The organism is Salinicola halophyticus, from assembly GCF_003206695.1.
Taxonomy (GTDB): domain Bacteria; phylum Pseudomonadota; class Gammaproteobacteria; order Pseudomonadales; family Halomonadaceae; genus Salinicola; species Salinicola halophyticus.
In genome coordinates, this window is record NZ_PZJN01000009.1 from 343,761 (window position 1) to 399,771 (window position 56,011).

53 protein-coding genes, 1 tRNA gene and 1 other RNA gene (1 of these 55 running past the window's edge) are annotated in these 56,011 nt (G+C 61.4%); 34 read left to right on the top strand and 21 right to left on the bottom strand.

Annotation, left to right across the window (positions count from 1 at the left end):
* Together DOM58_RS15490 and DOM58_RS15495 are read left to right on the top strand one after the other, a co-directional pair.
* A protein-coding gene (locus tag DOM58_RS15490) for a glycosyltransferase (RefSeq protein WP_188113825.1) crosses the window boundary here: on the top strand, positions 1-807 show its 3' portion. The gene continues 372 nt to the left of window position 1, outside the view; the window shows 807 of its 1,179 coding nt (coding positions 373-1,179); its start codon lies off the left edge, out of view; it ends in the stop codon at positions 805-807.
* Between the two features lie 224 nt (positions 808-1,031).
* The gene (locus tag DOM58_RS15495) at positions 1,032-1,856 is read left to right on the top strand and encodes a hypothetical protein (RefSeq protein ID WP_110693592.1); all 825 of its coding nucleotides are present in this window, start codon (positions 1,032-1,034) and stop codon (positions 1,854-1,856) included.
* A 67-nt stretch (positions 1,857-1,923) separates the two neighbouring features.
* Here DOM58_RS15495 and DOM58_RS15500 read toward each other — a convergent pair whose 3' ends face one another.
* From DOM58_RS15500 to DOM58_RS15525, 6 genes are all read right to left on the bottom strand, one after another.
* Positions 1,924-3,486, bottom strand: coding sequence for a sulfatase-like hydrolase/transferase (locus tag DOM58_RS15500; protein ID WP_110693593.1), 1,563 nt, complete (start codon positions 3,484-3,486; stop codon positions 1,924-1,926).
* Positions 3,487-3,692: 206 nt separating this feature from the next.
* On the bottom strand, positions 3,693-4,790 hold the full coding sequence (ddlA, locus tag DOM58_RS15505) for a D-alanine--D-alanine ligase (protein ID WP_110693594.1): 1,098 nt from the start codon (positions 4,788-4,790) through the stop codon (positions 3,693-3,695).
* A 129-nt stretch (positions 4,791-4,919) separates the two neighbouring features.
* Positions 4,920-5,996, bottom strand: coding sequence for a glycosyltransferase (locus DOM58_RS15510; RefSeq protein WP_110693595.1), 1,077 nt, complete (start codon positions 5,994-5,996; stop codon positions 4,920-4,922).
* A gap of 4 nt (positions 5,997-6,000) precedes the next feature.
* Positions 6,001-6,804, bottom strand: a complete 804-nt coding sequence (locus DOM58_RS15515) for a glycosyltransferase family 2 protein (protein ID WP_110693596.1) — start codon at positions 6,802-6,804, stop codon at positions 6,001-6,003.
* A 153-nt stretch (positions 6,805-6,957) separates the two neighbouring features.
* A complete protein-coding gene (locus tag DOM58_RS15520; protein WP_110693597.1) occupies positions 6,958-8,799 on the bottom strand; it encodes a DUF3413 domain-containing protein in 1,842 nt (613 codons plus the stop codon).
* A gap of 14 nt (positions 8,800-8,813) precedes the next feature.
* Positions 8,814-9,548 (bottom strand): 3-deoxy-D-manno-octulosonic acid kinase, encoded by a 735-nt coding sequence (locus DOM58_RS15525; RefSeq protein ID WP_110693598.1) that lies wholly within the window; start codon positions 9,546-9,548, stop codon positions 8,814-8,816.
* A gap of 183 nt (positions 9,549-9,731) precedes the next feature.
* Here DOM58_RS15525 and DOM58_RS15530 point away from each other — a divergent pair, with 183 nt between their 5' ends.
* Complete coding sequence (locus DOM58_RS15530; protein WP_110693599.1) at positions 9,732-10,871, top strand: glycosyltransferase family 4 protein; 1,140 nt, start codon at positions 9,732-9,734, stop codon at positions 10,869-10,871.
* Between the two features lie 6 nt (positions 10,872-10,877).
* Here DOM58_RS15530 and DOM58_RS15535 read toward each other — a convergent pair whose 3' ends face one another.
* Positions 10,878-12,200 (bottom strand): glycosyltransferase family 4 protein, encoded by a 1,323-nt coding sequence (locus DOM58_RS15535; RefSeq protein ID WP_110693600.1) that lies wholly within the window; start codon positions 12,198-12,200, stop codon positions 10,878-10,880.
* 57 nt (positions 12,201-12,257) lie between these two features.
* Here DOM58_RS15535 and DOM58_RS15540 point away from each other — a divergent pair, with 57 nt between their 5' ends.
* Genes DOM58_RS15540 through waaA form a run of 3 tightly spaced genes read left to right on the top strand, consistent with a single transcriptional unit; the run spans position 12,258 to position 16,087 of the window.
* Positions 12,258-13,358: a glycosyltransferase family 9 protein gene (locus DOM58_RS15540; RefSeq protein ID WP_110693601.1), complete on the top strand. Its 1,101-nt coding sequence runs from the start codon at positions 12,258-12,260 to the stop codon at positions 13,356-13,358.
* The gene (gene hldE, locus DOM58_RS15545) at positions 13,355-14,785 is read left to right on the top strand and encodes a bifunctional D-glycero-beta-D-manno-heptose-7-phosphate kinase/D-glycero-beta-D-manno-heptose 1-phosphate adenylyltransferase HldE (RefSeq protein ID WP_110693602.1); all 1,431 of its coding nucleotides are present in this window, start codon (positions 13,355-13,357) and stop codon (positions 14,783-14,785) included. Before DOM58_RS15540 ends, hldE begins: the two co-directional genes overlap by 4 nt.
* 6 nt (positions 14,786-14,791) lie before the next feature.
* Positions 14,792-16,087: a lipid IV(A) 3-deoxy-D-manno-octulosonic acid transferase gene (waaA, locus tag DOM58_RS15550; RefSeq protein ID WP_110693603.1), complete on the top strand. Its 1,296-nt coding sequence runs from the start codon at positions 14,792-14,794 to the stop codon at positions 16,085-16,087.
* Positions 16,088-16,091: 4 nt separating this feature from the next.
* Here waaA and DOM58_RS15555 read toward each other — a convergent pair whose 3' ends face one another.
* Positions 16,092-17,105 carry a zinc-binding alcohol dehydrogenase family protein gene (locus DOM58_RS15555; protein WP_110693604.1) on the bottom strand — a complete coding sequence of 338 codons (1,014 nt, stop codon included), beginning with the start codon at positions 17,103-17,105 and terminating at the stop codon, positions 16,092-16,094.
* 112 nt (positions 17,106-17,217) lie between these two features.
* On the opposite strand from DOM58_RS15555, the gene DOM58_RS15560 reads away from it, so the two are divergent.
* Positions 17,218-17,613, top strand: coding sequence for a winged helix-turn-helix transcriptional regulator (locus DOM58_RS15560; RefSeq protein ID WP_110693605.1), 396 nt, complete (start codon positions 17,218-17,220; stop codon positions 17,611-17,613).
* A gap of 190 nt (positions 17,614-17,803) precedes the next feature.
* A complete protein-coding gene (locus tag DOM58_RS15565; RefSeq protein ID WP_110693606.1) occupies positions 17,804-18,862 on the top strand; it encodes a glycosyl transferase family 90 in 1,059 nt (352 codons plus the stop codon).
* Here DOM58_RS15565 and DOM58_RS15570 read toward each other — a convergent pair.
* Positions 18,796-19,755: a histone deacetylase family protein gene (locus DOM58_RS15570; protein WP_110693607.1), complete on the bottom strand. Its 960-nt coding sequence runs from the start codon at positions 19,753-19,755 to the stop codon at positions 18,796-18,798. The two genes, DOM58_RS15565 and DOM58_RS15570, sit on opposite strands and share 67 nt — an antisense overlap.
* Before the next feature lie 31 nt (positions 19,756-19,786).
* A complete protein-coding gene (gene rpiA / locus DOM58_RS15575) occupies positions 19,787-20,458 on the bottom strand; it encodes a ribose-5-phosphate isomerase RpiA (RefSeq protein ID WP_110693608.1) in 672 nt (223 codons plus the stop codon).
* Positions 20,459-20,699: 241 nt separating this feature from the next.
* On the opposite strand from rpiA, the gene ilvA reads away from it, so the two are divergent.
* Positions 20,700-22,217 (top strand): threonine ammonia-lyase, biosynthetic, encoded by a 1,518-nt coding sequence (ilvA, locus tag DOM58_RS15580; protein WP_110693609.1) that lies wholly within the window; start codon positions 20,700-20,702, stop codon positions 22,215-22,217.
* 486 nt (positions 22,218-22,703) lie between these two features.
* Here ilvA and DOM58_RS15585 read toward each other — a convergent pair whose 3' ends face one another.
* The 3 genes from DOM58_RS15585 to DOM58_RS15595 form a co-directional block, all read right to left on the bottom strand.
* Positions 22,704-23,408 (bottom strand): 5-formyltetrahydrofolate cyclo-ligase, encoded by a 705-nt coding sequence (locus DOM58_RS15585; RefSeq protein WP_245392295.1) that lies wholly within the window; start codon positions 23,406-23,408, stop codon positions 22,704-22,706.
* A 2-nt stretch (positions 23,409-23,410) separates the two neighbouring features.
* Positions 23,411-23,594: non-coding RNA, 6S RNA (ssrS, locus tag DOM58_RS15590), on the bottom strand.
* A gap of 63 nt (positions 23,595-23,657) precedes the next feature.
* Entirely contained in the window at positions 23,658-23,978 is a 321-nt protein-coding gene (locus DOM58_RS15595; protein ID WP_110654243.1) for a cell division protein ZapA, read from the bottom strand.
* 157 nt (positions 23,979-24,135) lie between these two features.
* Here DOM58_RS15595 and DOM58_RS15600 point away from each other — a divergent pair, with 157 nt between their 5' ends.
* The 4 genes from DOM58_RS15600 (at position 24,136) to DOM58_RS15615 (ending at position 29,000) form a co-directional block, all read left to right on the top strand.
* Positions 24,136-24,753, top strand: a complete 618-nt coding sequence (locus tag DOM58_RS15600; RefSeq protein ID WP_110693611.1) for a UPF0149 family protein — start codon at positions 24,136-24,138, stop codon at positions 24,751-24,753.
* A gap of 168 nt (positions 24,754-24,921) precedes the next feature.
* Entirely contained in the window at positions 24,922-26,259 is a 1,338-nt protein-coding gene (gene pepP, locus DOM58_RS15605; protein ID WP_110693612.1) for a Xaa-Pro aminopeptidase, read from the top strand.
* Positions 26,260-26,376: 117 nt separating this feature from the next.
* On the top strand, positions 26,377-27,675 hold the full coding sequence (ubiH, locus tag DOM58_RS15610) for a 2-octaprenyl-6-methoxyphenyl hydroxylase (RefSeq protein WP_110693613.1): 1,299 nt from the start codon (positions 26,377-26,379) through the stop codon (positions 27,673-27,675).
* A 26-nt stretch (positions 27,676-27,701) separates the two neighbouring features.
* Positions 27,702-29,000, top strand: a complete 1,299-nt coding sequence (locus tag DOM58_RS15615) for an FAD-dependent monooxygenase (RefSeq protein WP_110693614.1) — start codon at positions 27,702-27,704, stop codon at positions 28,998-29,000.
* Between the two features lie 91 nt (positions 29,001-29,091).
* Here the strand turns inward: DOM58_RS15615 and DOM58_RS15620 are convergent, their stop codons facing one another.
* The 3 genes from DOM58_RS15620 to gpmI all read right to left on the bottom strand — a co-directional run bounded on the left by DOM58_RS15620 (position 29,092) and on the right by gpmI (position 33,447).
* Positions 29,092-30,408: a S41 family peptidase gene (locus DOM58_RS15620; RefSeq protein ID WP_110693712.1), complete on the bottom strand. Its 1,317-nt coding sequence runs from the start codon at positions 30,406-30,408 to the stop codon at positions 29,092-29,094.
* A gap of 240 nt (positions 30,409-30,648) precedes the next feature.
* Positions 30,649-31,827, bottom strand: a complete 1,179-nt coding sequence (locus tag DOM58_RS15625; protein ID WP_245392297.1) for a murein hydrolase activator EnvC family protein — start codon at positions 31,825-31,827, stop codon at positions 30,649-30,651.
* A 45-nt stretch (positions 31,828-31,872) separates the two neighbouring features.
* Positions 31,873-33,447, bottom strand: coding sequence for a 2,3-bisphosphoglycerate-independent phosphoglycerate mutase (gene gpmI / locus DOM58_RS15630; RefSeq protein ID WP_110693616.1), 1,575 nt, complete (start codon positions 33,445-33,447; stop codon positions 31,873-31,875).
* Positions 33,448-33,845: 398 nt separating this feature from the next.
* Between gpmI and DOM58_RS15635 the strand changes: the two genes are divergently transcribed.
* The 3 genes from DOM58_RS15635 (at position 33,846) to DOM58_RS15645 (ending at position 35,575) form a co-directional block, all read left to right on the top strand.
* Positions 33,846-34,268, top strand: a complete 423-nt coding sequence (locus tag DOM58_RS15635) for a rhodanese-like domain-containing protein (protein ID WP_110693617.1) — start codon at positions 33,846-33,848, stop codon at positions 34,266-34,268.
* Between the two features lie 75 nt (positions 34,269-34,343).
* Positions 34,344-34,841 (top strand): protein-export chaperone SecB, encoded by a 498-nt coding sequence (secB, locus tag DOM58_RS15640; RefSeq protein WP_110693618.1) that lies wholly within the window; start codon positions 34,344-34,346, stop codon positions 34,839-34,841.
* Positions 34,842-34,849: 8 nt separating this feature from the next.
* On the top strand, positions 34,850-35,575 hold the full coding sequence (locus DOM58_RS15645) for a 16S rRNA (uracil(1498)-N(3))-methyltransferase (protein ID WP_110693619.1): 726 nt from the start codon (positions 34,850-34,852) through the stop codon (positions 35,573-35,575).
* Between the two features lie 127 nt (positions 35,576-35,702).
* On the opposite strand, the gene DOM58_RS15650 is transcribed toward DOM58_RS15645, so the two are convergent.
* Positions 35,703-36,470, bottom strand: a complete 768-nt coding sequence (locus tag DOM58_RS15650; RefSeq protein WP_110693620.1) for an exodeoxyribonuclease III — start codon at positions 36,468-36,470, stop codon at positions 35,703-35,705.
* Positions 36,471-36,594: 124 nt separating this feature from the next.
* Between DOM58_RS15650 and pyrE the strand changes: the two genes are divergently transcribed.
* From pyrE to trmL, 3 genes are all read left to right on the top strand, one after another.
* Positions 36,595-37,299, top strand: a complete 705-nt coding sequence (gene pyrE, locus DOM58_RS15655) for an orotate phosphoribosyltransferase (RefSeq protein ID WP_110693621.1) — start codon at positions 36,595-36,597, stop codon at positions 37,297-37,299.
* Positions 37,300-37,494: 195 nt separating this feature from the next.
* Positions 37,495-38,064: a YfaZ family outer membrane protein gene (locus DOM58_RS15660; protein ID WP_245392298.1), complete on the top strand. Its 570-nt coding sequence runs from the start codon at positions 37,495-37,497 to the stop codon at positions 38,062-38,064.
* Positions 38,065-38,220: 156 nt separating this feature from the next.
* Positions 38,221-38,691 (top strand): tRNA (uridine(34)/cytosine(34)/5-carboxymethylaminomethyluridine(34)-2'-O)-methyltransferase TrmL, encoded by a 471-nt coding sequence (trmL, locus tag DOM58_RS15665; RefSeq protein WP_075561608.1) that lies wholly within the window; start codon positions 38,221-38,223, stop codon positions 38,689-38,691.
* Positions 38,692-38,702: 11 nt separating this feature from the next.
* Here the strand turns inward: trmL and DOM58_RS15670 are convergent, their stop codons facing one another.
* Positions 38,703-39,164: a GNAT family N-acetyltransferase gene (locus DOM58_RS15670; RefSeq protein WP_110693622.1), complete on the bottom strand. Its 462-nt coding sequence runs from the start codon at positions 39,162-39,164 to the stop codon at positions 38,703-38,705.
* A gap of 64 nt (positions 39,165-39,228) precedes the next feature.
* Between DOM58_RS15670 and rep the strand changes: the two genes are divergently transcribed.
* The 3 genes from rep to DOM58_RS15685 all read left to right on the top strand — a co-directional run bounded on the left by rep (position 39,229) and on the right by DOM58_RS15685 (position 42,923).
* Positions 39,229-41,277, top strand: coding sequence for a DNA helicase Rep (gene rep, locus DOM58_RS15675; RefSeq protein ID WP_110693623.1), 2,049 nt, complete (start codon positions 39,229-39,231; stop codon positions 41,275-41,277).
* Positions 41,278-41,489: 212 nt separating this feature from the next.
* Positions 41,490-41,566, top strand: a tRNA-Arg gene (locus DOM58_RS15680).
* A gap of 166 nt (positions 41,567-41,732) precedes the next feature.
* A complete protein-coding gene (locus tag DOM58_RS15685) occupies positions 41,733-42,923 on the top strand; it encodes a tyrosine-type recombinase/integrase (RefSeq protein ID WP_110693624.1) in 1,191 nt (396 codons plus the stop codon).
* Here the strand turns inward: DOM58_RS15685 and fos are convergent.
* Positions 42,920-43,330: a fosfomycin resistance glutathione transferase gene (gene fos / locus DOM58_RS15690; protein WP_110693625.1), complete on the bottom strand. Its 411-nt coding sequence runs from the start codon at positions 43,328-43,330 to the stop codon at positions 42,920-42,922. The two genes, DOM58_RS15685 and fos, sit on opposite strands and share 4 nt — an antisense overlap.
* An 83-nt stretch (positions 43,331-43,413) precedes the next feature.
* Between fos and DOM58_RS17885 the strand changes: the two genes are divergently transcribed.
* From DOM58_RS17885 to DOM58_RS15750, 12 genes are all read left to right on the top strand, one after another.
* Positions 43,414-43,644, top strand: coding sequence for an Ogr/Delta-like zinc finger protein (locus DOM58_RS17885; protein ID WP_425353401.1), 231 nt, complete (start codon positions 43,414-43,416; stop codon positions 43,642-43,644).
* Between the two features lie 279 nt (positions 43,645-43,923).
* The gene (locus tag DOM58_RS15700; protein ID WP_110693627.1) at positions 43,924-44,202 is read left to right on the top strand and encodes a helix-turn-helix transcriptional regulator; all 279 of its coding nucleotides are present in this window, start codon (positions 43,924-43,926) and stop codon (positions 44,200-44,202) included.
* Positions 44,199-44,459, top strand: a complete 261-nt coding sequence (locus DOM58_RS15705; protein WP_110693628.1) for a hypothetical protein — start codon at positions 44,199-44,201, stop codon at positions 44,457-44,459. Before DOM58_RS15700 ends, DOM58_RS15705 begins: the two co-directional genes overlap by 4 nt.
* Positions 44,460-44,980: 521 nt before the next feature.
* Entirely contained in the window at positions 44,981-45,220 is a 240-nt protein-coding gene (locus tag DOM58_RS15710) for a hypothetical protein (protein WP_110693629.1), read from the top strand.
* Entirely contained in the window at positions 45,213-45,524 is a 312-nt protein-coding gene (locus DOM58_RS15715; RefSeq protein ID WP_110693630.1) for a hypothetical protein, read from the top strand. Before DOM58_RS15710 ends, DOM58_RS15715 begins: the two co-directional genes overlap by 8 nt.
* A complete protein-coding gene (locus tag DOM58_RS15720) occupies positions 45,517-46,548 on the top strand; it encodes a toprim domain-containing protein (protein WP_110693631.1) in 1,032 nt (343 codons plus the stop codon). Before DOM58_RS15715 ends, DOM58_RS15720 begins: the two co-directional genes overlap by 8 nt.
* Positions 46,541-48,316, top strand: a complete 1,776-nt coding sequence (locus tag DOM58_RS15725) for a DUF927 domain-containing protein (protein WP_110693632.1) — start codon at positions 46,541-46,543, stop codon at positions 48,314-48,316. Before DOM58_RS15720 ends, DOM58_RS15725 begins: the two co-directional genes overlap by 8 nt.
* 125 nt (positions 48,317-48,441) lie before the next feature.
* A complete protein-coding gene (locus DOM58_RS15730) occupies positions 48,442-49,287 on the top strand; it encodes a hypothetical protein (protein WP_157957566.1) in 846 nt (281 codons plus the stop codon).
* 737 nt (positions 49,288-50,024) lie between these two features.
* A complete protein-coding gene (locus tag DOM58_RS15735; RefSeq protein WP_110693634.1) occupies positions 50,025-50,456 on the top strand; it encodes a YybH family protein in 432 nt (143 codons plus the stop codon).
* 572 nt (positions 50,457-51,028) lie between these two features.
* Complete coding sequence (locus DOM58_RS15740; RefSeq protein WP_110693635.1) at positions 51,029-51,685, top strand: DCL family protein; 657 nt, start codon at positions 51,029-51,031, stop codon at positions 51,683-51,685.
* A 44-nt stretch (positions 51,686-51,729) separates the two neighbouring features.
* Positions 51,730-52,644, top strand: coding sequence for a HamA C-terminal domain-containing protein (locus tag DOM58_RS15745; RefSeq protein ID WP_110693636.1), 915 nt, complete (start codon positions 51,730-51,732; stop codon positions 52,642-52,644).
* 3 nt (positions 52,645-52,647) lie between these two features.
* Positions 52,648-54,726, top strand: coding sequence for a DEAD/DEAH box helicase (locus tag DOM58_RS15750; protein ID WP_110693637.1), 2,079 nt, complete (start codon positions 52,648-52,650; stop codon positions 54,724-54,726).
* Positions 54,727-54,934: 208 nt separating this feature from the next.
* Here DOM58_RS15750 and DOM58_RS15755 read toward each other — a convergent pair whose 3' ends face one another.
* Positions 54,935-55,258 carry a hypothetical protein gene (locus tag DOM58_RS15755; RefSeq protein ID WP_110693638.1) on the bottom strand — a complete coding sequence of 108 codons (324 nt, stop codon included), beginning with the start codon at positions 55,256-55,258 and terminating at the stop codon, positions 54,935-54,937.
* A gap of 511 nt (positions 55,259-55,769) precedes the next feature.
* Entirely contained in the window at positions 55,770-55,976 is a 207-nt protein-coding gene (locus DOM58_RS15760) for a hypothetical protein (RefSeq protein WP_110693639.1), read from the bottom strand.
* Positions 55,977-56,011: the final 35 nt, after the last annotated feature.

The window sequence follows — 56,011 nt, forward strand, 5'->3', positions numbered from 1 at the left end:
ATCGACCGCGTCATCATGCGCGGTCAGGGCGCCTTCGAGACGGTCTGGTCGTGGCGCGATCCGCGCCTGTGGCAGGTGACGGTCTCCTGGCCCGGCGACTACGGAAGCCGGCTAAAGGGCTTTTATCTCAAGCGCCTCTACGAGGGCAAGCAGATCATCTGCAATACGCCCAACGTCCGCGCCCAACTGGAAGGGCAGCTCGCCCATCATGGCATTCGCCCCGCCCGCTGGGCGACTATCATGAATCCGTGCGATATCGAGGCCATTCGCCGCCAGGCCGACGAGCCCGTCGAACTGCCCGCCAGGCCTTTCATTGTCCACGTCTCCCGGCTTTCCGATGTCAAACGCCAGGAGTGGCTGATTCGTGCCTATCTCGAGGCCGCGATCGAGGAAGATCTGGTCATTGTCGGCGATGGGCCCAAGCGTGAAAGTCTCGAGCAGCTCGTCGATGAACTCGGGGCCCGCGCGCGTATCCATTTCGTCGGCAGCCAACCCAATCCCTACCCCTGGATGAAACACGCCCGGCTCTTCGTGCTGAGCTCGCGCAGCGAGGCTTTCGGGATCGTGCTGGCCGAAAGCATGATCTGTGGCACGCCTTGTGCCGCGGTCGACTGTCCGGGCGGCGTGCGCAACGTGCTGATCAACGACCAGGCGCGACTGATCGCCGAGAATTCGATATCCGGCCTTTCCCAGAAGATTCGCGAAGGACTGGCGCATCCGCCTCGATTGGAAGCCGACCCCGAGTTGATCGAGCGTTTTCGCGACACGCGGATCATGCAGCAGTTTCTCGATCTGCCAACGACTTAGACGCGAAGAACGGGACGCTACGGGGAAAGTGACGTTGGCTATCGGCGACTAACTGTATAGCCTGCTTATCAATGTGCTATGCTATGCTCATCGAACAGCGTTTGATAACGGCATTTTCACTACCCGAACGTGTAGGCTTCCCGATGGCGCGCGTCTCTCAGCCTCATTCCTCTCCGCGGTTGCCCGCTGACGAGGTCGCTTTCAGCGACCTCGTCGATCGCCGAATGGAGGGCGCCGTTCGCCGCGCGCGCTGGCAGGCTGAGCTACGTGACGCTTTTCAGCGCCACATTGGCGTACCGTTGGAGGAATCACTGTTTCGACGCTGGGCCGATGGCAAAGCGGGCGGTGGCTGGATCGAACGTCGGGGGCTGCCGCGACGCTCGGTCGAGACCCGGCTAGGCTCGGCGCTGGTCGTGCACGTCGACCCGCGCGAGTTGATCCGGGATCTCAACGTCAAGGGTGTCGGGGGTAGACGCCCGTTCTCGTCGGCGTTCATCTGGGACGGCGACTGGGATCAGAGCCGTGGCGATCTGCGTCGCGGTTCGCGCTACCGCTTCATCAGCGATCTCGATCTCCATCGCGCCGATCTCACCCAAACCGAGCGCTTTCGCCAGTATCGCTCGCGGCTTCAGTCGGGCAATCCCTGGTCCTCGCATCGACAGGGCCTGCTGCTCGATTCCGAAGAGGCGATCCTGGCATATCTGAAGACCTATCTGGGGTTTCTCGATGCCATGGCCCGCTATGGCTTCGATAGCGAGCTGGGCAAGGACGATCTGGGTGTTGCGGTCACCCGCGACGGTCGGCTGCTCAAGGTCAATCGCGGCCTCCATCGTCTGGCGATGGCGCAACGCGTGGGGCTACGGTCGATCCCCGTCGTCGTGCGCGCGGTGCACCGGCAGTGGTGGCAACGAGTGGTCAAAGATGCGAGCGGCGAGGCAGCGCTGGCCCGCGTCGCCGAGGCGTTGACGCGCTGTACCCCGGAAACCGAACCGGGCGAGCTGGACCCCGGCGAAGAGCTGGGGCCCATCGATTGGCCGGCGCCACGCTAGCGCCTTCCGCGCCCGGTCGTCTTCGTTCCCTCGGCTGACCCCGCTTCCTTCAGTTGACTCCATCCCCTCAGTTGACCCCGTTCCAGAGCCGCTCCTGAAGGATGTTCTCGCTACGCATGCGCTGGTTCATCTCTTCCAGCGAGTAACGCTCGACCAGCGTGGGTGACGAGGAAAACAGCGACACGCCCAAGCCGGCGCGATGATCCGGAACGGTATAACCCATTGCCTCCAGCAGCGTCGGCAGCACGTCGACCATGCTCGACGGGCGTTCGACAATCCGTGGGCGCAGACCATTGCCCAGCATCATCAGCGTATTCTCGCGGTCTTCAGCGATCAGGTCTTCCCACGCCGAGTTTTTCATCGAGAGATGGTCACTGGCCACCACGATCAGCGTGTTGTCGAGCAAACCCTCGTTTCGGAGTCGCTCGATGAAATTCTTCACCAGCCAGCCGGTACATTTGACCGAATAGAGAATGTTGGTGCCGTCGAACGGGCCCTGATTGTCGATACAGGACTGCGACGGGTTGCCGAACGGAGGGTGCGCCGCCAGGGTCAGGCCGAAGAAGGCGTAGGGTTCGTGGCTGTCATGTAGATTCCGGATACGCTTTTCGGCCAGCCCGAACAGCGTATCGTCGTAAAGTCCCCAGTCGTTGAGATAGTCGGCGGGGGCCTTTTCCTCCAGCTCGTCACGCCCCAGAACGGTATCGAAACCGTGCCCGCGATAGAATTTTGCCTTGCCGGCGAACTTCGTGCTCGCGCCGCCCATGTAGGTGAGATCGTAGCCGCGTTCATGCAGCAGGTCACCGAGACAGCTGACGCCGGGGAGCACGTCCGATAGCGGTTCGAACTGGTTGTCGTGCATCAGACCCGCCGGCATCAGCGGTACCCCGCACTGACTGGCAACCATGCCGGCCATCGTCCAGCCGGTATTGTCGAGCTGCTTGACGCCATGAAAGACCACGCCTTCCTTGCCCAGCTGGGCCAGATCCTCGTAGGCGTCACCGAAGCGCTGGGTATCGCTGTAGGTGCGCTCGGTGCTCTCCATGTAGAGATAGATCAGATTGGGCGGTTGCTGCGGGGCGGCGACGATCTCCGGTGGCCGGTAGCGATCGTTGAGCCAGGCTTCATCGTCATCGATCACCGCGGCGCCGCGTAACGAGAGGCCGAACAGCAGCGGATTGAAGGCCAGCAGGAACAGACTCAGTACACGTTCCCACAGACGCCAGCGATGATCGGCACGCACCATCCAGGTCACCGCGAACAGCATGATGATCGCGGCGATGGAATAGAGCACCCCGGCGATCTGGCGGTCGGTGCTGCCGTTCTCCTCGATGCCGGCCTGCAGATGAAAGATCACCGCGCCCAGGTCGAGCTGGCCGAAGCTGTCGTCGAGATAGATGTAGACCCACCACAGCACCAATGGCAGCAGCGACCACGGCCATGTTTTACGCAGCGTGGCGCGCTGCGAGACGTGCCCCCAGTGGAAATGGTAGCCGGCGGCGAGCCAGACGAGAGAGATGACGAGGGGTGTCCACCACGGGAGCACCCAGATCACCATGACGGCGTACCCGATGCAGAGGCCGATGTAGGTGAGTGCACACCAACGTCGTGTGTCGCGAGAGATGGTCATGACCGGCTTCGATCCGTGAACGTCGTGTTCTATCGATGCCGCTTCCAGGCACCGGGTGAGCAATCGTCATGACTCTAGCATGACGAATTCAAGACAAGCAGGTTGCCCGAGAGTTCCGGCGCGGGTAGCGGGACTCGGGCCGCGCTTCGGGGATTCCATGGCCTGAGACGGGAATTTCCCGGCGCCTGGCGCAAAATTCTCAGCCCTCAGCGAGAGTGGCTCAGCGCCAGATCCTCGGCGTGGCGTGCCATGGCCAGTTCGATCAGCCGCGTCACCAGAGCCGGGTAGGTCAGACCGCTGGCCTGCCACAGCTTGGGATACATGCTGATGCGGGTGAAGCCCGGCAGGGTATTGATCTCGTTGACGACGACCTTTCCCTCGGGTGTGAGAAAGACATCGACACGAGCCAGACCGGCGCACTCCAGGACCTGAAATGTCCGCACCGCCAGCTGGCGGATCGATTCGCTGGCGTCGGCGTCGATGTCGGCGGGGACGGCAACCGTAGCCGCGTCATCGTCGATGTATTTGGTGTCGTAGGAATAGAATCCGCTTTCGACCACGATCTCGCCGCAGACGCTTGCTTCGGGCGTGTCGTTACCCAGCACCGCGCACTCGATTTCGCGGCCGACCACTGCCGACTCGACCAGTACCTTGTGATCGAACGCCAGTGCCAGCGTCAGTGCCTCGCGGAATTCGTCAGCGCTCTCCACCCGGCTGACCCCCACCGAAGAGCCCTGATTGGCAGGCTTGACGAACAGCGGCGACCCCAGCTTCGCACTCAGGGTCTCGAAATCGGCGCTGACGGCCGTGCGCCGGGTCAGGGTGACGAATGGCGCGACCGGTATGCCGGCGTCGCGCAGCAGGCGCTTGGCGACGTCCTTGTCCATCCCGGCGGCCGAGCCGAGCACACCGGAGCCGACGAAAGGCAGATTGGCCATCCGCAGCAGCCCCTGCAGCGAACCATCCTCGCCGAGCGTGCCGTGAACGATGGGGAAGACCACGTCGAGTTGGCCCAGCGCCTCCTGGGAGGCTTCTGTAGCGATCAGCTGTCGATGCTCGCGGCCGGGCACCAGGGCGATATCGCCGGCTGACGGGTTGAGAGCGATGCGCCGCGGATCATCGGCATGAAGCAGGAAGTTGGCGGCATCGTTGATATGCCACTGGCCCTGCTTGTCGATACCGATGACCGTGACCTCGAAACGCTCGCGATCCAGCGCATCGACGATGTTCTTGGCCGACTGCAACGAGACTTCATGCTCCGCCGATTTCCCGCCGCAGATGACGCCAACCCGAATCTTGCTCATAGTTCTGCTCCACTTCGCTAACGATCTCGACGCCGCTGGGGCGCTATCACTCTCTATGCCGCTCGGGCGTCATGATGCCACGTTCCCGGCGCGCAAGTATCGCGCCACCGGGTGAGCCTGCCCGCAGAATCAGCCGCCGGCGAGCCGCCGATAAACGCAGATATAGGCCGTGGCCATGGCGTCCGCGGTGAACGCCGACAGGCGCTGACTGGCAGCGGTGGTCAATCGCTGCCGGCGCGCCGGATCTTCCAGCAGCGCGGTGAGAGCGGCTGTCAGCGCATCGGGGTCAGCGGGCGGCACCAGCAGCCCGCTGACGTCTTGCTCGATCAGATCGGGGATGCCGTCGACGTCACTGGCCACGATCGGCACACCGTGGTCCATGGCATCGAGCAGCGTCGATCCGAGGCCTTCGTTGCGGGAAGGAAACGCGAACAGCGTCATGATCTCGAGATAGTCGCCGACGTTGGGCTGGAAACCTTCCCAGATCACGTTGTCGAGATCCGCACTCTCGGTCTTCAGCGCCTCACCGTCGTCGCCTTCGCCGAGCAGCAGGAAGCAGACATCCGGATGCGTCTCGCGCAACCGCCGTGCTGCCTCTATCAGCACCCGCTGCCCCTTATGGCGATCCACCAGCGCGCCGATATGGCCGATCACGCGACGTCCGGCAAAACGCTCGCGCAACGCCTCGACCCGGCTCGCATCGCTAGGCTGACCCGACAGCACGCTGGGGATGCGAGTGACGGGACACCAGTTCCTCTCGCGAAGATGGTTCTCGATCACCGACGAGATCGCCACGGCCATCGCTGCGCCGCGATAGGTCCAGCGATTGAAGCGCTTGTTCTTGACCGGCTGGGGAACGCGGCGGGTCAGAAGATAGGGCGTGCCGTGCAGGCGGCGTTCGACCCAGGCCCAGTGCACCGCCTTGGCTTCGTGGGCATGGGTCAGGGTCGCCTTCGGCCGATGGCGATCATGATGAGAATGCCCGGCGAGGGCATGATCGGCATCGATCAGCGTGACGCCGATATCGAGACCGGCCAATGCCTCGCGCATCGGCGAGTCGCGCCGACAGACGAGGCTCTGCGCTATTGTCATCTGGTCATCGTCGATTCGGGCCAGCGCCTCGATCAGCAGCAGCGTCTGGCGCTCGCCGCCGCGAAAGCCGCGGGCCAGATTGACGTGGCGGATATGCAGGGTCGGTTTTTCCATGGATTCACCAGATCCGGTCGAAGTCTTCGGCCTCGCGAACCTGGGCATCGCGCTGCAGTTCGAGCAGCTTGGCGTATTTCAGGTAGGCGTTGACCGCCGCCGACAGCGCCACGGAAACGCCGTCGAGCCCGCCGAGAAAGCCGCGCTGGAACACGTATTTGCGCACGAAGGCGTTGGCGCCGTGCAGCGTCGGCGACATGGCGTTGGCACGCTTGCCCTTGAGATACATGATCTTGGCGGCGCGATTGGAAAAACGTCCGCTGGCCTTGCCGAACAGCTCGGCGAGATTGGCGAACGAGTAATGTTCCAGATCGGCGTCGAGCCGTTTGGCATTCTGCGCCTGAACGGAGGCGTGCTGGCGGCTGTCGGAGAACCCGCAGCGCTCGCGATCGAACAGCCGGAGGCAGTAGTCCGGATACCAGCCGCAATGGCGGATCCAGCGGCTGCCGACGAAGTTGCGCCGACGCAGCGCATAGGCGTCGTGACTGGCCTCTCCATTTTCACCGGCGTCCAGATCGAGCGCCTGAATCGCCGACACGGCGCCGTCGGTGAGGCGCTCATCGGCGTCCAGCGACAGCACCCAGCGATGGCTGGCGGCCTGCGGCCCGACACGCTTCTGCGGGCCATCGCCCAGATACGGCTGATGGATCACGCGGGCGCCCGACGCCTCGGCGCGGGCGACGGTGTCGTCCCGGGAGCCGGAATCGACCACGATCAGCTCGTCGCAGACCCGGGCGAGCGACGCCAGGCAGGCTTCGATGTTGTCGGCTTCGTCGAGCGTGATCACCACGCCGGTAATGGCGGCCATGGGCAAGTCCTGGATCGTCGATGAATGGTCGTGGATGAATGGTCGTACCCGGTGCCAAACGATAGCGGGCGTCGCGGAGTATCGCGACGCCCCGCCCAGAATGTTGGCAGCGCCTGGCGCATTGTAGCGCCAGTCATTGTGACATCGGCAACGCTATCGGTAGAACTGACGGAACCACTGCATGGCGTCGAACACCGCCGGGGAGAACTCGGCGTCCTCGATGGGATTTAGCTGCCGATCGACGATATTCCATTGGCCGGTGCCGTCGACCACGGTGATGCGCTCCGGCTCGATGATCCCGTAATCGATGTAGCTGCTGGACTGGACCCACGGGTGGTCGATGTCCGGCGCGAGCAGATCCTCGCCCTGGGCGTAGTCGGAGAGCGGATTGCGGCAGCCGAGCGCGTGACGCATCAGCATAGGCATGACATCGAGGTGACTGGTCATGCCCTCGACCTGCCCGGGCTCGACGCCGGGGCCGTTGACGACCAGCGGCACGTGGGTCTGTGGCGACGCGAAGTTGCTGTTGTGACCCCAGTAGTTCTTGCCGAAGTCGTTGAGGGACTGGCCGTGATCGGCGGTGACCACCAGCATGGTGTTGTCCCACTCGCCCTTGGCCTTGAGGTCGTCGATTACCCGGCCGAGCAGTTCGTCGTCGTAGTGCACCGCATTGCGATGGCGGTTGAAGTAGGGCGTCGGGTCGGTATCCGGACCCAGATCGAGATAATCCATCCCTTTCACCGAAGGCTGATACGGTTGCTCGGCGTCGTCCGGCACGTCGTAGCCGTGGGGCGCGTCGTAGAACAGCATGCCGAACCAGGGCGAATCGTCTTCCTGCTCTTGCTGATCGACCCAGCTTAGCCAGTCCTCGGTCATCTGCCGGTCGCGGCCTGCCGGGGAGTCGCCCTGCGTGCTCAGTCGCAGTGGGTCGACCGAGGTGAAGATCGTGCGATCGAAGCCGACCCCATCGAGGCTGGCCGAGGAGAAGATGCCCATCGCGTAGTCCTGCTTCTGCAGCTGGGTGATCAACAGGGGCGGCGTCTGAGTATCGTCCAGATAGGCGTAGTAGTTGCCGGTGAGACCGTAGAACAGACTCATGGCACCGTTGCGGGTGGCGTTACCGCCACTGTAATGATCGAGATAGCGTCGGCCGCTGTCGTTCAACGCGGCGTAGAGATTCGGCGTGTTCTTGGGGCCGTATTCGTCGGCGCGCCAGGAGTCGATCAGCACCACCATGACATTGGGCTTGCTGCTGGGCTGGCAGCTCAGCGGATTCTTGGGCCAGTCGAGATTCTGCGCCTGCTTGGCGTTGGTATCGGCTCGCGCGGCACGGGCAGCGCGTGGGTCGAGCCAGCCATGGTCTTCCATGAAGCCCTTGGCGGTGGCCGGGAACAGCAGTGGATAGATACCCACCTGCTGGGTCACGCTACGCTGGTAGCGGGCATCGGCCACGATGTGCAGCGCATGGCTGCCGATCAGTGTCACCAGGATGATCCCGCAGGCGAGCCCCACCGGCAGGCGGCGACCGCGATGACTCACGATCAGGCGGCGGGCGATCCAGCCTTCGAGCGCCAGTGCCGCGACCACGCAACCTACGATCGCCACCCAGGTGGAGGCGGCAAAGCTGAAGATCTCGCCGTCCTTGTCGTTCAGGAACAGCGACACCATGAACGCATTCACGTGGAAGCGATACTGAGCATAGACGACCGTATCCAGCAGCAGTGCACTCAATCCCAGCGCCCCGAGGAGCATCGCCGGCAGCCATAGCCAGCGGGGCTTGAGCACCAGCGCCAGCACGGCGAGCGGCAGCCAGCCGAGCAGAATCAGCATGCCGAAGTGGCCGATCCAGGTCAGGATCAGATAGGCGATCCCCATGGCATCGTGCGGCATGGCCAGGTAGGGCGAATAGCGCAGCGCGATCAGCCAGACCAGGGGTAGTTGAAACAGGGCAAAGAGTAACGTGCTGCGCCAACGGCGCTTTAGCGTGTCATGCATGAACGGGAAGAGCCTTAGCGTGAAGGAGTGCCGGGCGCGCCATGGTACCCCTCGACGACGAGATCGTAGGACGCTTGGGCACCCGTAGGCGAGAAACGCTCCAGGGAGCGCTTGAGCCGTGACAGGTTGCGCTGCCGCCAGGCACCTTGCGGGCGTAGTCGGCAGCGATCGAAATCTATCAGCCAAATCTTATCGTCGGCTGAAACGAGCAGATTGCGCGCGTTGAGATCGACATGATCGAGGCCCGCATCATGAAAGCGCCGAATGGTGGCGCCGACATCGGCGAGCAGCGCGGGCGAAGCCTCGGCCAGACGCTCAGCCAGCGCCTGGCTATTCGCCAGGCGCTCGGTGATCAGCGCGGCGCGATAGCTCGGGCCGTGACGCACCACGAGGGTCGCCACCGGTGCCGGTACCGGCAGGCCCTGTTCGAACAGGGCGCGCGTCAGGCGCATCTCGCGAAACCCGCGAGTGCGCTCGAGCCCGGTCCACAGATAGTCGGCCCGGCTGACTTTGGCCACCATGCCGCCGCGACGATAGGGCCGCAGCACCCATTGGTGCTCGTCGATCTCGAGAAACTGGCTCGCCCCGCGGCCCGGTGCCGAGCCGACCACCAGACCCCGTTCGGCCCAGGCGGCCGGATCCAGCCAGGCCTCACCGAACGCCGGCAGAATCGGCAGGTCGGGCTGAGCGAGACGCGTATCATCGTATAAGATGTGCGAGTCCCGATGGTGGTAGGTCGTGAGCGTCATGACCGGTCCTTGACGTTGGGCCGCAGCGGGATTGATACGTCGCCGGCCGGCGGAGAGACAGGATAGGCGACGACTGGCCGCCGGACGCATTGTAACCGGGCAAACCCGCCGCCGCATGTCGGGGGTTCACGCTGCTCGCATTCGTCGACCATTCGGGCATCATCGAACATCAAGGAAGCTTTCGTGACTGAAGATTCGCAAGTGCCGCTGGCCGTGATTGCCATTCGTCAGGTGGAAAAAAGCACCGGCGCCAGTCGCAACGCCTTCGAGCAAGCCGCGGCACTGAAAGCCCTGGGCTATCGGGTGGTGATTCTCGCCGAGCGCGGTCGGCGCGAGCTGGCGGAGGCGGCCGGTGCCGAGTTGATCCGGCTGAAACGCTGGCCGTTCAAGGGGCCCTTTCGGCGCTTCTGGTTCAACCGCCGGGTGCAGGCCTGGTGTCGTCGGCACCGGCCGGCGATGCTGGTCAGCCATGGTGATGTCGAAACGCCTGACGTCGTCTACATGCACAACTGTGTGCACCTGGCCAGCCAGCGCATTCATGGCCGCGACTTGCCCGCGGGCCATGAAGTGGCGGCCATTCATGACCACGTGCTCGAGGGCGGTAAGTTTCGCCGGGTGGCGGTCAACTCGCGCATGATGGCGCAGGATCTTCGCACACGCTACGGCATCGACGACTCGCGAATCGAGATCAGCTACCCCGGCTACGACCCCGACGTCTTCAATCTCGAGCGCGCCTCGGCAGGCCGCGCGTCGCGCCGAGGCGAACTGGGCGTCGATGACGAGACCTGGCTGATCGGGTTGATCACCTCCGGCAACTTCACCAAACGTAACGTGGCCGGCTTCGTCGAGATGGCCGCCGAGCTGGAACCGCGGCTGGCGGGAAAATGCCGATTTCTGGTGGTCGGCAAGGACGATTTTTCGCCCTATCAGCGCCAGGCCGAGCAGGCGGGCGTTGCCGAGCGCTTTATCTGGCGCACCACGGTCAGTGACGTCGAGACACTCTACGGCGCGTTGGATGTGTTCGTGCTGCCGGCCCATATCGAGGAGTTCGGCCGCGTCTCGCTCGAGGCCATGGCCTGCGGCACGCCGGTGTTGCTGTCGTCCACCACCGGCGCCGCCGAGCTGCTCGAAACCGACCACGCCGACCTGATTCTGGAGAGTCGGGATACCCAGGCCTGGGTGGCGCGTCTCGAAGGAATGCTGGAAGCGTCCGATGTCAAAGCCCTGGGGCTGACGCTCTCGCGGTTGGTGGGTGATTACTCCTACCGCTGTCAGAACGAGAAGTTGAGGCATTCCTTCCTGACGTTGACGGCCGCTGACTGATCTCGCTCAACGCAGTTGTGCATTGAAGAATTCGGCCAGCGACTCGACGTAGCGTTCCAGGGTGTAGTCGCGTGCCACCTGTTCCCGGGCTCTCGTTGCGATCTGGCGTCGCAGTCGCGGATTCTCGGCCCAGGCCAGTAGTGTCTCGGCAATGGCTTCCGGGTCGAGCACCTTGGCTTGCACGAGATCATCCTGATCGGGTGAGTAGACTTCCCTCGGGCCCAGGAGGCAGGCATCCCCGTACTTCCGCAGCACTTCGCGTGGGCGCGTCGGCTCGAGAATCGCCCCGTTGCGTGGGTCCAGAATGGATTCCGGCAGGCCATCGATGTTGCCCACCACGGTTGGGAGTCCATGGGCCACGGCCTCTTGTACGACGTTACCGAAAGGCTCCCGCCAGGAGGGGCAGACAAAGGCGTCCAACTGCGAGTAGAACCCCGACATGTCTGCCACCGGGCCACAGAACGTCACGCTCTCCTCGAGCTGCCAGCGGTGTGTCCATTCTCTCAGGACGGGTTCGAGCGGCCCCTGACCGGCGATCCATAGCTCTGCGGCCGGGAAACGTGGCTTGAGCGCCCGTAGTGTCTCGAGGGCGATCATCGGCGCTTTCAGTCCCTGTAGGCGCCCGGCGAAGCCGAGGCGAAAACGGCCCTCGGGGTGCTCCGAGGCCAGCGCCGGCAGATCGATAGCGTTGTTGAGCGTCTTCGAGGGTAGCTCGGGATCGAGGCCCCACTTGAGTTGCAGAATGCGGTGGGCCGCCCGCGAGATCCCCAGCACGCCGGAGAGCCTCTCGATGTAACGCCTCAAGCTGGGATCATCCTTCGCCAGCCAGGCGCTACCGCGCTCGAAATGATAGATAGGGATATCCCGGGGTAGCGTCAGCGGGTGTCGCGAGATCTTGTTCCAGACCAGCAGGGCCTCGGGCGCCAGTTCGCGCAGTAACCGCTGCTGATAGGTACTGCGAAGGTTTCCCAGCGTCGGCAACTTGAGCCCTTTCGGCCCCTTGATGCCATGCAGCCGGTTCTCGAGCCCCCGAAAATAGTGATCGAGATAAGGATGGATGCCATTGGTCTGCAGCAGTACGTGGCTGTCGTCGCGTCGAGCGCTACAGTCGAAAAAGCGTGAAAAATAACGCTCGACCCCACCCAGATTCTTGAGGCTGACCAGATGGGCGATACGACAGGGGATGATGTCGGGGTCGCTGTCGGAAGCGGTGGCGGAGGTAATATGACTTTCCTCGTCATCATTCGTGGACTTCGGATCTTCGAATTCTGATCTTCGAACCTCCTGATCGGGGCCACTATACCGCCTGTTCGTGGCGCTGCGGGTCATCGTCGGTCAACTTCCGTTAGAATGGGCGTTTCACTCAATGGGAAGTCGGTCAGGCCCATGAAGCATTCTCTGCCAGAGCGCCCGCGACACATCGGCATCCTGCGCCTTTCCGCGCTGGGCGACGTCTGCAATCTGGTCCCCACGGTGCGCGCGCTGCAGCGCCAGTGGCCCGAGGCCCGTATTACCTGGATCGTCGGCAAGGCAGAATACGGCCTGCTCAGCGGGCTCGATGGTGTCGATCTGGTGATCTATGACAAGGCCACCGGTCTGGCCGGCATGCGCGAGATATGGCGTCAGTTTAGGGACACTCGCTTCGACGTGCTGCTGCACATGCAGCAGGCGCTGCGCGCAAGCGTGCTGTCGCTGGGTCTCAAGTGCGACGTGCGCGTGGGTTACGACAAGGCGCGAGCCAAGGATTGGCAGCACTGGTTCACGCATCGCCAGCTGGCGGTGCATCCGCGGGCGCATGTGCTCGAATCGTTCATGGATTTCGCCCGGCTGCTGGGTGTCGAGGACACGCGCCTCGACTGGTCGTTGCCGGTACCCGACGCTGCCTATGAAGAAGCGCGTCAGTTGACCGGCGATCAGGCCTATCTGGTCATCAGCCCGTGTGCCAATCCGCGTCTGCGCAATTTTCGCAACTGGTCGGCGGAAGGTTATGCGGCGGTCATCGAACATGCCTGGCAACGCCACGGCTTGAAGACCGTCATGAGTGGCGGCGGTAGCCCCCTGGAGCGTGACATGGGCGAGCAGATTCGACGCCTGTGTCCGAACGTCGAAATCATCGATGCCATCGGCCGGACTTCGCTCAAGGGCTTGCTGGCGCTGCTCGATCGCGCCCGCGTCGTGATCGCGCCGGACTCCGGCCCGGTCCACATGGCCAACGCGCTGAAAACGCCGACGCTCGGGCTCTACGCCACCACCAATCCGGACCGCGCGGCGCCCTATTGCTGGCGAGACCATGTCGTCAATCGCTACCCTGACGCCGTACGCCGCTACCTGAACAAATCCGTCGAGACCGTCACCTGGGGCACGCGGGTGCGCCACGCCGATGCCATGGCGCTGATCACGCTGGAAGACGTGGTCGAGCACCTGGATCGACTGCTGGCCGATACCGCTGCGCCTGGCGAGGACGACGCGCTGGAGTCACGAGGATGAAAGTCGACCTTTCGCAACTGGAGCACGCCCGCCTGCTGGTGGTTGGCGACGTGATGCTGGATCGCTACTGGCACGGCGGCACGTCGCGCATTTCCCCGGAGGCCCCGGTGCCGGTGGTCAAGGTGGAAGATGCCGATGATCGTCCGGGCGGGGCGGCCAACGTGGCGCTCAACATCGCTTCGCTGGGCGGGCGGGCGAGCCTCGCCGGCGTTGTCGGCGACGACGACAACGCCGGTCATCTGGAGCGCGCGCTGGAAGCGGCCAATGTGAGTGCTTACTTCCAGCGCAGTGGCGATGTGCCGACGATCACCAAGCTGCGAGTCATGAGTCGCAACCAGCAGCTCATCCGTCTCGACTTCGAGTCGCCGCTGTGGAACGTCGATACCGCGCCGTTGATCGAGAAGGTCCAGGCAGCGCTGGGCGACGCGGACGTGGTGATCCTGTCCGACTACGGCAAGGGCAGTCTCAATCGGGTCGAGACGCTGATCGCCGCCGCCCGCGCCGCCGGCAAGCGAGTGCTGGTCGATCCCAAGGGCGGCGATTTCAGTCGCTATCGCGGCGCCAGCGTGATCACTCCCAACCTGACAGAGTTCGAGGCGATCGTCGGGCCCTGCCACGATGATGCGCAGCTGGCCGCGAAGGGCGAGCAGCTGCGTGCCGATCTGGAACTCGAAGCGCTGCTGGTGACCCGCAGCGAACGCGGCATGACGCTGATTCGTGAGGGCCACCCGCCGCTGCATCTGCCGACGCATGCGCGCGAAGTCTTCGACGTGACCGGCGCCGGCGACACCGTGATCGGCGTGCTGGGTCTGGCGCTGGCGGCAGGCCACGGCTTTGGCGAGGCGGTGATGCTGGCCAACCTGGCCGCCGGCCTGGTGGTGGCCAAGCCCGGCACCGCGGTGCTGTCGGTGGCGGAACTCTACACCGCGCTGCACGGCGACAGCCTCGCCGAGTACGGCGTCATCGAGGAAGCCGCGCTCGTCGCGGCCGTGCGGGCGGCCCAGGCGCGCGGCGAACGCGTGGTGATGACCAACGGCTGCTTCGACATTCTGCACGCCGGTCACGTCGCCTATCTCGAACAGGCCAAGCGCCTCGGCGATCGGCTGATCGTCGCGGTCAACGATGATGCCTCGGTGGCTCGGCTCAAGGGCCCCAAGCGGCCGATCAATACCTTGGCGCGGCGCTCGCAGGTGCTGGCCGGATTGGCGGCCGTCGACTGGGTCGTCCCGTTCGGCGAAGACACGCCGGCGCGGCTGATCGAGGCGATTCTGCCGGATCGGCTGGTCAAGGGCGGCGACTATCGGCCCGAGGCTATCGCCGGCGGCGAGGCGGTGATCGCCAACGGTGGCGAGGTTCTGGTCCTCGGCTTCGAGGATGGGGTGTCGACCACCACCATGATCGACACCATTCTCGACCGCGAGCGCTGATCGTCGATGCGCTCTCGGCTTGGAGTGACGCCGCGGCTCGCCCGCTGGCTCTATACGTTGACGATCTATCTGCTGTCGCCCCTGATATGGTGGCGAGTGTGGCGTGAGTGGGCACCCACTCACCCGCGGCGTGAGCGACTCGGACTCATTGGGGTTAGCGGCGATCGCCCCCGTCTCTGGCTGCACGCGGCCTCGGTGGGCGAAGTCGTCACGGCCACGCCGTTGATCCGGGCGCTGCTCGATGATCATCCCGATCACGACCTGGTCGTCACCACCATGACCGCCACCGGCGCCGAACGCGTGCGCCAGACCTTCGGCGACCGCGTCTCCCACCATTTCCTGCCACTGGATTTTCCCGGTAGCGCGCGGCGATTCATCACCCGCTTGAAGCCACGTCTGGCGATCGTCGCCGAGACCGAACTCTGGCCCAATCTGCTGGCCACCTGTCAGCGCCGTAACGTACCGGTGGTGGTCGCCAACGGGCGCCTGAGTGCCGGCGCGTTCCGCCTCTATCGGCGTTTCGGCGCGTTGAGCCGCGGCATGCTCGAGACGATCGCCTGGATCGGCGCCAAATCCGCTGTCGATAGTGAGCGCTTCCAGACGCTCGGGGCTTTGCCGTCGCGGGTGGCGGTGACCGGGGCGTTGAAGTTCGATCTCGATGTGGACGATGCCACCCGTGAGGCCAGCCGGGGGCTACGGGCGAGCTGGGGCGCGCGGCCGGTGTGGGTCGCGGGCTCCATTCATCCGGGAGAAGACGAACAGATACTCGAGGCGCACGCGGTGCTCAGGCGTCACCTTCCCGCCGCGCTGCTGGTTCTGGTACCGCGCCATCCGCAACGCTTCGAGGAGGTCTACGCTCGCTGTCTCGACGCTGGCGAGGCGGTGCTGCGGTTGAGCGCCCGGCCAACGCTGACCGATGCAACGACACTGCTGCTGGGCGACACCATGGGCGATCTGATGAAGCTCTACGGCTGTGCCGATATTGCTTTCGTCGGCGGGTCGCTCACGCCGATCGGGGGGCATAACCTGCTCGAGCCGGCGGCGCTGGGTGTCGCGGTGGTCAGCGGTCCGTATCTGGACAACCTGCGCGAGATTGCCGACACCCTGGCGCAGAGCGACGCGCGGGTCGAGGTCGAAGACGGCCAGGCGCTGGGCGAGGCGCTCGTGGCGTTGCTGAGCGACGACGAGCGCCGTCATCGGTTGGGTGAAGCGGGGCGGGCGGTGGTCGCCGCCAATCGCGGGGCGCTCGCCCGGACTCGCCGAGCGATCACCGCACAACTGGCGGCATCAACCGAGCATTAGAATTCTAGAATCCTTCCAGCACGATCTTGCCTCTGGCGCGGCCACTTTCGATCAGGATGTGCGCCTTCTTGAGATTGGCCGCGTTGATCGGACCCATCGTCTCGGTCAGGGTGGTCCGGATGCGGCCGTCGTCGATCAGTCCGGCGACGCGATTCAGCAACTCACCCTGTTCCCCCATGTCCGGGGTCTGGAACAGCGAGCGGGTGTACATCAGCTCCCAGTGAACCGAAATGGCCTTGCGCTTGAAATCGTTGATGACGAAGTTTTCGGGATCATCGATCAGGCCGTATCGGCCCTGCGGCGCCATCAACTCGACGACTTCATCCTGATGGAGCTGGCTCTGGGTGGTGGAGAACACGAACCCCGGCGCGCCCAGGCCCAGCTGTTCGACCTGAGCGGCGAGCGGTTGGCCATGATCGATGACCGCGTGCGCGCCGAGGCTCTCGACCCAGTCACGGGTCTCCGGGCGTGACGCGGTGGCGATGACGGTCATGTCGGTGAGGGCACGCAGCAGTTGAATGGCGATCGACCCGACGCCACCGGCGCCACCGATGATGAGAATGGCGTTGGCGGCGCCGACGACCGGACGCTCGATCTCCAGCCGATCGAACAGCATCTCCCAGGCGGTTATCGTGGTCAGCGGCAGGGCGGCGGCTTCGGCGAACCCCAGCGTCTTCGGCTTGTGGCCGACCAGGCGCTCGTCCACCAGATGGAATTCGCTATTGGTGCCGGGGCGGGTAAGTTCGCCGGCATACCAAACTTCGTCGCCAGGTTCGAAGCCGTCGACGTCATCGCCAACCGCCTTGACGATGCCCGCCGCGTCCCAACCCAGCACTTTCCACTCGCCCGGCTCCGGCGATGCGCTCGCGCGGATCTTGGTATCGATCGGATTGACCGATATCGCCTTGATTTCGACCAGCAGGTCGCGGCCTTCAGGCGTGGGCATCTCGCGTTCGATATCGACCAGTGAATCGGCGCGGTTGATCTCGCCCGGGGTCTCGTAAGCGACAGCTTTCATTTCGGTTCTTCCTCTGATTGACGATTGTGCCTCTCGTGCCTCGATCATAGAGTAAGGGCTTCGATGTGTGATACGCACAAAAACCGCCGGTAGTATCAAAAAGGATACCATGATGGCCAAGACTCACTATTCGCGTTTCGACTGCCAGCCGGGCTGTTCGGTGGAAGCCGCGGTCAGTCTCATCAGCGGCAAGTGGAAATGCGTGGTGCTGTGGTATCTGCTCGAGGAGGAAACGCTGCGCTTCAACGAGCTCCGTCGGCGCATCGCCACGATCACCCAGCGGATGTTGACCAATCAGCTACGAGAACTGGAGACCGACGGATTGATCCATCGCGAAGTCTACGCCCAGGTTCCGCCCAAGGTGGAATACAGCCTCACGGCGCGGGGACGGGAACTGACGCCGATCCTGATGGCGCTGAAGGCGTGGGGCGACGCGCACATCGATCTGTTCGGCAACAACGGCACCGCGGGAAAGCCCTTCACGGCCGCTTCCTCAGCCGAGGTGTGAAGCCGCGAGACGGTTGATGAAACGGCAGTCGATGTAATGTCAGTCGGTGAAATGTCAGTCGATCAATGGCGGTCGATGACCGGTATCGAGGGAACGTTCGTCGCGAATGACGGACGAAGGTGTCAGACGCCTGTCATGGATAGCCCTGACAATCGTCCAGCGACATCCACCAATCGCTCGGAATCGTGCCATGGACCTTCGTTACAAGAGCCGCAAGTTGCGATTTTACGCAGGCGGTATCGTCAGCCTGCTCGTACCCGACGGTTTCTATCGGCAGCGTCTGAATCGATTGATGGCGTCACTACCCGCGGGAGAGATGGCCGCGCTGCTGGCGCGGGTCGACTATTACAACCGTCTGGCGAGTCCTTTCGACCCCGGCGAGGCAGCCGTGCGCATCGGCGATTTCCGCTACGAGAAACGCGGCGCTTACTTTCTCGATGCCAAGCAGGTGATGCGTCACTTCGATCCCGATCTACGCTTTGCCTACCAGTTCGGCGACGTCACTCGCGTGGCCGAGACGCCGACGATCGTCAAGAGTCGTCCCATCTGTCGCGAAGCGCAGCCGGGGAACGCGATTCCCTCCGGTCAGTCGGCGCCCTCCGGCAATGCCAACAACCTGCTGTTGAAACTCAACAGCGTGCGCCACTTCCATTTCGCCAATGATCGTCTCCCGTTTGCCGACAAGAAGCCGGGTGTCGTCTGGCGCGGCAAGTGTTTTCACGAGCATCGGGCGGCGGTGCTGCGTCAGTTCCGTCATCACCCGCGCATGGACATCGGCCAGAGTCACGCCAAGCGTCGCCACCAGCCCGATTACCGGCCGTATCTGTCGATCGGGGAACAGCTTCAGTACCAGTTCGTGTTGAGTCTCGAGGGCAAGGACGTGGCCACCAATTTGAAGTGGATCCTGTCGTCGAACTCGCTCTGCCTGATGCCACCGCCGCGCTATGAGACCTGGTTCATGGAGGGCGCGCTCGAGCCCTACGTCCACTATGTGCCATTGGCCGAAGACTGCAGCGATCTGGAAGCGAAGATGGACTACTACACTGCGCGCCCGGAGGAGGCCGAAGCCATCGTGCGGCGTGCCAACGCGCATGTGGCGCAGTTTCGTGACGGGCGTCGTGAACGACTGATCTCGTTGCTGGTCATGCACAAGTACTTCCAGCTTTCCGGCCAGCTCTCCGCTCAGCCGGGCCCCTCGTTTCTGAGCTCGGAATTCAACGCCAGCGCGGCGAGAAACAGCTGGGCGTGACGGTCCGCCAACGCCTCGAGATCGCGGTCGTAGCCGCCGCCGATGACGCCGGCGACGGGAATGCCCAACCGCCGGCAGCGCGTCAGCACGAAAGCGTCCCGGCGGTAGAGTCCATCCGTGGTCAGCGAGAAATGTCCCAGTCGATCTCCTTCATGCACGTCGGCGCCGGCGTCGAATAGCACGAACTGGGGGCGAAACGCGTTCAGAACCTCGTCGAGCTCGCGTTCGAGACACGCCATATAGGCGCTGTCATCCGTACCGCGCGGGAGCGCGACGTCACGGTCGCTGCGGCGCTTCTCGAAGGGGAAATTGGCCTCGCCGTGGAGCGACAGGGTGAAGACTCTCGGCTCGTCACGAAAGATCCAGGCGGTGCCGTCGCCCTGATGGACGTCGCAGTCGACGATCAGAATCCGCTCGAGACGGTGTTCGGCCAGCAGACAATGTGCCGCGACCGCCAGATCGTTGAGCAGACAGTAGCCGCTGGCACGATCGGCGTAGGCATGGTGAGTACCCCCGGCGCTATTGAGTGCCAGGCCGTTCTCCAGTGCCGCTTCCACGGTGGCCAGCGTACCGCCGACCTCCAGCAGTGTGCGTTCGACCAGCGCGGGTGACCAGAGGAAGCCGCTCGGCGTGCGCCGCGTGGTCGAGACTTCGCCCAGATAGAAACGCTGCAGGTAGTCTGCGGTGTGGGTGCGCAGCAGCGCTTCGCTGGTTGCCGGGCTCGGGGTTATCCAGCGAACCTTTTCGCAGCTGTCGTCATGGGCATCGTCACGCCCATCGAAGCCCAGCGCCGACAGTCGTTCTCGCAGAATCCGAAATTTCGCCATCGGGAACGGGTGGCGTTGGGGCCACTCGCAGCTGTAGCCGGGGTGGTGGACGATCGGCAACGTCACGGCATCTTCCTCGACTACCGGAAATCGTCGCTCAACGCGTGAAGCGCTCGACGCCATTGTCGCCGCCGAGCAGCAGCACGTCGGCCGGCCGCCGCGCGAACAGGCCGTTGGTGACTACGCCGACGATGGCATCCAGCGCCGCTTCCATCGCTTCCGGCTCGTCGAACAGCTTGTCGTAGCCGTCGAGGATGCGGTTGCCATTGTCGGTGAGCACGCCATCCCGATAGACCGGCGTAATGCCCAGCTTGACCATTTCGCGGGCGACATACGAGCGCGCCATCGGGATGACCTCAATCGGCAGCGGGAACCCGCCTAGCACCTCGACCCGCTTGCTGGCATCGGCGATACAGATGAATCGCTCGGCGCAGGCCGCCACGATCTTCTCGCGGGTTAGTGCCGCGCCGCCGCCCTTGATCATGCGCAGTTTCGAATCGATCTCGTCGGCGCCGTCGATGTAGACCGGCACCGTGCCGACGTAGTTGAGCTCGAGCACGTCGATGCCGTGGGATTTCAGCCGTTCGGCAGTCGCTTCCGAGCTTGCCACCGCACCGCGAAAATCGTGTTTGCGTTTCGCCAGCAGGTCGATGAAATGATTGGCCGTGGACCCCGTGCCCACGCCGATCACCGCGTCCGGCGTCAGAAGATTGTCGATGTCGTCGAGGGCTGCAGCGGCGACGGCGCGCTTGAGATCGTCCTGAGTCATGTCGGTTCCGGCAGGCTGAGAGAGAAGGTCGGGGTTCTGTCGGAAAGCCGGGCATGGGCGCGTGATCGGACAGAAACCGCGGGTGGCCAGTATAGAGCAAGCGACGCGCGGTGCCGATGGCGCTGGACGCTCGGTGCCGCGGTCTGCTAACAATACGGGTCCACCATGACCCACCGTTCTCGTACCCGCCGGTTTCGAGGCGGAAGCGCTTTGCCCCAGCTGTTCGCCAGGACATACCCGAATGCAACTCGAAGATATCGTCAAGAAGATCCTCCAGGCCCGTGTCTACGAGGCGGCTCGGGAGACGCCGATCTCTCCGCTGCCGGCACTTTCCCGGCGCTTCTCCAACCGGATTCTGATCAAGCGCGAAGATCTGCAGCCGGTGTTCTCGTTCAAGATTCGCGGCGCCTACAACAAGATGGCCCAGTTGAGCGAGGAGCAGAAGGCCAAGGGCGTGATCGCGGCCTCCGCCGGTAACCACGCCCAGGGCCTGGCGATGGCGGCGAAGCAGATGGGGGTCAAGGCGGTGATCGTGATGCCTCGCGTCACGCCAGATATCAAGGTATCCGCGGTACGCGGCTGGGGAGCCAAGGTGGTGCTCCGGGGCGATGCCTTCGGTGAAGCGCTGAGCCACGCTCGGGAGTTGATCGCCGAACACGGCTATACCTACATCCCGCCCTACGATGATTTCGACGTCATCGCCGGCCAGGGCACCGTGGCGATGGAAATTCTGCGCCAGCACTCCGGCCCGCTCGATGCGATCTTCGTGCCGGTGGGCGGCGGCGGTCTGCTGGCCGGCATCGCCGCCTACATCAAGTATCTGCGCCCGGAGATCAAGCTGTTCGGCGTCGAGGCCGAGGATTCCGCCTGTCTCAAGGCGGCGCTGGAAGCGGGCGAACGGGTGACGCTGGATCAGGTCGGGGTGTTCGCCGAAGGGGTCGCGGTCGCGCAGATCGGCGAGGCGCCGTTCGAGATCCTGCGCCATCACGTCGACGGCGTGATCACGGTCAACACCGATGAGATGTGTGCCGCGGTGAAGGATACCTTCGACGACACGCGGGCGGTGGCGGAAACCTCCGGTGCGCTGTCGCTGGCGGGGCTGAAAAAGTATATCCAGCAGACCGGGGCGCAAGATCAGACCCTGATGTGCATCAATTCCGGTGCCAACATCAATTTCGACCGCCTGCAGCACGTTGCCGAGCGCACCGAACTGGGCGAGCAGCGCGAGGCGATCCTGGCGGTGCAGATTCCCGAACGTCCGGGCAGCTTCAAGCAGTTCTGCCGAGTGATCGGGCGGCGCATGGTGACCGAGTTCAACTATCGCTACGCCGATCCCGACGGTGCGCACATCTTCGTCGGGGTGCAGGTCAAACCCGGCGGCGAAGATCGTGAAGAGGTCATCCGCCGGCTGCGCGAAGCCGACTATCCGGTCGAGGATCTCACCGACAACGAACTGGCCAAGCTGCACATCCGCCATCTCGGCGGGGGGCGGCCCCGGGAGCGCTTCGAGGAAGAGGTCTACCGCTTCGAATTTCCCGAACGCCCCGGTGCGCTGATGAACTTCCTCACCCATCTGCCGGCGGACTGGAACATCTCGCTGTTCCACTATCGCAACCACGGCGCCGCTTACGGCCGGGTACTGGTGGGGCTGCAGATGCCCAATGGCGATCGCGCCCATGCCGAGGAGCACTTCGATCGCATTGGTTACCGCTACTGGAAAGAGACCGACAACACGGCTTATCGGCTATTCATGGCCTAGCCCGTGTGAAACCATGGCAAAAGAGTGACATGGCACAAGAGGGAAATGGGGCTCGAAAAGGTCTGAATCCGACTTAAACCTTTTTGTGTAAAGGCCGATACTGTCGAGTAACGAAAAAGGTGTCATCCGGGCCGGAAACACTCTTGTCAAGATTTTGGCCTGACCCTATAGTCGTGCGCGTCGCTGCGGGGGGTAGCGGCGAATCCAACCCATCGGAGTCGACATGAAACGCAAGCCCGACCTGGTAATGGCTTTGGTACTGATCTTTGGCGTCGGCGTCGTGGCAACGGGCTATGCGCAGACGTTGCTAGGCGCTTGAGACCCGTCGGCATTCCGGATCAGCGGGCTGGTGACAGCCGGCGTATCATGGAGTGACGACGTAGAGAATAAAGCCAGTGGGGTGTGGCTCGAGACGGCCGGTAGCGGAAACGCTGCCGGCCGTCGTCGTTTGGGCTCTCGGTCTGGCTCTTTGAGCCTAGTCGGCGATCAACGCCGCGGCTGGATGATCCGTCGATCGCTGACGATCGCATCCAGCGGCACATCCCAGTCGGCCACCGGCAAGGCGTCTACTCTCTGGCAGTCGTGAGCGAGCCCGATCAGACGTGGCCGCGGGCGCTGACGGCGGGCAAAGGCAAAAGTGCGATCGTAGAAGCCGCCGCCCATGCCGATCCGTTGCCCTTCATCGTCGAATCCCACCAGCGGCAGCAGCACGGTGTCCAGCGCCCATGCGGGCAGACGATTGGCGCGATGGGCGCCGAAACGCGTATCCGGCTCGGCAATGCCGAAACGATTGCGGGTCATCCGGGTGCCGGCGTGATAACGAACGAACCACAATCGATTATCCGACAGCGGCCGTAGCACCGGCAGATAGACATGGGCATGGCGCGCGGCCAGCCAGTCGATCAGCGGCTGCGGATCGATCTCGCCATCATTGGGCAGATAAAGCGCCACGCGTCGAGCGCGCTGAAGTTCGGGTAGACGTTTGAGGCGACGGCAGAGTTCGCGGGAGGCGCTGCGTCGTTGGTGCGGGGTCAGGGCGCGTCGTCGTCGGCGCAGTTGGCGACGCAGTTCGCGTCTATCGAGACTGCCATCAGCGACTGACTCGCCGTTCGGCGGGGTCGTGGCTGGCTGGGCAAACTCGGTGGTGATCGTTGCGGTGGTCTTGTTGAAAGACATCTTGTTAAAAGACAAGAGAGTTCCCCAGAGTGCCGCTGTCATTCTGGCCCTGAACCTACTGGTTCAAGGTGGGTGGCCGCAGGCAAGCCTTCAGGCTTTCCGTCGCGCGGACATGCACACGGGCCTGCCTAGCATTTGGCCCCCTGGGTACTGCGCATAGGCTCGAGGGACTGTTATGACTGGCGCACACTCCAGGAAACACCACTATCGTAGCAGAGCGGCCCACGTTGCCCAATCAAGGATTTGAGATACTCGGCAAAGGGTTCAGGATGCCGGCGTCTTCTGGCCGGGTTCGCCAGCCTTGGCCAGCGCGCGCTCGAGCCTCTCGCTGAGATCACTCAGGCTCTGTTCGCCGGCGCGGTGTGAATCCAGCGCGGTCAGCAGTTCGTGGGTGATGTTGAGGGCGGCCATGATCGCGATCTTCTCGGCGCCGAGTACCTTGCCGCGAGAATGGATGCCGTGCATGGCGCGATCCAGATAGCGGGCGGAGCGCTTCAGCTGCTCCTGCTCTTCCGGCGGACAGGCGATCACGAAGGATTTGCCCAGCAAGGTGACTTCGGTCGTCGGGCGAGACGTGTCGCTCATGGTGTCGCTCCGGGGTGGGCGGTGAAGATCGATGCGGTAAGATGGGGGTATCGCGATTGATCCGTCACTATAGAGAGCCGATTATGGGCGGTCAACGCGGCGCCTGTCGCGCTGAAAGTACATCAACGCTCGTGATTTCCCAATCTTGGATGCCGACATGTCGATCATCAACGACCAGCTCGATTTTTCCACCGTCGCCAATGTCTTTCTGGTGCATGGCAGCCTGCAGTCACCGGCGTTCCTCGACGGCCGCCTGTGCGCCGAACTCGGCCTTAAGGACATCAGCGCCGAGGGCTGGCTCGAGGAAGTCTGCCTGGCGCTCAACGTCGAGCAGCCGGAAAGCCGTGAAGACGCCGACGTGTTGCTGGGCTGGAGGCGCCAGACCCTGGATGCGCTGGCCGCGGCCGAGCTGAACTTCGAGCCGATGCTGCCGGATGAGCTGTTCTCGCTCTCCGAACGGGCCCAAGGGCTCAAGGAGTGGACCCAGGGGTTTCTCGAAATCGTCAACGAGGTGGATGGCGAAACCTACGAGAACTGGTCCTCGCCCCTGAAGGAGGCGCTGGAGGATCTCGGTACGCTATCGGCGATCGATGTCGATATCGCCGACGACCCCGAAAACGAGAACGATTTGTTCGCCCTGACCGAGCACGCCCGGATGGCGGCGATGCTGCTCTACACCGAGCAACACCCCGGCGAGCCTCAGGTGGAACAGGTCGAGGCCGAGGACGCCGACCTGGCCGCCAATGACGGCGAAACGCCGCCGTCGCTGCACTGAATCCGCTCGTGCTTCGAGGCCAGGGTCTCGGAGAACCAGGACCTCGGAAAAACTAGGGCCTGAAAACCGGGCCCCGGAAAACCAGGGCCTCGGAAAAACCAGAGACACGATCGTCAAACTTTCAGGCGTCCGTTCGAGTCTCGAGACGCACTGCGCAAGGAGAGAGGCATGTTACCCGAGCCGTTACCGCGTCCCGCGGCCATCTCGATGGAAGAGTTCGCCGCCCGCCGCGAGCGCCTGATGGCCGAATTGCCGGAAGGCAGCGCCGTACTGCTGCCGGGCGCTGCGCTCAAGACGCGCAATCACGACAGCGAATACACGTTCCGTCAGAACAGCGACTTCCATTATCTGTGCGGATTCCCCGAACCCGATGCGCTGTTGCTGTTGTTGCCCGGCCGTGAAGCGGGCGAGGCGATTCTCTATTGCCAGGAGAAGGATCCCGAGAAAGAGGCCTGGACCGGGATTCGCATCGGCCCCGAAGTGGCCGTGAGCGACTACGGCATGGATGAGGCTTTCGACAATACCCAGCGATCCAGCCTGACTGAACTGCTGGATGGTCGCTCAAGCCTCTATCTGCCGCTGGCCGATGCCGGTGCCATGGGCATTGCCGAGGGCGTGCGCGCCCAGTTGAGTGCCCGCGCGCGGCGGGGCGCGGTCGCGCCTACCCGGTTTGCCGATGTCAGCGCCCTGGTTCACGAACTCCGCCTGACCAAGAGCGAGGCCGAACTGGCGCTGATGCGTCACGCCGCGCAGATCAGCGCGCTGGCGCACTGCCGGGCCATGCACGCCAGCCGTCCCGGCCGCTTCGAATATCAGCTGCAGGCGGAGATCGAGCACGAATTCGTCTGGCACGGGGCGCGGGCGCCGGCCTACGGCACCATCGTCGGCGGCGGTGCCAACGCCTGCGTGCTGCATTACATCGAAAATGCCGCGCCACTGGCAGACGGCGATCTAGTCCTGATCGACGCCGGCGGCGAGTTCGATCTCTACGCCGGGGATATCACCCGCACGTTTCCGGTCAATGGCCGTTTCAGTGACGCCCAGCGCGCGCTCTACGACATCGTGCTGGCGGCAGAAGAGCGGGGCGTGGCGGCGGTCAAACCCGGCGCCACACTGGAAGCCATTCACCAAGGCGTGGTACGAGATCTTACCGCCGGGCTGATCGAACTCGGCTTGCTGGAAGGTGAGTTGGAAGCGTGCATCGAATCCCAGAGTTTCCGACGATTCTATCTGCACTCGACCTCGCACTGGCTCGGTCTGGACGTTCACGACGTCGGCAGCTATCGGGTCGACGGCGAGCCACGGCCGCTGGAGCCCGGCATGGTACTGACGGTCGAGCCCGGCCTGTATATCCCCGACGCCGAGGATATTCCGCCACAATATCGCGGCATCGGGATTCGCATCGAGGACGACGTGGTGGTGACGGAATCCGGCGGTGAAGTACTGACCTCAGGGGTACCCAAGGCAGCGGATGCGATCGAAGCACTGATGAAAGCCCAGAATTGATCGTTTTTTGATCGACGCCACTGACGGCGCGAAGATTACGTAAATGATGTAAAGGCGGTGTAGGCCGCGCAAGGGCGGGTTTTTGAATTTCCAATCGTAACGGAGCGGCGGGCACGGATGGCTCAGACTCGACAACCAACCACGGTCGACGTGGCAATTATCGGCGGCGGCCTGGTGGGCGCCAGCCTCGCCTGTGCGCTGGGCGACCTCATAGAAGCCGAGCAAGCACGGGCGAATGAGCAAGCACGGGCGGATGAGCGAGCGCGGGCGGATGAGCGAGAATCTGGCGGTGAGCCGCGAGCGCCGTTGCGTGTCGCGATCATCGAGCCGCAGCCGCTGCCCAGCGTCGACGAGGTCGGCGCCTATCAGCCCAGCTTCGATGCCCGAGCCAGTGCCATCGCCCATGGGTCGCGCCGGCATTTTGAGCAGTTGAAAGTGTGGCCGACGATGCGGGAGCAGGCATCACCGATCCGGCATATCCATGTCAGCGAGCGCGGCCACCTGGGGGCGACCCGGCTGCACGCCGATGAACTCGGCGTCGAGGCGCTGGGCTACGTCATTCCCAACGCCTGGATGGGGCGAGCGCTGCACGCGCGGCTCGATCGGCTGCCGATCGACTGGCACTGCCCGGCGCGGGTCGAGACGCTCGAGCCCGCGCACGGTGGCTATCGCCTCACGCTCGATACCGGCGAAATCATCCAGGCGGGCCTGACGGTGCTGGCCGACGGAGGACGCTCCGGTTTCAAGGAGCGTCTGGGTATCGAGAGCGACCATCATCCCTATCAGCAGACCGCGCTGATCGCCAACGTCGAAATGAGTCGCGCGCACGACGGCTGGGCATTCGAGCGATTCACCCAGGAGGGCCCCATGGCGCTGCTGCCGCTAACCGGGCGCCGGATGGAGCTGGTCTGGACCCATGAGCAGGGCGACATCGAGGAAGCCCTGGCGCTCCCCGATAGTCTGTTTCTCGACCGCCTGCAGCGAGCGTTCGGCGACCGTGCCGGGCGTTTTCGTCGGGTGGGCCAGCGGCACGCCTATCCGCTGTCGTTGATCACGGCGCGAGAGACGATCCGCCCGCATCTGGCCATTCTGGGCAACGCCGCCCATTCGCTGCATCCCGTCGCGGGGCAGGGCTTCAATCTGGCGCTGCGTGGCGTCATGGATCTCGCGGCCGCCATCGAGACGGCGCGAGCGAACGGTCGCACCGCCGGCGATGCCCGTACGCTGGCGGCATTCGAAGCCAGCCGCACGGCCGACACGCACCAGATCGTACGTTTCAGCGACGGTCTGATTCGGTTGTTCGGTATCGATCATGCGATGCTCGGCCACACCCGCGCCGCCGGGCTGGTCGGGCTCAATGCGCTCGGACCGTTGCGTCGGACGTTGGCACGCCGCGCCATGGGAATCGAACGCTAGGCAAATCCCAGGAGGGAAGACGCGTAATGGATGACAGCGAGGTAGTGATCGTCGGCGGCGGGGTGGTCGGCTCGACCTTGGCCCTGCTGCTGGGCGAAGCCAACTGGCGAGTGACGATCGTCGATGCGGCGCCGGCACCCGAGGAGATTGACACCTTGGGTCACGGGAAGCCGGCGCTGCGCGTCAGCGCCTTGACGGCTGCGTCCCGCAGGCTGCTGACGGCACTCGATGTCTGGCCCTGGCTTGCCTCGCGTCGCGTCGCGGCCTATCGCGGCATGCAGGTCTGGGACGCCGAAGGCAGCGGCGAAATCCGGTTCGATGCCGAAGACGTGGGCGTCGATTCGCTGGGCCACATCGTCGAGAACGACCTGCTGCTGGCGGCACTGGCTCAGCGGTTGCAGGCGCTACCCAACGTGGAATGGCTGCATGAGGTGCGCCTGACAAGCTACGTGCGTGAGAAAACGGCGCGCGGGAACGACGTTGACCGCGAAGACGTTGACCGCGAAGACGTTCGCGATGCCGGCCGCGCGGTGGTCGCGCTGGATAACGGCGAACAGCGCCGGGCGCCGCTGATCGTCGGGGCCGATGGGGCGAACTCTCCGCTGCGCGGGATGGCCGGGATTCCGGTTCACGAGCGCGACACCGGTCAGGCCGCCATGGTGACCAGCGTGCGTACCGCCGTCGGCCATGGCGGCATTGCGCGGCAGGCCTTCCTGGCCACCGGGCCGCTGGCGTTTTTGCCGCTGACCATCGAGGGTCGCGACGATCACTGCTCGATCGTATGGTCGACCACGCCCGGCGAGGCTCGGCGCCTGACAGCACTGGGCGAGACCGACGAGGGCCGGGCGCAGCTGGGTATCGAGCTGGCGCAGGGGCTGGGTGGCCGGCTGGGCAACGTCGAGGTTATCGATGCCGCGCCGCACTTCCCGATCACCCAGCGCCATGCTCAGCGCTACGTCGACGAAGGGTTGGCGCTGGTCGGTGATGCCGCGCACAGTCTGCACCCGCTGGCCGGCCAGGGCGTCAACCTGGGGCTGATGGATGCGGCCGTACTCGCCGAGGAGTGGATTCGCGCCCGCCGTCGCGGCGCCGAGCCTGGTGATTCGCGCATTCTGGCGCGTTACGAACGTCGTCGACGCAACGAGAACGCTGCCATGCTCGCCGCCATGCAGGGCTTCCAACGGTTATTCGGTAGTGATCAGCCCGCGCTGCGACTGATTCGCAACTGGGGGCTCTCCGGTGTCGATCGGTTGATGCCGGTCAAGCGGCTGCTGATCCGTCAGGCGCTGGGCGAATATGGTGATCTGCCCGAGCGGTGTCGGTAGCTGACGCTTCATGATGACAGACCTATCAAAAACGGCTGCCTGAAAGGCAGCCGTTTTGGTTTGGCGTTCGTTTCCCCGTTCAGGGAGTCACTCAGGGGGATGGCGCCTTGTCGGTGGTGGCGGCCGCACCCGAACGGTTCCGCTGCACCACATTGAGCGCCTTGAGCAGATTCAGCGCTTCGCTCAGCTGATAATCGTCGGCGGCGACCGGCGTATCCGGGTTGTCGCCGGTGGCAGCGGGGTCGCCATTCAGTAGATGACCGCGCAGGCTGGATTCACGCAGCTGCAGGCCGCTGTTCTCTTCCACTTCCAGCCGCCCCCTGACCACGCGAACGTCCGGGGCAATGCCTTCGGCCTGGATCGAGCGCCCGCTGGGCGTGTAGTAGCGCGCTGTGGTGAGCTTGAGCCCATCACCGTTGCCGAGCGGCATCACCTGCTGAACCGAGCCCTTGCCGAAGCTGCGCGTGCCCATCAGTACCCCGCGGCCCTGGTCCTGCAGCGCGCCGGCGACGATCTCGGCGGCGGAAGCGCTGCCGCCGTTGATCAGCACGACCAGTGGCACGTCCGGAGCGGTCGTTTTGGCGTGAGCGGTAAAGCGCATGTCATCGTCCGGGAGGCGGCCCTTGGTGTAGACCACCAGCCCGCTGGAGAGGAACTGATCGGCCACGTCGACGGCGCTGGAAAGCACGCCGCCGGGATTGTTGCGCAGATCGAGCACCAGCCCTTGCAGCGGGCCCGACTCCGTCAACGAGTCGAGCGCGTCGCGGGTCTGCTCGCCGGTGCGGCTCTGGAACTGGCTGATCCGCAGATAGCCGTAACCGGGCTCGACCAGACGGCTGGAGACGCTCTCCGACTGGATCGACTCGCGCGTCAGTGTCAGATCGCGGGGCGTCTGTTCGCCGTCTCGCAACAGCGTCAACTCGATATCGGTGCCGGCATCGCCACGCATCAGATCCACGGCTTCCTGCAGGCTCAAGTCGTTGGTCGGGGTGCCGTCGATGGCGACGATGCGATCCCCCGACTGGACGCCGGCGCGGGCGGCCGGGGTGTCGTCGATCGGTGCGATGACGGTGAGCTGATCGTCACGCAGGCCGACTTCGATGCCGACGCCGCTGAACTCGCCCTCGGTGGTCTCGCGCAGATTCTGGAACGCATCGGCGTCGAGATATTCCGAGTGCGGGTCGAGCTGGCTGAGCATGCCGCGCATGGCGTTGCGCAGCAGCGTCTTGTCGTCGACCTTTTCCACGTAGGTGCGCTTGATGCGCTCGAAGACCTCGGCGAAGGTCTGGACGTCCTCCACCGGCAGGCCGTTGGCGGCGTCCTGCTCGGCCTGGCTGGGCGCTTCACCCTGAGTCTGGGCGGGAGCACCGCCGGAACCGTCGGTCTGCGCCTGAGCGGTGGTCCCCATGCCGACGTTCGCCAGCAGGGCGAGTAGCAGCGAGCCGATGAACGTCCGGCGGGCGAGAGGCCTTGTCTTCAGGCGGCTTGAATTCATGCGGTCTCCGCGACTCGAGCAGAAAGGATTCGTTGGCGCCACTGATCCCGACACCTCGCCGTTTCGATGACGGAACGGCGTTTGATAACCCAGCATAGCGTTTCGGCGGGGCGATGATCCAGCGCAACCGGTGGTTATCGAGAGGCGGGCCGATCAGCGGCGTCCGATCCAGCGGCTCGGGTCGATCGGATTGCCGTTCTGGCGCACCTCGAAATAGAGCGCCGAGCGCGACTGGCCGCCGGTATTGCCCACGGCGCCAACCGTCTGGCCATTGTTCACCTGCTGTCCGGGATCGACGTCGATCTGCTGAAGGTGGGCATACAGCGTCAGAATGCCGTCGCCGTGATCGAGGATCAGCAGATTGCCGAAGCCACGCATCCAGTTGGCGAAGACCACCCGGCCCGCGTGCACCGCCTTGATCGCGGTGCCTTCCGGCGCGCCGATCAGAATACCGTTGCGATTGACCCCGTCTCCGCTGCCGTAACTCGACAGCATCGACCCTTGTACCGGCCACGGCAGGCCGCCGCGGGTCTGACGAATCGCGGTCGAGGGCGGCGGCTTCTTGAGGTTGGCGAGCTCTTTCTGCATACGATCCAGCAGACGTTCGACGTGAGCCCTGTCCTGGTTGAGATCCTCGAGCCGGGACTGCTCGCTGTCATAGCGGCCACTGAGCTTGGCCACCAGCGCTTGGCGTTCCTCGAGGTTCGACGCCAGCCGCTGGCGCTGCTGCTCGAGATCGGTCTGAACCTCGTCCAGGCGCGAGCGACGTTGATCGATCGCCGCCAGGTTATCGTCCAACTGCTGGTTGAGCGCGCGCAGCTGCTCGAGCTTCTCGCGCCGCGCCGAGGAGAGCGCATTGAGATAGTGCTGGAGCCGATCGACCTCGGCGGGATCGTCCTGATTGAGTAACAACTTCAGCTGAGGCGTGGTGCCGAGACGATAGAGCGCGTCGAACTGGCGTGCCAGTGCCTCGCGCTGCTGGTCGCGATCGGCCGCCAGGGTCTGGCGCTTGTGCTGGAGCTTGTCGACTTCGCCATCGAGCTGATGGCGCTCGGTCTGGAGGGCATCCAGGCGTTTGTGAATCTGGCCGATCGCCGTCTCGACCTGTTCCAGTTCGTCCTGGGCATCACCGCGAGCGGCCTGGGTATTTTCGAGCTTGCCCTGCAGCGCCTGGATATCGGTCGCCAGGCTGTCCAGTCTGGCCCGGGCTTCCTGCGGATTGGCCTGACCTAGCGCGGGGCCGGCCAGCAGCAGACTGCCGGCCAGCAACAATGAAATCGTACCGCTACCGAGTCCGCACCGAGAGAGACGCCTGACTTGCCTACGACTCACGTCGGACGGACTCCCGCGTGGACGGTGACGACTCGCGAGCCAGCGTCACGCATCGTCGATCAGCACATTGCCGGTCATCTCTTCGGGTGCGGGCTTCTGCAGCATGTGCAGCAGGGTCGGTGCCAGATCGCACAGACGCCCATCGGCCTTGAGCTTGGCGGATTGACTCCGGGCCACATAGACCAGCGGCACCATGAAGGTGGTGTGGGAGGTATGCGGATTGCCGGTTTTGGGGTCGACCATCATCTCGGCATTGCCATGATCGGCGGTGACCAGGCATTCGCCGCCGGCCTTCTGGATCGCCTCGACCACGCGACCGAGACATACGTCTACCGTCTCGATCGCCTTGGTGGCCGCTTTCAGATCGCCGGAGTGGCCGACCATATCGCCGTTGGCGTAGTTGCAGACGATCAGGTCGTACTTGCCGGCCTCGATCGCCTTGACCAGCGTCTCGGTCAGCTCGTAAGCGCTCATTTCCGGCTTCTCGTCGTAGGTCTTGACGTCTTTCGGCGACGGGATCATGGCGCGATCTTCACCCTTGAACTCGGCCTCGCGACCGCCGGAGAAGAAGAACGTCACGTGGGCGTATTTTTCCGTCTCGGCAATACGCAGCTGGGTCAGGCCATGACTCTCCGCGACCTCGCCCAGGGTGTTGACCAGATCGTTGGGCGGAAAAGCGGCGGGCGTGTCGATGTCGTCGGCGTAGTGGGTCAGCGTCACCAGACCTTGGCCGGCCAGCTTGATCCGCTCGCCGCGATCGAAGTCGTCGAAATCCGGGTTGACGAAGGCGCGGGTCAGCTCGCGAGCGCGGTCGGCACGGAAATTCAGGAACAGCGCGGCATCGCCGTCGGCCATGACGATCTTGTCGCCGTTGGGGCGCACAGCAGTCGCGCCGACGAACTCGTCGGTCTCGCCGCGTTCGTAGGCCGCGGCCAGACCGGCCTCGGCGCTATCGGCGACGTGTTCGCCTTCGCCGAAACGCACCACGCGGTAGGCTTTCTCGACACGATCCCAGCGATTGTCACGGTCCATGGCGAAGTAGCGGCCGACCACAGAGGCGACGAAGCCATTGTCGGCGCCGACCAACTCGGCCAGCTTGGCGTTGGCACGCTCGATCGAGGCGCCGGCGCTCTTGGGCGCGGTATCGCGGCCGTCGGTGAAGGCGTGGAGGTAGATCCGCTTGGCGCCACGGCTGGCGGCGAGTTCCGCCATCGCCAGCAGATGGTCCTCGTGGCTGTGCACGCCGCCGGGGGAGAGCAGACCCATCAGGTGCACGGCGCCGTCGTTGGCAACGGCGTCATCGATGGGCGTGGTCAGCGCCTCGTTCGTCTTCAGTTCGTCGTCTTTGATCGCCTTGGTGACGCGGGTGAAGTCCTGATAGACGATTCGCCCGGCGCCGATGTTCATGTGGCCGACTTCGGAGTTGCCCATCTGTCCGTCCGGCAGGCCGACGTAAGGGCCATCGGTATGAATCAGGGTATTGGGGAAATCGCGCTTGAGACGATCCATTACCGGCGTGTCGGCCGCGGAGACGGCATTGTTGGCGCTATCGTCGTTCTGACCATAGCCATCGAGAATCAACAGTGCGACGGGACGCGGAATGCTGGAAGTATCTGCCATGACAAGCCTCGTGAAATCGGATGAACGGAGTGAGTCGTGTCGAAACCAGCGGCGGCGGGATCCTTCGTCCTGAAGTCTGTCGTCCTGGAATCTGTCGTTCTGCAATCTAGCGTGCTGAATCACAATCCTGAAGGATAGCGCACCGATCGAGTCGGGTCAGCCGCCGGCCCTGGATTGCCCGGGCGCCCGCGCCTTCCTCGTTTCAACGGCGGCCTCGTGTATAATGGCCGGCGCCCGTTAGCGGGCCAGGATTTTCAGCCGCTCGCGTCTCGCGCAACGAAGGCTTTCATGCCGGTTGGCGGACGCGATTTGATGCAGACGCGCCAAGGGCGGAGTCGCACGCCATGAAGGCGTCTTTGCGATCCCATTGGCCCCAGATTTAGAGTGTCGGCAGACCCATGATCGATCAGTTGTTCGAATTCGTCGAAAACCATCCGCTGCTGGTCAGCGCCTTTCTGGTCGTGCTGCTGGCGTGGCTGGCATTCGAGGCCAAGCGCGGCGGCGCCTCCGGCGTCTCCACCACCGAAACCACGTCGCTGATCAACCGTGAAGACGGTGTGGTGATCGATATCCGCGAGAGCAACGAGTTCAAGGCGGGCCATATCGCTGGCGCCAAGAACATCCCCCAGTCGCGTCTCAAGGAGCGACTGCCGCAGATCGAAAAGCACAAGGACACACCGGTCATCGTGGTCTGCAAGCAGGGCCAGACATCGAGTGCCGCGGTCACTGAGCTCAGCCAGGCCGGCTTTTCCCGGGTCTACAAGCTCAAGGGCGGCATGGCCCAGTGGCAGGCCGATGGCCTGCCGGTGGTACGGCGCTAGATTAGTTAGAGCACCGGCCCACGAGACGTCATAGTCAATCAGGCTAGTCATTCAGGAACGTACAGGAAACGCATCATGGCGGAAGACAACAATCAGCAGGATTCTCAGGGTGGCTCTCAGGATAAGCCGCAGCTGCAGTTCTCCCTGCAGCGTATCTACGTGAAGGACATCTCGTTCGAATCACCCAACGCGCCCAGCGTGTTCCAACAGCCGTTCAAGCCCAAGGTCGGCCTGGATCTCGACACCACCAGCCAGTCGGTCGGCGAAGACCTCTACGAGGTCGTGGTCAAGGTGACGGCGCAGGTATCGAACAACGAAGATGGCGCCACGGCGTTTCTGGTCGAAGTCGAGCAGGCCGGCCTGTTCCGGATCTCCGGCCTCGCCGGCGATCAGCTCGATCACACGCTGGGCGCGTTCTGCCCCAACGTGCTGTTCCCCTACGCACGTGAGTGCATCGACAGCCTGGTCGGCCGCGGCAGTTTCCCGCCGTTGATGCTGGCGCCGGTCAACTTCGAGGCGATGTACGCCCAGAAGAAGCAGCGCACCGCCCAGGCCAGCGAAACCACGCAGTAAGTCGAGCCATGGCCAAGCCGCGTATTCACGTCGCCACCAGCTTCATCGCGGGTGGCGATGTCGTTCTGCCCGACGGTCCGGCGCGCCACGTCGCGCTGGTGTTGCGCCTGCGCGAGGGCGCAGTACTGACGCTGTTCGACGGTAGCGGCCACGAGGCCCAGGCCACGCTGATCGAGGTCGGCCGCAAGCGGGTCGTCGCGCGGATCGAGCAGGTGATCGAAGGCGGCGGCGAGTCACCGCTGAGCGTGCATCTGGGCCAGGCGATCTCCAAGGGCGATCGCATGGACTACGCGATCCAGAAATCCGTCGAACTCGGCGTGGCCGCGATCACGCCGCTCTACGTCGAGCACGGCGACGTGCGTCTGAAAGGCGATCGCGAGGCCAAGAAACTGGCGCATTGGCAGGGCGTTGCGGTCAGTGCCTGCGAGCAGTGCGGGCGCGCCAGCGTGCCGGCGATTCATCCGCCTCGATCCCTGTCCGAATGGCTCGGCGAGCGCGACGAGAGCCTGCGGCTGGTGCTGCATCCCGCCACCGACGACAGCTGGCAGCAGGCAGATTCAGTCGAGTCTGCTGCGTTGCTGATCGGCCCTGAAGGCGGACTCAGCGACGCCGAAGTCGAAGCCGCGCGGCATGCCGGCTTTCAGCCGCTGACTCTCGGTCCGCGCATTCTGCGCACCGAAACCGCCCCCGTGGTCGCGCTGACGCTGCTGCAGCATCATTTCGGCGATCTATAGGCGGTGTCGGCTGATGGTTGATCGCCCATAGGGTGATGGCGCCAGCCGAAAGCCCAACGAAAACACCCCNNGGGGTGTTTTCGTTGCGAATCGCTGACGGCTGCTGGCGTGCGGCTGGGTCGGGCGATTACAGCTCGAGATCGTACTCGACGATCAGCGGGGCGAACTCGCTGAAGGTCGCGTCGGTATCGATCCAGGCGTTTTTCACGTTGCGCCGGAAGTTGGGGCCGACGATCTGATAGTCGAGGCGCCAGCCTTCCTGACGAGAGCGTGGCACTTCCTGATCGAGCTTGGGCCACCAGGTGTACTGGTCGGCATCCCGATTGACTTCACGGAAGGTATCGATGAAGCCGGTCGGACCGAACACCTGATCCATCCACGCCCGTTCTTCGGGCTTGAAGCCGGGCGTCGTCTGATTGTCGGCCCAGTTGGCGAGATCGAGTGTCTTGTGCGCGATGTGCCAGGTGCCGCAGATGATGTACTCGCGACGCTTGCGAGCCATCTTGTTCAAGTACTCCAGATACTGGGTCATGAACGTCTGCTTGATGGCCGGATCGTCACCGTCGGGCATCAGGAATGTCGCGATGCTGAAGCGATCGTAGTCCGCCTGCAGGAAGCGGCCTTCGTTGTCGCACTGCTCGAAACCCAGGCCATACATGATGGCCTTGGGGATCTTGCGGCAGTAAAGCCCGACCCCGGAAAAGCCGTCCTGTTCGGCATCCAGGAAGTAGCCTTCATAACCTTCCGGATAGAGAATGCTGTCATCGAGCTCGAAGCTCTTGGCCTTCAGGTTCTGCACGCAGACGACGTCAGCATCCTGTTCGGCCAGCCAGTCGAGAAAGCCCCGCTCGACGGCCTCTCGGATTCCGTTCACATTGATGCTGGCGATTTTCATACAGTGTTCCTTCTTTGTCGCGCGTGTATGATACCCGAGCTTGAAAGGTTTAGGTAAATGACTGCTGCGTTTGGCCAAAACGGTAGCGGCCGTGATCAAACATGAGGCACTAGGGAGGCCTGGGGTGAGCGTCGAGATTCAGCCGTATCAACAGGAGTTCATCGAATTCGCGATCGCCGAAGGGGTGTTGCGCTTCGGTGAGTTCACGCTCAAATCCGGTCGTGTCAGTCCCTACTTCTTCAATGCCGGTCTGTTCCGTTCCGGCCGTGCCTTGGCCCGCCTGGGACGTTTCTATGCCAGCGCCATTGCCGACAGCGGCATCGCGGCCGATGTACTATTTGGTCCAGCTTACAAGGGTATACCGCTGGCGGCGAGCACAGCCGTTGCACTCGCCGACCATCATCAGCGCGACATGCCCTTTGCCTTCAACCGCAAGGAAGCCAAGACTCACGGCGAGGGCGGCAATATCGTCGGCGCCGAGTTACGCGGCGACATCTTGATCATCGATGATGTCATCACCGCCGGCACGGCGATTCGCGAAGTCATGCAGATCATCCGGGATGCCGGCGCCCAGGCCGCTGGCGTCGTGATCGCGCTCGATCGGCAGGAACGGGGCCAGGACGCCGATGGCCTCAAGCCCCACAGCGCGATCCAGGAAGTCGAGGCGACGTATAATATGCCGGTTGTGAGCATCGTCAACCTCGATCAACTGCTTGCCTATCTGGAAACCCGCCAACCCCGCAGCGGCGAAGACGGCGCTTCCCTTGTCCAGCACGCGGAAGCGATCCGCGCCTACCGCGACCGGTACGGCGTCACCCGAGCGCTTTGATCCCTCGCTCCACCTCAGCCTGACCATTCCCGGCCTCCATGGGCGATGCTTCCGCCTGCTACGATTAGCCGCAGCAAGATCGTTGGCCGCTGGCGTTACAAATAGTTTAAAAACACCGTTTGATAAATGCGGAAATTATGCCACGCTTACGCCGTTAGTCCAACGCGATTTGGCACGAATGCCGGGAGACCTATCATGATCAAGAACCGCGGAATGAAGCCATGGGGCTTTGCCCTTGCCACGGCGAGCTTCGTCTTTGCCAGTCAGCAGGCGATGGCGCTGAGCGTTTCCGCCAACGGCGGCGACGAGTCTTTCGGTGTCGAAGCCAGTCAGACCATCTTTCCCACCTTGCGGGCCGGGGTTGGTTACCTGAATACCGATGACAGCGGCCACAATGCCAAGGCCTACTCGGGCTCGTTGATGTTCACGCCGTGGCTGCCGGGTATCGATCTCTCCGTCGGCGGGCGTTATCAGTACCAGGACACCTACTACGGTAACGGTGGCGGTCTGGGGCTCGGCGGCTCTGCATTCGTCGATACGCCGATCCCGTTGACCTCGATCGGTGCCTACGGTTTCTACACGCCGGACGGCCTGACCAGCGGTGACGTGGAAAAGAGCTACGAATACGGCGCCCAGGCGCGGGTGAACCTGATCTCGCAAACCTACGTCTACGGCGGCTACCGCTACATGCGTACCGATTTCGACAACGACAACGGCCGAACGCTGGATAGCGGTCCGGTGCTGGGCGTCAGCGTCGGTTTCTAGACTGTACTGAGCTACGACCGCGCCAGGTTCGGGCGCGGTGGAAATCGGCGCCGCCTCCCAGTTGTTACAGTGGAGGCGGCGTCGGTTCTGGGGCGCTGTAGAAAGCTGTGCCGATTGCGTATGATGCGAGAGTTCCCCGCATCCGAGCCGGCCGCCATGCTTGATATCGTGCTCTATGAACCGGAAATCCCGCCCAATACCGGCAATATCATCCGGCTATGCGCCAATACCGGATTTCGCCTGCATATCATCGAACCGATGGCTTTTGAGCTCGACGACAAGCGTCTGCGCCGCGCCGGGCTCGACTATCACGAATGGGCGCGAGTCCAGGTCCATGCCAACTGGGCTGCCTTTCTCGAAACCGTAGGGCCGGAACGCGTTTTCGGTGTCTCGACCCGCGGCCGTCACGGTTACAACCATATCCATTATCGTGAAGGCGACGCGCTGGTCTTCGGACCCGAAACCCGCGGGCTGCCGCAAGAAATGCTGAATGCCCTGCCACCGGCACAGCGTCTGCGCATTCCCATGCTGGCGGACAGCCGCAGTCTCAACCTTTCCAACGCCTGCGCGCTCATCGTCTACGAGGCGTGGCGTCAGATGGATTTCGTCGGCGCGGTAGATGTCTAGACTTTGGGTCTTCAGTTATCCAGTCGCCGCGTCATGAACACGCTGAAAGCGTCTTCGACGTAATCTGCGAATGGACCGCAGTATTGGAATCCGAGCGCTTCGTAGAGTTTGCGCGCTGGATCGAAGTGGGTCACTGAACCGGTTTCCAGACTCAGGCGTTCGAATCCCGCTGCCCGTGCTTCCTCGATCAGATGGGCCACCAGAGCTGTCGCCACTCCCTTGCGCAGGTGGGCCGGATCGGTGCGCATCGATTTGATCTCGGCGTGCTCGTCGTTCAGGCGCTTGAACGCGCCGCAGCCGAGCAATTGGCCGTCTTCCCACGCGCTAAAGAAATGGATTTCCGGGCGGCGCAGGCGATCGAGATCCAGCGCGTGGCGGCTTTCCGGCGGCGAATGTGGCTCGAAGTCCTTGAGATGCGCTTCCAGCATGGCGGCGATTTCGGGACCGCGTAAATCGTCTCTTACGATGCGCATGAGGTGTATCATTCTCGCTCTGTTGTTTTGATGTTTCCGTTTCTACCTCTGCGATTCTGCCCTCATGTCCGATATTCGCCAACGTCTCGCCAAGCTCAATCCGCGTCAGCAGGAAGCCGTTCGCTTCATCGACGGCCCGTGCCTGGTGCTGGCGGGCGCCGGTTCCGGCAAGACCAGCGTGATCACCACCAAGATCGCCTATCTGGTTCAGGAGTGCGGGATGAGCGCGCGCAAGATCGCCGCCGTCACCTTCACCAACAAGGCGGCCCGCGAGATGAAGGAGCGCGTCGGGCAGATGCTCAAGGGGCGTGAGGGTCACGGGCTCACCGTCTCCACCTTTCATAACCTGGGGCTCAATATCATCCGCCGCGAGCTCAAGGCGCTGGGTTTCCGGCCAGGATTCTCGCTGTTCGACCCGGAAGATGCCAAGGCGCTGCTGCGGGATCTGATGCAGAAAGAAGCCGACACTGACGCCGAGCAGATCAACGGGGTGCAGAGTCAGATATCCCAGTGGAAGAACGACCTGGTGCTGCCGGGGCCGGCGATTTCTCACGCCGAAGATGAAGACCAGCAGTACGCCGCGCGCATTTACGAAGCCTACAACCGCCATCTCAAGGCCTACAACGCGGTCGATTTCGACGACCTGATCATGCTGCCGGTGGTGCTGCTCAAGACCGATCCCGAGGCGCTGGCGCGCTGGCGCAAACGCATCCAGTACATGCTGGTCGACGAGTATCAGGACACCAACGTCAGCCAGTATCAGCTGGTCAAGATGCTGATGGACGAGCGCGCCACCTTCACCGTGGTGGGCGACGACGACCAGTCGATCTACGCCTGGCGCGGTGCCCGGCCGGAGAACCTGGTGACGCTGGGCGAAGATTTTCCGCGCTTGAACGTGATCAAGCTGGAGCAGAATTACCGTTCCACCGCCACGATCCTGCGCGCCGCCAACACGTTGATCGCCAATAACCCCCACGTCTACGAGAAGACCCTGTGGTCGGACATGGGGCCGGGCGATCCGATCCGGGTGATCGTCAATCGCCATGAAGAGGCCGAGGCCGAACGCGTGGCCGGCGAGATTCTGACGCGCCGGATCAAGGAGCGTGCCGAATGGCGCGACTTCGCCGTGCTCTATCGCGGCAACTTCCAGGCCCGGCTTTTAGAGCTCAAGCTGCAGCACCATCAGATTCCCTACAAGCTTTCCGGCGGCACCTCGTTTTTCTCCCGCAACGAGATCAAGGATTCGATGGCCTATCTGCGGCTGTTGATCAACCCCGACGACGACAACGCCTTCCTGCGCATCGTCAACGTGCCGCGCCGCGAGATCGGCCCCGGCACCATGGAAAAGTTGGCCAACTACGCCAGTGAACGGGGTGCTTCACTGCTATCGGCCTGCCAGGAAATGGGGCTCGAGCAGGTGCTGCCGACCCGCGCCGTCGAGCGGTTGGGACGCTTTGCCCACTTCATCGACGGCGTTCGCAAGCGCATGGACCAGGGCGACGCCATCGCCGCGATTCGCGAGATGATCCGCGACATGGATTACGAAGCCTGGCTGTATCAAAACGCCAGCGCGCCGACCATCGCCGAGCGCCGCATGGCCAATGTCTGGACGCTGATCGACCAGCTCGAGAAGTCGATGCACCGCGACGACGAAGATGGCGAAGCTTCCGAGGAGACCGACGACGTGCAGTCGGCCATTTCGCGTCTGGTACTGCGCGACATTCTCGAGCAGCAGGCCGAGGAGGACGACTCCGACCGCGTTCAGCTGCTGACCATGCACGCCTCCAAGGGCCTCGAATTCCCCCATGTCTACCTGATGGGGCTGGAGGAAGAGCTGCTGCCGCACCGCAACTCAATCGAGTCCGGTACCGTGGAAGAGGAGCGGCGTCTCGCGTATGTCGGTATCACCCGCGCCCGACGCACGCTCACGCTGACGCTCGCCCGCCAGCGCAAGGCCTACGGCGAGCTGCTCGACTGCACCCCGAGCCGCTTCCTCGACGAACTGCCGGCGGACGATCTGGAGTGGGAAGGGCGCGCCGACAAGGAAAACCCCGAGAGGAAGCAGGAGCGCGGCCAGAGCGCGATTGCGGGATTGCGTTCGCTGCTGGGCTAGGGTTGGCCCAACGCTATCTCCAGCGCCCTATCGGCCGAGACGTGTGAGGGTATTACCGCCAACCGGTATCATTCGAATCGAGAGCTTCGAACATCGCTCACCCCGGCAGGCGTGGCATGTCTGGACAGCCATTGACCGAGCGGGTAGGATGGCCGCGCCGCTTGCGGGCCATCCTTGGTCATCCACGCAAACCGGCATGACTCCCGTCATACGCGCCCATAGCTCAGCTGGATAGAGTACTGCCCTCCGAAGGCAGGGGTCGTAGGTTCGAATCCTACTGGGCGCGCCATCTGGACTTCCTGAACGTTCCGAGAAAGTCCAAAACCGAAAGAAAAACGCTTAAAAATCAGCGGTTTTTAGTCCCATATCTTCCTAAGCGTTCCTACCGAATCCAGCTGCAATGTGGTATAGATCAGGGTATATACCCCCTGTTCGGAAAACCTAGCTATACCCCAATGCCGCTAACTATCAGAAAAATCGAATCAATCAAGCCAGGCCCTAAAACGATCACCCTCATTGATGGGGCGGGATTACAACTTGTGATTTCGAACACAGGGAGCCGAGGCTGGCGCTTGCGCTATACGCGACCTAACGGCAAGCGCAACATGATGAGCCTGGGCAGCTACCCCGAGGTGACGCTCGCCGAGGCCCGTGAGAAGCGCACAGACGCACGCCGTCTGCTGAGTCAGGGCATTGATCCGGTCGAGCGCCGCAAGGAGGAGAAACGGGAGCAGCAATTCTCCCAGCAGAACACCTTCCGAGCGCTCGCGCATGAGTGGCACGCGACAATGGCGCCAAGGTGGAAGGCTAGCTCCAAGCGATCCAAGGAGAGCATCCGATCGCTCGAGAACTACATCTTCCCGGCCGTTGGAGACAAACCCATCGAGGCGATCAAGCCGCTGGAGTGGCTGGAGCTCTTGAAGCGTCTCGAGCACGCCGGCAAGCTTGAGCAGAGACGCAAGGTCTATTCGTTCTGTCGTGACATCTATCGATTCGCCGTTATTACCGGCCGCGCCTCCCACAACCCGCTCACGGATCTCTCTGGCGCTTTCACGCCCCATAAGCAGAAAAGCTTCCCACACGTCTCGCAGGAGGAGTTGCCGGGGCTGGTCGAGGCCATCGAGAATTACCACAACCCACTGGTACGAATCGGGCTGAAACTGCTGTTGATGACGGCGTTACGGCCGGGCGAGATGCGCCAGGCGCGATGGGATGAGATCGATCTCGAGCGTGCTATCTGGAGCATACCTGCCGAGCGGATGAAGATGGGCCGCTCACATCGTGTACCTCTGCCCAGCCAGGCCGTCGCCGAGCTGCGCAGGCTGCACGTCATGACGGGCCAGTACGGCCTACTGTTCCCCGGTCGCAACGACCCCACCAAGCCCCTGTCTGATGCTGCTTTCGGCGTCGCGCTTAAGCGCATGGGTTACCAGGGCCGGCATGTGCCACACGGATTTCGGCATGTCGTAGCAACGGGACTCAAGGAACTGGGCTATCGCGGCGAGTGGATCGAGATGCAGCTCTCCCACAAGCTCCCAGGGATTCAGGGCGTCTACACGCACGCCGAGCATATGACACCGGAACAGCGCCCGGCGATGATGCAATTCTGGGCAGATAGTCTCTATCCGACACCGTCATCCGGCTAGGTCAGGATCTGCATTCCGGAATAGGGCTTTTGCCTGCAGGCTTCCAGCCTGCTGCTCAGGTCACCCACGTGGAGCTCGAGCTTATGGCCATCGGGGTCGAGAAAATAGAACGAGTCCCCCTCGCTTCGGTTTTGTCGCCATTCTTCGACGCCCTGGGCTCGAAGGTGCTCTACGGCGTGAGCGAAGTCATCACCCGTAACCGTGAAAGCGTAGTGGGTGTACTCGGGATGTGGTTCGGTGCCGCGGTGCTCGTCCAGGGTGAGACAAAGCCATAAACCGTCAAGCGATAGGTACGCTCCCGTATCCCATTGGGCGTTCAGAGTTAGCCCTAGTGTGTCCTGATAAAATGCGATGCTTCTGCCCAAGTCAGAGACCGCGATGGTCAGGTGGTTTAAGCCTTTGAGCATTTCTAACTCCTAGCCCTGAAAGAATTTTCTTAACCCCAAGTGACTAAGAACATCACAATTTCAAGGGAGAATAAATGCGAGGAATGGACATTCATTGCGAGCACTGCGGGTCACTGATGCGCACTCGCTCGAGTAAGCAAATGCACCCGGATTACCGGAAGCTCTACCTTGAATGTTTGAACCCTGACTGTGGCGCTAGAGCGCGTGCCGACTTTGTCGTCACCGAGACGCTCAGCCCCAGCGGTAACCCGAATCCAGACTACCAGGAAAGACTGGCCGCTACCGTCCCATGGCGGCGCACAGACCAGCGCTGACTGCTCAGCCAAACCGCCTCCGCTTAAGCCGCAGTCCTCCTTGAGGGCTGCGGCTTTTTCGTGGGCGATTCCGGGTTGAGACGGGCAGTTCTGGCGAGCTTGTGAAGGCGAGTTTTACAACGCAGATCGGTCGAAGTCCTCCTGTTACCCCGTCAAGCTATCCCTGTCCTGAGCGTCGAGGCACTTGAGGTGCACGAATGACGCAACACTGAGTCTCGCTTTCTTTCGTGTCGCTCGGGCAGGCTTGAAAAGGTCATCGCAACCACAGGAACCCGGAAGATGAGCAGCTTCAAGAAGACGGAACAGATCGAACTCGGCAACCGCCTATTGCGCCGCCGCGACGTGGAGCTCAAGACCGGCAAGAGCCGATCCGCGATCTATGCCGGCGTGAGCAACGGCACCTTTCCGGCACCGGTGCCGATTGGTGACAAAAGCGTCGCCTGGCTCGAGGAGGAGGTGGATAGCTGGATCGCCGCCCGACTCGCCGAGCGCAACCGCACGCTGGCCGGTCGCCAGATCCACCACTTCGCCAACAACGCCCAGGAGGCCCGCGCATGAAACGTTTCACACTGACCGTGGGCGCGCAGTCGCTCAACTTCACCGAAGAAGATATCCCGGCGTTGGACGAGGCGCTGAACGTTGCCACCAACCGCGCCGGCCGCGAAGTGATCCGCCATAGCGCCAGCGGCACCCGCGTGGCGGTACTGATGGAACGCAACGGGAGCGGCGGCAAGCATTCCACACTGCCACACGATCCCAATACCGTCCTGATGCGCGATCTGCAGCGCGGCCCGACGCTCGAGACCGACTGCTAGACCGCCCGCACTCTCCGACCTAACCCGACTCGATTCACACAGCCGCTCGAAGTTCACGCCGAGGGGAATAGGGAGGCTTTGTGCCTACGAAACGCGAAAACCCCGGTCAGCGTGGGGCTGCCGGGGCTCTCAAAGACACTCAATGCAACGACGATCCTAGCAAAATTCGGCGCGGTGTCACGCCCCGACACACGCCGATTTGCCGGGGGCTGGCGCTCGCCATTCGTCATCCTTTGGCTGGGGAGGGCTTGCGCCTTCCCAAAGGGTCCGGCTACGATGCTCGCGTTACGGCAAAATCCGTAACCGGGCGTGAGAACCCGAGTTCAAATAGGCGCAGCAGCGCCCCTACCTTTGCAGGCGCTTTTTTTGTGCCCGTAAAGCGTCGTTATGGCGGCTGTGCGTGGGCGGGCTCCGGCCCGGCCGGTTTCCTATTTGACCGGTTTCTCACCCCGCGTACAGTCGCCACCCATCGTGTGAGAACGATTGGTGGTGACTCCTTGAATCAAATAGGAGCCTCACCCATGGCAGAACACGCCCCCCGTGCGTCCGCACGATCCGCTATCCCTCCGCATCAGATCGCTACCGCCGTTATCGGTGCCAAGCTGATCGCTTTTCGCGTCAATCGCCGTCCCGATCAACTTGCCCATCTGCTGGGTATGACCCGCATGGCCGCCGAGCTGGGCGCGATCACGCCGGAAGAACGTCAGCAGTTCCTGGCCGATCTCGACGACCTGATGGCCGAGGAGATGCGTCATGGATAAGCGCCTCGAGCAAGCCAACTGCCTGACCGAATCCGAGTGCCTTTTGATCGATCCTCGCACCGACCGCGAGACGTTGCTGGACAACGCGGAGATGCGCCTCGACGCGATCAAGGACCTGATGTTCACGCTCTCGACCATGAACGGTCGAGACAACGATCTGACCTCGGTGGATCTCTCCAATCTGGCCATGGTGTCGCGGTTCCTTGTCGGCGACGCCTGCGACCTACTGGCAGCGGCGCGTCAGCAAGACCTGGATGCGCGTGCGGCGACCCGGCGTCAGAACGCGGGAGGTGGCCATGTCTGAAGTCGTCGCCAAGATCCAGCGCGTGTCTCGCGCCTCACTGGCTTACGCCGAAACCCTGACCCGTGAGTGGCTGCCGCAAGGCAGCCGCCAGGGCAGCGAGTGGGTGGCCCGTAACGTCGCCCGTGGCGATCGCGCCAGCGGCTCGTTTGGCGTCTCGCTCGTCACCGGCAAGTGGAACGACTTTGCCGACCGCAACGCCCACGGTGGCGATCTGGTCTCGCTCTATAGCTACCTGTTCGGCTGCCGGCAGGTCGACGCCGCCATGGCGATCGATCGCCGCCTGGGGCTGGGCGTGTTCCGCTGGGGTGCGGCTCCCGTCACGTCGCATGCCGAGATCCAACCGACCCGTCCGGATGCCACCGACGAGGCCCATCTACAGCGTCTCGAGGCGCACGCCGCCGAAAAGGCCATCGCTCGCCAGGAAGCGACGGTCCGGGCTCGCACGGTGTGGGACGCCGCCAAGGAGGCCAGCGCCACCCATCCCTATCTCATGAGCCGGGGCGTTCCGGCCTTTGGCCTGCGCCAGTGCCGGCGCGGCTGGCTGCTGGTGCCACTCTGCGCCGGTGGTGAGCTGGTCAACCTGCAATGGATCCTGCCTAACGGCAAAAAGCGCTTCCTCAAGGGCGGGCAGGTTCAGGGCGCTTATTCCCTGATCGGCGAGCCCGTCGCCGGTGGGCGGCTATTCATCTGCGAGGGCTGGGCGACCGGGGCAACGCTTCATCGCCTCACCGGCGACCCGGTGGCGTGCGCCATGAACGCCGGCAATCTGCGCGCCGTCGCCGAGACCATGCGCGCTGCGCTGAATGGCTCGCTGGATATCGTCATTGCCGGTGATGACGACCGTCAAACGACCGGCAACCCCGGGCGGCAGGCGGCCAACGATGCTGCCCTGGCCGTGGGCGCGATGGTGCTCTATCCCAAGTGGCCGGAAGGCTGTCCCGACGATCTGACCGACTTCAACGACCTGTATCGTTGGCATCGCGTCCGACTCGATGCCGAACAGGCGGGAGGTGATCATGAGTGAGTCACAACCCCATCTGACCGTGGTCGGTGAACCGGCCGCGCCGGAGCGTATCGGCATTGCCCGGCCCGGCTTTGAGGTCTACGCCGGCCCGACCACCGTCGACGGTCGCGTATTCCGCGCCGGCGTCTGGTATCACGGCATCAAGCAGACCAGCCCGGACGAACCGGGACAGCCGTTCGACCTGTGGGTGTGTGGCCCGCTGCACGTCACCGCCGAGACCGTCGACAGCGATGACGGCAGCATCGGCCGGTTGCTGAAGTTCCAGCACCGAGGGCGAGAGCGCGAATGCGTCATCCCCATGGAAGCGCTGGCCGGGAAGGGCGAGGACGTGCTCAAGACGCTGATGCGTCAGGGGCTCGTCATCGAGTACCACCACCGCAAACACGTGCCGGCCTATATCGCCAGCCACCACACGCCCCAGGTGGTGCTGGACACGATCACCCGCCCCGGCTGGCATGAGCGCAGCGGGGCGTTCGTGCTGCCCAACCGGATCATTGGCAGCGACCGCGTGCGTTTTCACAGTTCCGGCCGCGAAGCGCGGATCTTCGACACCCTGGGCACGCTCGAGGGCTGGCAAAGCGAGATCGCCGAGCCGTGCCTGGGCAACCCGGTGCTGATCCTGTCGGTGTGTTGCGCCCTGGCGGGCCCGCTGCTCAAGAAGGTGGGCGTCAACGGCGGCGGGGTGCATCTGGTGGGTGACTCCTCGAGTGGTAAATCGCTGGCCCAGGACATTGCCGCCACGGTGTGGGGGCCAGCGGATCGTTTCAAGGTCTCCTGGGATATGTCCGGGGGTGGTGTCGAGATCGAAGCCTCGTCGCGCAACGATACGGTGATGATCAACGACGAAATGAGCCGGGCCAGTCCCAAGCAGATCCAGGGCCACGCCTACGCCATCGCCAACGGCACCGGCAAGGGCACCATGACCCGGGAACGGGAAGGGCGGCCCAAGAACTACTGGCGCTTGCTCGCGCTCTCCAGTGGCGAACGCTCCCTGGCCGATCACGCCTCCATGGCGGGCAATACCGCCCACGCCGGCGCGGAGCTACGCATGGTCGACATCAACGCAGGCACCCGTAAACACCGCGCCTTCGATGACGTCCACGGCACCAGTGGTGAAGCGTTCCACCGCACGCTGACCGGCGCGGCCGGGCGGCACTATGGCCACGTTGGTCCCGCGCTGGTCGAGAAGCTGCTCGAAGACGAGATTGCCGACGGGCTGACCTGGCGCTTCGGCGAGATCCGCAAGGCGTTCAACGTCTCGAGCTCCCAGGCGGGACGGGTGGCGGATCGCTTTGCGGTAATGGCGCTGGCCGGTGAGCTGGCCAGCGACTGCGGCATCCTGCCCTGGCCAGCCGGGACATCGACCGACGCCTGTCGGCTGCTGTTCGCCGAATGGCTGGCCACCATCGGTGACGGCAACGCCGAGGATCGCCAGATCCTCTCGGCGCTGTCCGACTTCATCGCCCTACACGGGGATAGCCGGTTCTCGAGCATCCATGCCCAGTTCGCCGATCCCAACGTGCGCCACCGCGCCGGTTACTTCGAGATCGAAGGCGACAAGCGCTTCTATCTGTTCAACCGTGCGGCACTCACCGAGGCCGCCGAAGGCTACAGCCGCGCCCGGATCCTGCGAACGCTGGGGCAGCACGATGTGCTGGCCAAGATGGACGAAGGCCGGAAACAGAAGAAATACCGCCTGCCAGGGGGAGGGATGGGGCGGTTCTTCGTCATCGATCCCGAGCGACTCGACCCGGAGGGCGGATCCTGATGCGACCCGACAACGCCCCACACGTCCCGAATGTGCCGACCGAGGCAGACCCAAACCAACACCAGCCGGGCGGCAGCGCCGCCCAGGTGACGACCGATGCCACCGCGACCCAGGAGCCAACCCGCATGACCACGCCGACCGAGAACAGCCAGGACACCCAAGCCCGCACCCAACCGACCGGAGAGACTGCCGCCATGACAACCGCCCGCCACATGATCGCCCACGCCGAGCAGCGCACGACCTATCTGGCCAAGCGCGACACACTCAAGACCCTGACCGAACGCCTCGAGCGCTACCGCAAGGGGGCGGCCGCTGCCCGGGAAGAAGCCGAGACCAGCGACAAGCGCTGGCGCGAACTGCTGCGCGAGAACCACGGCGACGTCACCAAGGAGATCCGGCAGCTAAAGCGTGCCGTCGGTGACAATCGCGAGACCGCCGAGGAACTGGAGGCGATGGCCACCGAACTGACCGACGAGTATGAATCCCGTCAGATCGAGGTGATTACAGCGCGCAATGCCTACCGGGACGCTCGACAGACAGCCTGGGATATCGAGGTCGAGACCGAGTTCGATCATGCTCTGGCTGCGATCAGCGCCACACCCGAAGGCCAGCGCCTGCTGTCTGCCATGCGCCTGATGCAGCGCAAGAGCGAGCGCGATGTGATGATCGATCCGTCCTACGGCGATGGCCAGTACGGAAACTTCCCCACCGAGGAACGCCGACGCGTGGATGCCGAGATCGAACGACGCTTCCCCCGCCGGCTGGTCGAGGGGCTGGCGAAGCAGCGGCAAGCCCAGGGAGTGGATGCCACCACGCCACTCGACAGCCTCGAGGCACTGCAACCGGTGGCCGAACTGGCCTGCGAGCAAGGCTACGATGGTCCACGTACGGCGATGCAAGCCGATTTCGCTAGGCGCCGCCGCCAGATCGACGCCGCCCAGGGCACCGGGAGCGAACAACGCCGCGCCTGACTCCTCGATTCATTGTCACCATCCAACACAGCCCCGCCGAGTGCGGGGCTTTTTTCGTGCGCGGACGGCCTCGCCCGACGTCCCCAATAGCTCCAGCGCAATGACCCAACCCCGAAACCCATTCGCTCGCCAGGAGAAAGGGAACTTGCCTAATCCTATGATCGCTGGCATCCGACACGTTCGATGAGGGAATCAGGAACATCTGGGTCAATTCTCACAGGAACCTCAAAAATAGTGGGAACACCGGGAACAGTGGGAACACCGCGCTACAACCCGCATGGTTGAGCGGTTCCCTTGTTCCCAGTATGGAGTGTGTAAACGGGAACAAGTGGGTACAACAATGGGTACGGGTGTCGTCTGACCCTGAGAGAGGGTGATTCTGTTCCCACTGTTCCCAAAACCGGGAACGGTGTACCCATCCTGGAACCCGCATGGTTGAGCCTTGTTCCCGGTGTTCCCACTGTTCCCACTAAAAAATCACGTGTGTAATAACGCATTGGGAAGATGAGAAACGTTATCGACTGTGAGGTGACGCTGAATTGCATAATCATGCGGCTGATCATTCACCTCCTGGCGAGCGAATGGGGTAGATTGAATCCATGACGACATTTCCCGCGAACGCCATCCGTATCATTTGCATCCTGCACGGTAGGGTGGGGTAGCGTTCGTCTTTCACCACCTGCCTCCGACGGCGGGTGGTTATTGCCCGCCCAGGTGGCCAAGTCGAGGAGCCTCCCATGGCAGATAACCCTTCCGCTGAATCACATCCCGTCGCCGCTCTCATTCGGCAGGCCGACCGTCTGATTACCGCCGAGGACTTTGACCGTCTAATGGCGATCTATGACGAGGACGCCGCCCTGGTGGTGAAGCCCGGCCTAGTCGTATCCGGCAGAGCACGCATTCGACAGGCATTCGAAGCCATCGCCGATCACTTCGAGCATCGGCTGACCGTGACCCAGGGAACCATGGAGATCATCGAAGGCAGCGACACCGCGCTGGTAGTCATGGAAACACTGCTTGAGATCCCTAATGGCGACGGTGGAGCGCTCATACCAGTGAGACGTAAGGCTACGTATGTCTTTCGCCGCTCGGCTGACGGGCAATGGCTCTGCACCGTCGACAACTCCTATGGCACGGATCTTCTCGAGGAGGTTTCCGAGGCGCTGTAGTGGTCTGGCAGAGTAAGGGCTCGATGTGGCTGCTCGAGCCCTCTCCTGGCAGCGAGGAAGCGGCTGTGTGTGAGTCGCGTTCCCGTGGCCAGGTTTCGCCGCCCGATCCGCTTGCGACCCGCTGGCGCGCTGTCGACTCCCCGCCCCGCCTGCGCGCTAAATAGGTCGGTTTTGATGCAGCGTTGCAGGCGGCGCCAAGCCCCGTCAGTACTGGGGCGGCGGGGTGAATTAGAGGGCGAGAAAATGATGCGCAATGATGCATTTTGCGGCGTACTCGACGAAAGGCGGGGAGCGCTGGATAGAGAAGTGAAACGGAATGTGGCAGATTGATACGAAAGGTATTCCTGACAGGTCTTGAGAAGACTAGCGGGTTCCGGACCAAGAAGGACATGCCGAGAAGTGCTGATTACGCGAATATTTCGGGTATACAGATAAATGAAAGTTAGTAGCAAGGGATATTAAAGCTTGGGGGGATTTTGACTGGCTGCTTTTTCCGAATACATGTATAGAAACTCTTTCCAAATCATTGAAGGGTCCGTCTACACGCTGATAGATTTTTTGAGGAGGCCACGTTGGCAAAGCCAATTGCTTTTGGAAACTATCACTTCAAGACTAAAAAAAGTGCCACGGAAGAAGCTCGCCGTAGGATCAATCAATACGAAACTGGCGAGCGCCTCTTGCTTGAGGATGAGCTTTTTTTTACCTCATTATTTACGTTGCATCCTGAATATAAGGAAAAGAAAGGCGCGGGCATCCACCATCTAAAAGTTGAAAGAGATTTCAGTAACAATCGATGTTTGCATATCCATAGAATAGATGGGACTAGCGTCGACTGCAGTTGGGTTCACTGTATACAGCCCGCCTCTCTAAAAATGGTTGTGTCAATGGCGTTTCGTAGAGCCGTTAAAGATATCATCATAAGCTACAAGAAATCGGAGCTAGTTAATGTACATGTGTGCCCAGTTTTCGGAACCAAATTAACAATTAATAATAGCCACGTATCATACCTAAACCCCTCATTCGATGAGCTTTTAATGAATTTCTTAACTAAGCATCAGATAGATGTAGAGTCGGTGGAAATAGTAAGCCCTGAGTCGAGCGACCATGATCAGAGGGGGGTGGTGGCCGATTCAATTTTGCTTGAAACATGGCGTAGTTACCATAAGAGCAACGCTCATTTACAGCTACTCAGTGCCGAGGCAAATTTACGCAAGATAAAAGCTTATTAATTCAATAGCCTTTTACAGACTATCGAACGAAAGAGGAATAAGGAATGGATTTTGAAGTGCTAATAAACTGCTCTTTCGTCGATGTCTTTGACAAAGATACTTTGCACCCAGTTGACAATAAAAAAATTCTTAGTCTAATAAACGATTTTGAAGATGGTCAGTGGCGATATAAGAAGTTTCAGAGCTTTATATGGGATAATATTGCGGAAACAGCATTGTCATATGAAGAGCGAAGGTGCCTTGTAGATCAATCTCACTCAATTTTGACTGCGGCAGCCCAGAATCTTAGGTTGACCGATAAAGAAAATGATATCGGGAAAGGTAGTGAATTGGCAGAAATTGTTCTTTATGGTGTGATGAAGCACCATTACAATGCTCTTCCAGTAGTTCCAAAAATCTTTTATAAACAGAACTCTCAAGATAATGCAAAGGGTGCGGATGGGGTTCATATTGTAGTTGATGATGGTGATTTCTCTTTGTGGTTTGGGGAAGCAAAATTTTACACCTCGATTGAGGATGCCCGATTAAGCAGTATCGTAGAGTCAGTTGGGAATTCTCTAAAAACAGATAAGTTGAAAAAAGAGAATAGTATAATCACGAACATTTCAGACATAGATAACTTGATAGAAGATGAAGGGCTAAGAAAAGAAATTAAACAAGCTTTATCTAACAAGAATTCTATAGACAACCTGAAGCCTAGAATACATATCCCCATATTTATATTGCACGAATGTGATTTAACTGCTCAGTGTGACAAGATGTCAGAAGGTTATCGTAATTCAATCGTTGAGTATCATAAAGCCAGGGCTAGTTCATATTTCAAAAAGCAGATAGGCACCATTGGAAAAATTTTTGGTTATGGTGACGTAAAATTCCACATCATCCTTTTTCCTGTACCGAGTAAAAGCGAGATTGTTGATAAATTCGTTGCGAATGTAGAACATTACAAGGGGCAGTGAATTATGGATGTCTTTCACGAATGTCAAACGATTAACGATTACATTGAAAAAAATAGTGAGTCTAAAGCAAGGGACGAGTTAATAAAGCTTTTGAATTACCACAAACAAGAAGGAATTTCATATGATCCCTTAATCAACAACCTTATCAGACAAGTTGGTCTGTACCCATACATAGATATTGAAACATCAAGCTGGCAGGATAGATTTGTTTACGAGTCTTTTAAAACTGATATTGGCAGCGATGCCAGAGTCACCCTTCACAGGGAGCAGTCCTTGGTATTAAAAAAATTGACCGAAGGGAAAAATTTGGCCGTCAGTGCACCAACAAGCTTTGGGAAAAGTTTCATAATAGACGCCTTTATATCAATAAAAAAGCCGAAAAATATTGTAATTATCGTCCCGACTATAGCGCTAACTGATGAAACTCGGCGTAGGCTTCAAAGAAAATTTTCAAGTCAATATAAAATAATTACAACTTCTGATGTTAGAGTTTCTGAAAGTAATATATTCATATTTCCGCAAGAGAGGGCTGCTCATTATTTAAACGAGCTAGAGTGCATTGATATGCTTGTTATAGATGAGTTCTACAAGGCCAGCAAGAAATTTGATAAAGATAGGTCCTCATCATTGATAAATGTCATTCTCAAGCTAGGGCGTAAAGCGAAGCAAAAATATTTTTTGGCTCCTAATATTTCAAAAATTAACGAGAATATCTTTACTAAAGATATGGAGTTTGTTCATATCGACTTTAATACTGTATATCTCGAAAAGCATGATTTGTTCAATGAGATAAACGGCGATGATAATCTTAAAAGCGAGGCGCTTCTGAGAATTTTGTCAGCAAGCAAGGGGAAAACTTTAGTCTATGCTGGGACCTATTCAAATATTGATAAGGTTGCAAATCTTCTGATTGACAATCATGCCCCAATAGAAAGTGCCATACTGAAGAGTTTTGAGAATTGGTTAATTAACAATTATGATAGGAACTGGCATTTAACCAATTTAGTGAAGAGAGGGTGCGGAATACACAATGGACGGCTGCATAGATCTCTTAGTCAAATTCAAGTGCGCCTTTTTGAAGAAATAGAGGGTCTAAAGACTATAGTGTCAACATCTTCAATAATTGAAGGGGTTAATACTTCCGCTGAAAATATCGTTGTATGGCGAAACCGGAATGGTCAGTCAAAGCTCAATGACTTTACATATAAAAATATAATTGGGCGTGGCGGAAGAATGTTCAAGCACTTTGTTGGCAAAATATATATCCTCGAGCAGCCGCCAGTAGATACTGAGACGCAGTTAGATTTGAGCCTTCCGGATGATCTTGTAGGTAGTATCGACGAAGAAGATTTTAAACAGGAGCTAACTGCAGATCAAATCGCTAAAATCATCTCCTACAAAGAGGAAATGGCAGAAATCCTGGGCGACGAAATCTTCAAGTCGATGAAAGATGGAAGCGTCTTTGAGTCCAGTAACTCATACCTCATTAGAGATATTGCAAGGGATCTTGCCTATAATTCCGATGAATGGAATGGCCTGGGTTATCTTAATTCAAGTAATGTGGATGATTGGCAACGACTGTTATATAAGGTGATAAATATCCATCCAGGTGGTTGGGGTGTTAAATATAATAAATTTGTGGGGTTTATAAAGGTTCTCTCTCAGAACTGGATTAAAACCATACCTGAGCTTTTAAATGAACTTGATCAATACGACATTGGTATCGATGAATTTTTTGAATTAGAAAAAAATGTTACGTTTAAGTTGGCCGCGACGCTGAGCGACATAAATGTTTTGCAACAGAAAATTCTCGATAATCCGGCTGATATTTCCCCCTTTATATTCAAGGTTGCCCATGCTTTCTTGCCGCCAGTGGCTTTTCAGCTTGAAGAGTATGGATTGCCTAGGATGATTACAAAAAAAATCCATAGCGCGCGTTTGATTGATTTTGAGAATGAGCTTGATCTACATCAGGTGATTGTTAAGTTCAAAGCGCTTACAATGCCGCATTTAATTGGTTCTGTCGAAAGTTTTGATGAATTCGACAAGTACATAATTAAATATTTTTATGAAGGAATATAGTCGAAGCATCGCCGTTTAGGCACAAAAACTCTAAATTCTAGAAGAGGCTGCTGTCAGACTGGCAAATCTCCAGTTCTTCTTACACTAAAGAAGGAACCGACCGTTATTCACCAACACCAATGTCTCTTTTTGGCCGAATGCTGCCACTCAAAGGCTACTCGACACGGCTCGGGCTTTGACGAATTTCATCAAGCCGCGATTCTGTTTCTCAACGGGAAGCCAGCCGGCACTCTCGTAAAACGTATAAGCTCGGCACTCTCGAGAAGTAAGCGGCCCACACCTCGACCTCATGACCGGCGCGGGCGAACAGTCCAAATACACACGCGGTCTCGTCGCGAACAATCGAAAAGCCTGCGGGTACCCGGTCAATCTCCGCAATCCAGAGACAGGGGCCCTGGGTGAGCATGGCGGCATTGGCCTCCGGTGTGATGCCCATCTTGGCAAGCTGCTCGAGCGAAAGGTGGTTTTCCGCCACGCTGGTGCGAATGGCGAAGATCTCTCCGATGTCTGTTTCTCTCACTTGAAGTGACATGGATCGATACCATTGGCAGTGATTGGGAAGGCCATGGACGGTCATTTGGGTTAAACAGTGACCTCTGGCGAATTTGCTTGGCGGCTTGGAGCCGTGGCTACGGGTCGTGCGATGAGCAGTCACCCGCTTAGCTCACGTGGTTGAGAGGTATATCGTAAGGTATAACTGGATCATCGAACCCGTTTAATCGCCTTTAAAAACAATTATTTATATGCGTATATAGAATCCTACTGGGCTCCAGTTTCTTATTTATTCGGCCTGTTAAGGGTTCCCTTGCGCCCTGATTGAACTTAACAAGAAATCGCAGACCCTCACCCACCTAGCGACAACGGCATGATCGATAAGTCGAGAAGGGGAAGGCTGGCAGATATCGGCGAATTCTCGATTTCGTTCCAGCTATGCGCGGCGTCACGTGAGCTGAATTTTGATGACTTCACACGATGCCGTTGGCTGGGCACTTGGGTGTGCCAGCCTTTGCAGGCAGTTAGTGTAGTGGTAGAAACACGTCTGACTAGCCGTCTTTGGCGTTATGCATGACGCACGCTTCTTCGGCTTCTTCCTTGATCTCGTAGGCGCCCTGCAGCTTGTCGCCCGTCTGGGTATCTTCGATCCGGTAACAGACCTCGTCGGTGTCTTTGGGCGACTCTGGCGCTTCTCCTTCCTGAGTGTCATGCGCTTCCGCTACTGGCACTTCGATCACGCGAAAACGTGCGCTCATGGCGGGTACCTCTCTGGTTGGCTTCCGTTCCACTA

Excerpts from the sequence above, each read along its gene's own strand:
- DOM58_RS15495 (WP_110693592.1), top strand. The coding sequence starts at position 1,032 with ATGGAGGGCGCCGTTCGCCGCGCGCGCTGGCAGGCTGAGCTACGTGAC.
- DOM58_RS15500 (WP_110693593.1), bottom strand. The coding sequence starts at position 3,486 with ATGACCATCTCTCGCGACACACGACGTTGGTGTGCACTCACCTACATC.
- ddlA (WP_110693594.1), bottom strand. The coding sequence starts at position 4,790 with ATGAGCAAGATTCGGGTTGGCGTCATCTGCGGCGGGAAATCGGCGGAG.
- DOM58_RS15510 (WP_110693595.1), bottom strand. The coding sequence starts at position 5,996 with ATGGAAAAACCGACCCTGCATATCCGCCACGTCAATCTGGCCCGCGGC.
- DOM58_RS15515 (WP_110693596.1), bottom strand. The coding sequence starts at position 6,804 with ATGGCCGCCATTACCGGCGTGGTGATCACGCTCGACGAAGCCGACAAC.
- DOM58_RS15520 (WP_110693597.1), bottom strand. The coding sequence starts at position 8,799 with ATGCATGACACGCTAAAGCGCCGTTGGCGCAGCACGTTACTCTTTGCC.
- DOM58_RS15525 (WP_110693598.1), bottom strand. The coding sequence starts at position 9,548 with ATGACGCTCACGACCTACCACCATCGGGACTCGCACATCTTATACGAT.
- DOM58_RS15535 (WP_110693600.1), bottom strand. The coding sequence starts at position 12,200 with ATGACCCGCAGCGCCACGAACAGGCGGTATAGTGGCCCCGATCAGGAG.
- DOM58_RS15540 (WP_110693601.1), top strand. The coding sequence starts at position 12,258 with ATGAAGCATTCTCTGCCAGAGCGCCCGCGACACATCGGCATCCTGCGC.
- hldE (WP_110693602.1), top strand. The coding sequence starts at position 13,355 with ATGAAAGTCGACCTTTCGCAACTGGAGCACGCCCGCCTGCTGGTGGTT.
- waaA (WP_110693603.1), top strand. The coding sequence starts at position 14,792 with ATGCGCTCTCGGCTTGGAGTGACGCCGCGGCTCGCCCGCTGGCTCTAT.
- DOM58_RS15555 (WP_110693604.1), bottom strand. The coding sequence starts at position 17,105 with ATGAAAGCTGTCGCTTACGAGACCCCGGGCGAGATCAACCGCGCCGAT.
- DOM58_RS15560 (WP_110693605.1), top strand. The coding sequence starts at position 17,218 with ATGGCCAAGACTCACTATTCGCGTTTCGACTGCCAGCCGGGCTGTTCG.
- DOM58_RS15565 (WP_110693606.1), top strand. The coding sequence starts at position 17,804 with ATGGACCTTCGTTACAAGAGCCGCAAGTTGCGATTTTACGCAGGCGGT.
- rpiA (WP_110693608.1), bottom strand. The coding sequence starts at position 20,458 with ATGACTCAGGACGATCTCAAGCGCGCCGTCGCCGCTGCAGCCCTCGAC.
- ilvA (WP_110693609.1), top strand. The coding sequence starts at position 20,700 with ATGCAACTCGAAGATATCGTCAAGAAGATCCTCCAGGCCCGTGTCTAC.
- DOM58_RS15595 (WP_110654243.1), bottom strand. The coding sequence starts at position 23,978 with ATGAGCGACACGTCTCGCCCGACGACCGAAGTCACCTTGCTGGGCAAA.
- DOM58_RS15600 (WP_110693611.1), top strand. The coding sequence starts at position 24,136 with ATGTCGATCATCAACGACCAGCTCGATTTTTCCACCGTCGCCAATGTC.
- pepP (WP_110693612.1), top strand. The coding sequence starts at position 24,922 with ATGTTACCCGAGCCGTTACCGCGTCCCGCGGCCATCTCGATGGAAGAG.
- ubiH (WP_110693613.1), top strand. The coding sequence starts at position 26,377 with ATGGCTCAGACTCGACAACCAACCACGGTCGACGTGGCAATTATCGGC.
- DOM58_RS15615 (WP_110693614.1), top strand. The coding sequence starts at position 27,702 with ATGGATGACAGCGAGGTAGTGATCGTCGGCGGCGGGGTGGTCGGCTCG.
- DOM58_RS15620 (WP_110693712.1), bottom strand. The coding sequence starts at position 30,408 with ATGGGGACCACCGCTCAGGCGCAGACCGACGGTTCCGGCGGTGCTCCC.
- gpmI (WP_110693616.1), bottom strand. The coding sequence starts at position 33,447 with ATGGCAGATACTTCCAGCATTCCGCGTCCCGTCGCACTGTTGATTCTC.
- DOM58_RS15635 (WP_110693617.1), top strand. The coding sequence starts at position 33,846 with ATGATCGATCAGTTGTTCGAATTCGTCGAAAACCATCCGCTGCTGGTC.
- secB (WP_110693618.1), top strand. The coding sequence starts at position 34,344 with ATGGCGGAAGACAACAATCAGCAGGATTCTCAGGGTGGCTCTCAGGAT.
- DOM58_RS15645 (WP_110693619.1), top strand. The coding sequence starts at position 34,850 with ATGGCCAAGCCGCGTATTCACGTCGCCACCAGCTTCATCGCGGGTGGC.
- DOM58_RS15650 (WP_110693620.1), bottom strand. The coding sequence starts at position 36,470 with ATGAAAATCGCCAGCATCAATGTGAACGGAATCCGAGAGGCCGTCGAG.
- DOM58_RS15660 (WP_245392298.1), top strand. The coding sequence starts at position 37,495 with ATGATCAAGAACCGCGGAATGAAGCCATGGGGCTTTGCCCTTGCCACG.
- trmL (WP_075561608.1), top strand. The coding sequence starts at position 38,221 with ATGCTTGATATCGTGCTCTATGAACCGGAAATCCCGCCCAATACCGGC.
- DOM58_RS15670 (WP_110693622.1), bottom strand. The coding sequence starts at position 39,164 with ATGCGCATCGTAAGAGACGATTTACGCGGTCCCGAAATCGCCGCCATG.
- rep (WP_110693623.1), top strand. The coding sequence starts at position 39,229 with ATGTCCGATATTCGCCAACGTCTCGCCAAGCTCAATCCGCGTCAGCAG.
- DOM58_RS15685 (WP_110693624.1), top strand. The coding sequence starts at position 41,733 with ATGCCGCTAACTATCAGAAAAATCGAATCAATCAAGCCAGGCCCTAAA.
- fos (WP_110693625.1), bottom strand. The coding sequence starts at position 43,330 with ATGCTCAAAGGCTTAAACCACCTGACCATCGCGGTCTCTGACTTGGGC.
- DOM58_RS17885 (WP_425353401.1), top strand. The coding sequence starts at position 43,414 with ATGGACATTCATTGCGAGCACTGCGGGTCACTGATGCGCACTCGCTCG.
- DOM58_RS15700 (WP_110693627.1), top strand. The coding sequence starts at position 43,924 with ATGAGCAGCTTCAAGAAGACGGAACAGATCGAACTCGGCAACCGCCTA.
- DOM58_RS15705 (WP_110693628.1), top strand. The coding sequence starts at position 44,199 with ATGAAACGTTTCACACTGACCGTGGGCGCGCAGTCGCTCAACTTCACC.
- DOM58_RS15710 (WP_110693629.1), top strand. The coding sequence starts at position 44,981 with ATGGCAGAACACGCCCCCCGTGCGTCCGCACGATCCGCTATCCCTCCG.
- DOM58_RS15715 (WP_110693630.1), top strand. The coding sequence starts at position 45,213 with ATGGATAAGCGCCTCGAGCAAGCCAACTGCCTGACCGAATCCGAGTGC.
- DOM58_RS15720 (WP_110693631.1), top strand. The coding sequence starts at position 45,517 with ATGTCTGAAGTCGTCGCCAAGATCCAGCGCGTGTCTCGCGCCTCACTG.
- DOM58_RS15725 (WP_110693632.1), top strand. The coding sequence starts at position 46,541 with ATGAGTGAGTCACAACCCCATCTGACCGTGGTCGGTGAACCGGCCGCG.
- DOM58_RS15730 (WP_157957566.1), top strand. The coding sequence starts at position 48,442 with ATGACCACGCCGACCGAGAACAGCCAGGACACCCAAGCCCGCACCCAA.
- DOM58_RS15735 (WP_110693634.1), top strand. The coding sequence starts at position 50,025 with ATGGCAGATAACCCTTCCGCTGAATCACATCCCGTCGCCGCTCTCATT.
- DOM58_RS15745 (WP_110693636.1), top strand. The coding sequence starts at position 51,730 with ATGGATTTTGAAGTGCTAATAAACTGCTCTTTCGTCGATGTCTTTGAC.
- DOM58_RS15750 (WP_110693637.1), top strand. The coding sequence starts at position 52,648 with ATGGATGTCTTTCACGAATGTCAAACGATTAACGATTACATTGAAAAA.
- DOM58_RS15755 (WP_110693638.1), bottom strand. The coding sequence starts at position 55,258 with ATGTCACTTCAAGTGAGAGAAACAGACATCGGAGAGATCTTCGCCATT.
- DOM58_RS15760 (WP_110693639.1), bottom strand. The coding sequence starts at position 55,976 with ATGAGCGCACGTTTTCGCGTGATCGAAGTGCCAGTAGCGGAAGCGCAT.